Annotated in this window: 44 protein-coding genes; 31 read left to right on the top strand and 13 right to left on the bottom strand. The window is 37.8% G+C overall.

Annotation, left to right across the window (positions count from 1 at the left end):
• The 4 genes from GXZ72_05440 to GXZ72_05425 form a co-directional block, all read left to right on the top strand.
• The coding region (locus GXZ72_05440) for a DUF2226 domain-containing protein (protein ID HHT18986.1) at positions 1–741 on the top strand (741 nt) is incomplete at its 5' end.
• Positions 742–796: 55 nt separating this feature from the next.
• On the top strand, positions 797–1,576 hold the full coding sequence (locus GXZ72_05435) for a P-loop NTPase (protein ID HHT18985.1): 780 nt from the start codon (positions 797–799) through the stop codon (positions 1,574–1,576).
• A gap of 29 nt (positions 1,577–1,605) precedes the next feature.
• Entirely contained in the window at positions 1,606–2,400 is a 795-nt protein-coding gene (locus GXZ72_05430) for a P-loop NTPase (protein ID HHT18984.1), read from the top strand.
• A gap of 118 nt (positions 2,401–2,518) precedes the next feature.
• The gene (locus GXZ72_05425) at positions 2,519–3,394 is read left to right on the top strand and encodes a carbohydrate kinase family protein (GenBank protein HHT18983.1); all 876 of its coding nucleotides are present in this window, start codon (positions 2,519–2,521) and stop codon (positions 3,392–3,394) included.
• Between the two features lie 170 nt (positions 3,395–3,564).
• Here GXZ72_05425 and GXZ72_05420 read toward each other — a convergent pair whose 3' ends face one another.
• Entirely contained in the window at positions 3,565–4,341 is a 777-nt protein-coding gene (locus tag GXZ72_05420) for a hypothetical protein (GenBank protein ID HHT18982.1), read from the bottom strand.
• 161 nt (positions 4,342–4,502) lie between these two features.
• Between GXZ72_05420 and GXZ72_05415 the strand changes: the two genes are divergently transcribed.
• Positions 4,503–4,655 carry a hypothetical protein gene (locus GXZ72_05415; protein HHT18981.1) on the top strand — a complete coding sequence of 51 codons (153 nt, stop codon included), beginning with the start codon at positions 4,503–4,505 and terminating at the stop codon, positions 4,653–4,655.
• 48 nt (positions 4,656–4,703) lie between these two features.
• Here the strand turns inward: GXZ72_05415 and glyS are convergent, their stop codons facing one another.
• The 5 genes from glyS to GXZ72_05390 all read right to left on the bottom strand — a co-directional run bounded on the left by glyS (position 4,704) and on the right by GXZ72_05390 (position 10,311).
• Complete coding sequence (gene glyS / locus GXZ72_05410; protein HHT18980.1) at positions 4,704–6,434, bottom strand: glycine--tRNA ligase; 1,731 nt, start codon at positions 6,432–6,434, stop codon at positions 4,704–4,706.
• 73 nt (positions 6,435–6,507) lie between these two features.
• A complete protein-coding gene (locus tag GXZ72_05405; GenBank protein ID HHT18979.1) occupies positions 6,508–7,116 on the bottom strand; it encodes a dCTP deaminase in 609 nt (202 codons plus the stop codon).
• A 123-nt stretch (positions 7,117–7,239) separates the two neighbouring features.
• Positions 7,240–7,935, bottom strand: coding sequence for a TrmJ/YjtD family RNA methyltransferase (locus GXZ72_05400; protein ID HHT18978.1), 696 nt, complete (start codon positions 7,933–7,935; stop codon positions 7,240–7,242).
• Between the two features lie 65 nt (positions 7,936–8,000).
• Positions 8,001–9,521 carry a succinate dehydrogenase/fumarate reductase iron-sulfur subunit gene (locus GXZ72_05395; GenBank protein HHT18977.1) on the bottom strand — a complete coding sequence of 507 codons (1,521 nt, stop codon included), beginning with the start codon at positions 9,519–9,521 and terminating at the stop codon, positions 8,001–8,003.
• A gap of 235 nt (positions 9,522–9,756) precedes the next feature.
• Positions 9,757–10,311: a M48 family metallopeptidase gene (locus GXZ72_05390; GenBank protein HHT18976.1), complete on the bottom strand. Its 555-nt coding sequence runs from the start codon at positions 10,309–10,311 to the stop codon at positions 9,757–9,759.
• Between the two features lie 89 nt (positions 10,312–10,400).
• Here GXZ72_05390 and GXZ72_05385 point away from each other — a divergent pair, with 89 nt between their 5' ends.
• The 3 genes from GXZ72_05385 (at position 10,401) to GXZ72_05375 (ending at position 15,112) form a co-directional block, all read left to right on the top strand.
• Positions 10,401–12,383 carry a CocE/NonD family hydrolase gene (locus tag GXZ72_05385; protein HHT18975.1) on the top strand — a complete coding sequence of 661 codons (1,983 nt, stop codon included), beginning with the start codon at positions 10,401–10,403 and terminating at the stop codon, positions 12,381–12,383.
• A 249-nt stretch (positions 12,384–12,632) separates the two neighbouring features.
• Positions 12,633–14,513, top strand: a complete 1,881-nt coding sequence (iorA, locus tag GXZ72_05380; GenBank protein ID HHT18974.1) for an indolepyruvate ferredoxin oxidoreductase subunit alpha — start codon at positions 12,633–12,635, stop codon at positions 14,511–14,513.
• Between the two features lie 2 nt (positions 14,514–14,515).
• Positions 14,516–15,112: an indolepyruvate oxidoreductase subunit beta gene (locus tag GXZ72_05375; protein HHT18973.1), complete on the top strand. Its 597-nt coding sequence runs from the start codon at positions 14,516–14,518 to the stop codon at positions 15,110–15,112.
• Positions 15,113–15,160: 48 nt separating this feature from the next.
• Here GXZ72_05375 and GXZ72_05370 read toward each other — a convergent pair whose 3' ends face one another.
• From GXZ72_05370 to GXZ72_05360, 3 genes are read right to left on the bottom strand one after another with little or no spacing between them, the layout of a single operon-like run.
• Positions 15,161–15,592 (bottom strand): ACT domain-containing protein, encoded by a 432-nt coding sequence (locus tag GXZ72_05370; GenBank protein ID HHT18972.1) that lies wholly within the window; start codon positions 15,590–15,592, stop codon positions 15,161–15,163.
• Between the two features lie 12 nt (positions 15,593–15,604).
• Positions 15,605–16,903 (bottom strand): phenylacetate--CoA ligase, encoded by a 1,299-nt coding sequence (locus tag GXZ72_05365; GenBank protein ID HHT18971.1) that lies wholly within the window; start codon positions 16,901–16,903, stop codon positions 15,605–15,607.
• 27 nt (positions 16,904–16,930) lie between these two features.
• Positions 16,931–17,785 (bottom strand): hypothetical protein, encoded by an 855-nt coding sequence (locus GXZ72_05360; GenBank protein ID HHT18970.1) that lies wholly within the window; start codon positions 17,783–17,785, stop codon positions 16,931–16,933.
• A 275-nt stretch (positions 17,786–18,060) separates the two neighbouring features.
• Between GXZ72_05360 and GXZ72_05355 the strand changes: the two genes are divergently transcribed.
• The 7 genes from GXZ72_05355 (at position 18,061) to GXZ72_05325 (ending at position 24,029) form a co-directional block, all read left to right on the top strand.
• On the top strand, positions 18,061–19,674 hold the full coding sequence (locus GXZ72_05355) for a sodium/solute symporter (GenBank protein HHT18969.1): 1,614 nt from the start codon (positions 18,061–18,063) through the stop codon (positions 19,672–19,674).
• 29 nt (positions 19,675–19,703) lie between these two features.
• Positions 19,704–20,534, top strand: coding sequence for an MBL fold metallo-hydrolase (locus tag GXZ72_05350; protein ID HHT18968.1), 831 nt, complete (start codon positions 19,704–19,706; stop codon positions 20,532–20,534).
• A gap of 331 nt (positions 20,535–20,865) precedes the next feature.
• Positions 20,866–21,075, top strand: coding sequence for a hypothetical protein (locus GXZ72_05345; GenBank protein ID HHT18967.1), 210 nt, complete (start codon positions 20,866–20,868; stop codon positions 21,073–21,075).
• 46 nt (positions 21,076–21,121) lie between these two features.
• Entirely contained in the window at positions 21,122–22,723 is a 1,602-nt protein-coding gene (locus tag GXZ72_05340) for a sodium:solute symporter family protein (GenBank protein ID HHT18966.1), read from the top strand.
• 226 nt (positions 22,724–22,949) lie between these two features.
• Positions 22,950–23,201 (top strand): photosystem reaction center subunit H, encoded by a 252-nt coding sequence (locus GXZ72_05335; GenBank protein HHT18965.1) that lies wholly within the window; start codon positions 22,950–22,952, stop codon positions 23,199–23,201.
• Between the two features lie 88 nt (positions 23,202–23,289).
• Positions 23,290–23,436, top strand: coding sequence for a zinc finger HIT domain-containing protein (locus tag GXZ72_05330; protein ID HHT18964.1), 147 nt, complete (start codon positions 23,290–23,292; stop codon positions 23,434–23,436).
• A 59-nt stretch (positions 23,437–23,495) separates the two neighbouring features.
• Positions 23,496–24,029, top strand: coding sequence for an orotate phosphoribosyltransferase (locus GXZ72_05325; GenBank protein ID HHT18963.1), 534 nt, complete (start codon positions 23,496–23,498; stop codon positions 24,027–24,029).
• A 97-nt stretch (positions 24,030–24,126) separates the two neighbouring features.
• Here GXZ72_05325 and GXZ72_05320 read toward each other — a convergent pair whose 3' ends face one another.
• Positions 24,127–24,663 carry a MogA/MoaB family molybdenum cofactor biosynthesis protein gene (locus GXZ72_05320; GenBank protein HHT18962.1) on the bottom strand — a complete coding sequence of 179 codons (537 nt, stop codon included), beginning with the start codon at positions 24,661–24,663 and terminating at the stop codon, positions 24,127–24,129.
• A gap of 479 nt (positions 24,664–25,142) precedes the next feature.
• Here GXZ72_05320 and GXZ72_05315 point away from each other — a divergent pair, with 479 nt between their 5' ends.
• From GXZ72_05315 to mtnA, 11 genes are all read left to right on the top strand, one after another.
• Positions 25,143–25,643 (top strand): ribonuclease VapC, encoded by a 501-nt coding sequence (locus GXZ72_05315; protein HHT18961.1) that lies wholly within the window; start codon positions 25,143–25,145, stop codon positions 25,641–25,643.
• 169 nt (positions 25,644–25,812) lie between these two features.
• The gene (locus GXZ72_05310) at positions 25,813–26,919 is read left to right on the top strand and encodes a DUF2117 domain-containing protein (protein ID HHT18960.1); all 1,107 of its coding nucleotides are present in this window, start codon (positions 25,813–25,815) and stop codon (positions 26,917–26,919) included.
• 99 nt (positions 26,920–27,018) lie between these two features.
• Positions 27,019–28,005: a methanogenesis marker 2 protein gene (locus tag GXZ72_05305; GenBank protein HHT18959.1), complete on the top strand. Its 987-nt coding sequence runs from the start codon at positions 27,019–27,021 to the stop codon at positions 28,003–28,005.
• Positions 28,006–28,016: 11 nt separating this feature from the next.
• Positions 28,017–29,549, top strand: a complete 1,533-nt coding sequence (locus tag GXZ72_05300) for a methanogenesis marker 3 protein (GenBank protein HHT18958.1) — start codon at positions 28,017–28,019, stop codon at positions 29,547–29,549.
• Entirely contained in the window at positions 29,533–29,955 is a 423-nt protein-coding gene (locus GXZ72_05295) for a methanogenesis marker 6 protein (GenBank protein ID HHT18957.1), read from the top strand. The genes GXZ72_05300 and GXZ72_05295 overlap by 17 nt, the downstream gene beginning before the upstream one ends.
• Entirely contained in the window at positions 29,952–30,323 is a 372-nt protein-coding gene (locus GXZ72_05290) for a DUF2111 domain-containing protein (GenBank protein ID HHT18956.1), read from the top strand. The genes GXZ72_05295 and GXZ72_05290 overlap by 4 nt, the downstream gene beginning before the upstream one ends.
• Complete coding sequence (locus tag GXZ72_05285; protein HHT18955.1) at positions 30,324–30,791, top strand: methanogenesis marker 5 protein; 468 nt, start codon at positions 30,324–30,326, stop codon at positions 30,789–30,791.
• 4 nt (positions 30,792–30,795) lie between these two features.
• Positions 30,796–32,082 (top strand): methanogenesis marker 15 protein, encoded by a 1,287-nt coding sequence (locus GXZ72_05280; GenBank protein ID HHT18954.1) that lies wholly within the window; start codon positions 30,796–30,798, stop codon positions 32,080–32,082.
• Positions 32,060–32,635: a methanogenesis marker 17 protein gene (locus GXZ72_05275; protein ID HHT18953.1), complete on the top strand. Its 576-nt coding sequence runs from the start codon at positions 32,060–32,062 to the stop codon at positions 32,633–32,635. Before GXZ72_05280 ends, GXZ72_05275 begins: the two co-directional genes overlap by 23 nt.
• A gap of 78 nt (positions 32,636–32,713) precedes the next feature.
• The gene (locus GXZ72_05270) at positions 32,714–33,565 is read left to right on the top strand and encodes a radical SAM protein (protein HHT18952.1); all 852 of its coding nucleotides are present in this window, start codon (positions 32,714–32,716) and stop codon (positions 33,563–33,565) included.
• Between the two features lie 125 nt (positions 33,566–33,690).
• Positions 33,691–34,620, top strand: a complete 930-nt coding sequence (gene mtnA, locus GXZ72_05265; protein HHT18951.1) for an S-methyl-5-thioribose-1-phosphate isomerase — start codon at positions 33,691–33,693, stop codon at positions 34,618–34,620.
• 36 nt (positions 34,621–34,656) lie between these two features.
• On the opposite strand, the gene GXZ72_05260 is transcribed toward mtnA, so the two are convergent.
• Together GXZ72_05260 and GXZ72_05255 are read right to left on the bottom strand one after the other, a co-directional pair.
• Positions 34,657–35,121: a hypothetical protein gene (locus tag GXZ72_05260; GenBank protein HHT18950.1), complete on the bottom strand. Its 465-nt coding sequence runs from the start codon at positions 35,119–35,121 to the stop codon at positions 34,657–34,659.
• A 15-nt stretch (positions 35,122–35,136) separates the two neighbouring features.
• Positions 35,137–36,159, bottom strand: a complete 1,023-nt coding sequence (locus tag GXZ72_05255) for a class I SAM-dependent methyltransferase family protein (protein HHT18949.1) — start codon at positions 36,157–36,159, stop codon at positions 35,137–35,139.
• Between the two features lie 129 nt (positions 36,160–36,288).
• Between GXZ72_05255 and GXZ72_05250 the strand changes: the two genes are divergently transcribed.
• The 3 genes from GXZ72_05250 (at position 36,289) to GXZ72_05240 (ending at position 38,707) form a co-directional block, all read left to right on the top strand.
• Positions 36,289–37,077 (top strand): diphthine synthase, encoded by a 789-nt coding sequence (locus GXZ72_05250; protein HHT18948.1) that lies wholly within the window; start codon positions 36,289–36,291, stop codon positions 37,075–37,077.
• 80 nt (positions 37,078–37,157) lie between these two features.
• Positions 37,158–38,105, top strand: a complete 948-nt coding sequence (locus GXZ72_05245; GenBank protein ID HHT18947.1) for a DNA adenine methylase — start codon at positions 37,158–37,160, stop codon at positions 38,103–38,105.
• 32 nt (positions 38,106–38,137) lie between these two features.
• Positions 38,138–38,707 (top strand): DUF1847 domain-containing protein, encoded by a 570-nt coding sequence (locus GXZ72_05240; protein ID HHT18946.1) that lies wholly within the window; start codon positions 38,138–38,140, stop codon positions 38,705–38,707.
• 10 nt (positions 38,708–38,717) lie between these two features.
• Here the strand turns inward: GXZ72_05240 and GXZ72_05235 are convergent, their stop codons facing one another.
• Positions 38,718–38,933, bottom strand: a complete 216-nt coding sequence (locus tag GXZ72_05235) for a hypothetical protein (GenBank protein HHT18945.1) — start codon at positions 38,931–38,933, stop codon at positions 38,718–38,720.
• 151 nt (positions 38,934–39,084) lie between these two features.
• Between GXZ72_05235 and GXZ72_05230 the strand changes: the two genes are divergently transcribed.
• On the top strand, positions 39,085–40,026 hold the full coding sequence (locus GXZ72_05230) for an ATP-binding cassette domain-containing protein (GenBank protein HHT18944.1): 942 nt from the start codon (positions 39,085–39,087) through the stop codon (positions 40,024–40,026).
• Positions 40,027–40,028: 2 nt separating this feature from the next.
• Positions 40,029–41,306 carry an ABC transporter permease gene (locus tag GXZ72_05225; protein HHT18943.1) on the top strand — a complete coding sequence of 426 codons (1,278 nt, stop codon included), beginning with the start codon at positions 40,029–40,031 and terminating at the stop codon, positions 41,304–41,306.
• Positions 41,307–41,458 lie beyond the last annotated feature (152 nt).

Here is a 41,458-nt window from a genome sequence, read left to right as displayed (position 1 = left end):
GAACCTGAGATTGAGCCTGAGCCTGAGATTGAGCCTGAGCCTGAGATTGAGCCTGAGCCTGAGATTGAGCCTGAGCCTGAGATTGAGCCTGAGCTTGAGTCTGAACTGGAAGTTGAAGAGCCAAAGGGTATCGAAACTGTCCCTGATATCGAAGAAAAACCATTAGTTCGTGAAAAACCTTCTAAACAATCAGAATCTCTTGAAGCTTCCCTCAAATCCGAAGAACCTGTTGTTGAAGAAAAGGCAACCAAAAGTTCAACTAAATCCGAACCAGTGGAAGGAGTTGATTCTTCAAAATCAGGTGAAGCTGAAGAAGACGAAGAAGAATTACCTGCAGACCGTTCAGAACTTCTTAAAAAATATGGAATCAAAGAAGTAGAAGAAGAACAAGTAGAGGGGCTCCTACAAACATACAAAGGCGGTATTATTGACGATGAAGATGTGGAAAAGGTAGAATTAGTTCTTATGAATACAATCAAAAAATCCGTATTGGGGGTTCCCAAAATTAGGGGAACTGAAGTCATGGTATTCCTTGACAATTACAAGGACCTATCTGGAACTATAAACATCATCGCCGAGTATGAATCAGAAGGTTTTTTTAACAGAATCATGGGACAGTCAAGAACTGCCAATAATCTAACCAGGCAAATAATAAATATAGCGGAAATTGCCATTAAAAAAAGTTTCAGACAATATCCGGAAGTTGTGGAAAAATTTGATATTAATGTTGAATTTAGTTAATTTTAGTTAAAGATAAAAACAGTTAAGGCAATATATTACTTATAGGAGGAATTTGATGACAAGAGTGATAACAGTTGCATCAGGAAAAGGAGGAGTTGGAAAAACAACTATCACGGCGAATTTAGGGGTTGCATTGGCTACTTACGGAGAAGAAGTGATTGTTCTTGATGCGGATGTGGCCATGGCTAACTTGGAACTGATACTAGGTATGGAAGGAAAATCTGTTACTCTTCATGACGTTCTTTCAGGAGATGCGGATATTGAAGATGCTATTTATGAAGGACCAGGGGGAGTAAAAGTAGTACCTGCAGGTATATCGCTGGAAGGTCTGAGGAAGATAAAAATGGACCGTCTGGAGAATGCCTTGGAAATTCTCATTGAAAGTGCGGATATTCTTTTAATTGATGCTCCTGCTGGACTGGAAAAAGACGCTTTAGCTGCCATTGCAGCAGCCCAGGAAATGATACTGGTAACCACTCCCGAGGTCCCATCCATCAGTGACGCACTGAAAACTAAAATCATAGCCAACCGTCTCGGTGTGGATATATTAGGTGTGGTTATCAACAGGGAACAACACGATAAAACATTCCTAACTATAAGTGAGATAGAAACGATCCTTGAAGTACCAGTAATTGCTGTGGTTCCCAATGATACTGAAGTTAGCCGAGCAGCTGCTTTCGGAGAACCATTAGTTGTGAAAAATCCAAAGTCACCAACCAGCAATGCAATCATGCAACTGGGAGCAGATCTGATAGGTGAAGATTACCAACCAATCGAACCAGACAAAAAAGGTGTCATATCCAAATTGGTTGAAGGTCTGCTGGGGAGGAGATAAAATTTTAATCATCCACTGCAGGGAGTAATATGTCTAGGTTTATTGCTTTAGCATCAGGAAAAGGAGGAGTTGGCAGAACTTCACTTACTTTTAACTTAGGTGTAGCTCTAAGCTTGTTTGGTGAAGAAGTAGTCATGTTGGACATGGATTTAATGATGTCGAACATGGATGTAATAACCGGACTTTTGAATCCAGATGTAACATTGCACGATGTATTAATGAGGGATAAAGCCATCCAAGATTGTGTGTATCAGGTAAATCAAGGGGCACTTGTTATTCCTACAGGAATGCATTTTGAAACCCTTAAAACCATAAATCCAAACTATGTGTCTTGGAAAAGGATAATGGAGGAAATTTCATCCTATGGAAACATATTCTTAATGGATCTTCCATCAGGAATAAACTCAAATATATTTGAAGCTCTTCCAGAGGACACTGAAGCCATACTAGTCACTAATTCTACCATGCCTGCAGTGGCTGATGCTTTAAAAATTAGAATACTCTTAAATGAGCTTAATATAGAAATCCTTGGCTTTATTTTGAACATGTGGTACGATGATACTTTCCTTTTATCGGTCACTGAAATAGAATCCATACTAGAAGTGCCTATGATTTCTGTTATTTCCTATGACCGGGAAATGGAGCGTTCCATAGCATTAGGTAGTTCAGTGATGGAACTAAACCCTTCTTCTCCAATCAGCAACGAAATCATGCAACTGGCAGCAGACCTAGTTGGAAAAACTTACAAACCAGTCCAACCTGATAAAGAAGGAGTTATTGAGCGTATTAAGAAGTTTGTTGGCATATTACCTGAGAATAAGTGATTAAATATTTTATGGGATAAATATATATCATAAACTGAAATTTAAGCGCACCAAATCGTTTTTAAATAAAATAATTATTTTTTTTTATCAAGAAACATTTTTTTTATATAAAAACAAAATGAATCACACCCCAACCGATCTAACCTGCCTTGGAACATGTAATATTGATTTTATCAGCCAAGTACCTCAATTTGCATATTCTGAGCAAGAAGTTAATGTAGAAAAATTACATATTAGTTTAGGTGGTTCGGCATTTAATTTCGCCTCGAGAATTTCTTCACTAAGCATTAAAACAAGCATGTTAGCTAGGGTGGGGAAAGATTTTTTTGGTGAACTATTTTTAAACCAACTCAAAGCACTGAACATTGATTGCAGCAGAATCATGGCCATTGAGGGTAATACTGGAATGGCTTTTATTACCATTACTAAGGGTGCTGAAAAGTCCATATATAGTTATTCTGGCGCTAATGCGTGTTTCGAATTAGAAAAAAGTGACATAGAGTTTATTAAGAACTCAAAAATCTTACATCTTACTGGAATGTATTGGGAAGTTGCTGAAAAAGCATCAAAACACGCAAAAAAATTATCTTTCAATCCAGGTCTTGTAATGTCTTCATTTGGAATTGAAAAACTTAGAAACATTCTAAAAAGGACTGAAATATTATTTTTAAATCAGAAAGAGGTTTACCTTTTAACTGGTAGAGAATGGGAAGAGGGGAGTTTAATGCTTTTGGATTTGGGTATTCCAATGGTTGTGGTGACCAACGGTGCTGAAGGTGCAACACTATTCACCGGTGAAGGAGTGACCTATTCCTCTGCAAAAAAGGTGAATGTTATTGATACCACTGGTGCTGGGGACAACTTTGCTGCTGGTTTTATTAAATCCTATATTGAAGGTGAAAAACATAAAGATTGTCTGGAAAATGCCAACAAAATTGCTTCCCTTTGTGTGCAGAAAATGGGAGGATCAGTAACTGGGAAAATAACTTTCTAATCCTCCTGTAAAACTAAATCTTGAACATGATTTTGGTATGGAATTTAATGAATTACAATTATTTTAATCAGCACCAAGAGTGGTTTAATTTTCTACATTGACTCGAATTAGTACAAAGAGTGTTTTTACAATTTATAAGGATTTTAATCAGCATTAATGGGTTAAAATCATCATTTCTTTTTTAAATTGTAAAAATTAGTGGCATTATCACGGGATAACATTTTTATTTTTGCTTTTTCCCAGCCAGCTAATTTCATTTGATGAACGGTTTTAGGAACTGATAATGGGTCTGAAGGAGAAGAACTTATATCGCTGTCTAACATGAACCTTTCAGCGCCATATTCTTCAATTGTTCTATCTAAAAGTTCAACAGCTTCTGTGGGTGTCATTTTCTCTGGTTGCACAGTGATTCCTAGCATTCCCTCAAAATCTTCCACTAAATCTATTATTGAGGGATCTACATGATCCACTACCACCATACTTGTTTCAATATTTTCTTTGATTATGGACAATGTTTCAATGGTAATTTCTCTTTTATTACTACGGGGGGTGTGAACTGCCACTTTCATTCCCAGTTCCCCTGCCATTAAAAGTTGGGCTTTGAATACTTTTTTTTCAAGTTCAGAGGCATTTTCAAGACCTACTTCCCCCAGAGCAACAACTTCTTCACGGTCAAGAAATTCTGGAAGCTTTTCTAGAACCAGTTCATAGTCCGGGCAAATGCTCCGTGGGTGAAGCCCCAGAGCTGCCTTCAAAGTTAAACCATTTTTTATAGCTCTTTTAAAATCGTTTTCCAGTATGCGGTAGAAATGGTCCAAGACCACAGCCGAAGTGCTCATTCTCATGGGGTCATGGGCAAGAGTAATGGCAGATTCAATTCCAGCTAACATCATCAATTCAAAATCTTCATATGGCCTACAGTCAGCATGTATATGGGCGTCTATCATATAACTCAACTCAAATCGATACGTTAATCCATCCATAAATTCCTGATAAATTTTGATATTTATGTCAGTTTTGAGTAGTCTAAATTTAATTAGCACTTTGACCTTAATTAGTATTGATATTGGAATTAAGTTCTGATTTTTTATGGAAGGAGGTGTCGAATTTGGATGTGGAAGAAATGGCCAAAAAGGCCACCATGAAGGATCTAAAAGCAATCGCAAAAAAACATGATATTAAACTGGGGCGCTGCCCAACAAAACTTAAGATTGCGGAAAAGATCCCTAGAGATGAATTGGAAGCCCTGGTCAAAAAATAGGTTTGGAAAGTTTAGAATTGTAAAAAGAGATAATAGTGATTTGAGTTGTTATATGGTTTCAAATTCACTAAATTCTATTTTTTTGTTTATCAAGCCATTTATTGTGTTTGGAATATTGGCAACTGGTAATCTTACTTGTTTTTGACTATCTCTTTCTCTAATAGTTACTGTTTTATCTTTCAGTGTTTGATGGTCTACCGTAACTGCGAAAGGTGTTCCAATTTCATCAGAACGAGCATATCTGCGCCCGATGGTTCCAGAAGTGTCTAACTCTGCAATAATGCCTTCAACACGTAGATCATCTCTTATGTGCTCGGATATCCTGATAAGGTCATCTTTATTAACCAAAGGGAATACATTCACTGTTACAGGGGCAATATCGGCTGGTAAGCGTAGAAGATTTCTATCATCATCCTGTTGGAAGCAGTGAAGCAGCACAGAATAAGTAATGCGGTCAATACCATAGGAAGGCTCAATTACATGGGGATATACCTTTTCACCCCTAACAGTTTCTTGGGAATATTCAAAGGATAACAAGTCAGGTGTTAACTGATAGTTTTCACCATCTATTTTCATGTTGTAAACATTTTCTGTGTCAAATGATTTTTTAATGGATTCAGGTTCTGTTTTTTTAAGAATATCTATGATTTTAGGTGCATTTCCCTTGAATAGGGGTCCGAATTTTTTCATATCTGGCTTCACAACCAGTTTTTTAATAGTTGTGGCTTGGTCATATTCCATAAAAACACGCAGATCTTCCTTACTATACTCACTGTGGGATTTGAGATCAAAATCTGCACGGTCTGCTATTCCAATTACTTCAATCCAGCCATATCGGTCTGTGTGAATCTCCACATCCCAGCAATCAATGGCATAATGTGCCATCTCTGTTTTAAGGTGTTGGCGGAACCTTATCACATCAAAGGGTATTCCTAATTCTTTTATGAATTTATTGGCTAGGCATAATTGGTAGGTCAAGATTTCACTGGAAACAATTCCTTTTCCAACCGCTTCCTGGGCTGTGACCTTGATTGGTTCACCATTTTTTTCCTGAATATCTGCAGGGTAAAGGGTTAGAACTTGACTTTCAATTTCCTTAAAACGGGGATGACTTTTGTCTTTAGGATCAACGAAGATCTCTGCTTCAGCTTGAGTGAATTCTCTAAGTCGAATAACGCCTTGGCGTGGTGAGATCTCATTTCTGTATGCTTTACCTAATTGCACAATACCAAAAGGGAGTTTCCCACGGTTAAATCTCAACAATCTTTTGAAGGTAATGAAGATGCCCTGAGCTGTTTCTGGCCTCATATAACCACTTTTTTTACCTTTAGCTCCTATTAAGGTCTGAAACATTAAGTTATAGCTCCATACATGTGTTAGATGTCCTTCACATCGGGGGCATCGGATTTGTTCTTTAGATAAAATTTCAGTCAGTTCCTGGTTTTCCAATCCTTCTACATCTTCTCCTGTAACATCTTTAATGACATGATCTGCGCGGAAAACTTCCAGACATTCTTTACATTCAGTCATGGGATCATTGAAGTGATCAACATGTCCGGAGGCTTTCAATGCCTCTTCAGGCATGATGGTGGGTGATTCGATTTCATAGTAACCTTCACCAACCAGGTAGTAATCACGCCATTTATTCATTATTTTATTTTTTAAAATAGCGCCTAATGGGCCGTAATCAAAGAATCCGGCCACTCCCGAGTAAATTTCAAATGATGACCATAAAAATCCTCTTTTCTTGGCAATATTCATTACATCCTCATTTCTCATTATAATCCTCTCAATTATCAAATATGATCATATTTTTAATTAAATCAAACTTATCCAAGTTTTATACTGAAATTTAAATCAATTTTGTCTGTTTCCTGTCTAGAATCTCGTAATCTTGTTTGATTTTGCTGGTCACTGGTTTATCCTGACCCATATATTTACTATCCCTTTCAGGGTGGCCATAAGGCCGTTGGGATGGGCTGGTCATGGTTTCAAAGACAATTTGGCACACCCTCTGGCCAGTGTAGAGTGCCACAGGCATTTTACCTATGTTGGAGATCTCCAGGGTGATCTTCCCCTCAAATCCAGGGTCAATGTATCCAGCAGTAACGTGCATGGTTATGCCCAAGCGCCCCATTGATGAACGCCCTTCAACTCTTGCAACTAGGTCGTCAGGGAGTTTTACAGCTTCATAAGTAGTGGCTAATGCAAATTCTCCAGGGTGTATAATGAATGGTTCGCCTTGTTCCAAGTGGAATGATTCCATATATGATTCCAAGTCTGATTTATCCAATGGGTCAATGCAAGGTTTTCGGATTATGCGAAAACCTTTAAATTCGCTCCCAATTCTAAGGTCAACTGATGATGGCTGGATCTGTCTTCCAGGGTCTTCTAATGGTTCAATAGAAATTTTTCCTTCGTCCAAATATTTTCTGATGTCCTGGTCACTTAAAATAGCCATTGTTTTCCCTCTTTTGTTTATTGTCAATTTCCTTTTTTGATATTTATTATATACATTTTTTTTAATGATTATTGAAAATTCAATTTTTACTAAATAAAATTTATCCGGTTAACAAATCTATATTTAGTTTATTCTATCTCTTATTCTGCGAAACATCCCTTTTAATGTATGTGCTTCTCTTCCGGATATGAAAGCCCGTCCAAGAATTCTTTTGAAGACAATCGAGGCATTCTTTTTTTTATGGGGAGGATAATCCAGCTTATCCAGCACCTCATCTGCATAATCAATTAATCCCTTTTTTTCTTCTAAGGATGCCTCATCTAAATTTTCTACAGGATACTTTTTTTGGGTTTTGAATAATTCGTAGAAAATAATTGCCGCTGCATGTGTTATGTTTAGTATGGGGTATGATTCATGGGTGGGAATCGAAACTACCAAATCACAAAGTTCTAACTCCTGGTTAGTAAGTCCATCTCCCTCTCTTCCAAAAATAAGGGCAATATCTCCCTGAATGTTTAGGGATTGTGCTAGGTTTTCGGGGGTGATTGATATTCGGGGAAGGTTGTAACTCCCCCCTGCAGTGCCAGTGGTTCCTACTACAAAATCAATACTTGCTTTTTTTAGAAATACCTTTAATGAATCGTGTTCTTGACGATTGTAGATGATTTCACGGGCATGCATGGATTGGTAGTAGGCTTCATGTTCAAGTTGACAGGGATTTATAAGAACTAGATTACTTAAACCAAAGTTTTTCATGGTCCTAGCAAGAAAACCTATATTACCAGGAGTTTTAGGTTCCACAAAAACCACATAAATCATATTATCCCTTTATGAAACTTGTTTGTTATTTAAAAATATTTAGAATTAAAAATTTTATTTTTTTTTTAGTAATAGGCCTTCTCCAAGAGGGTGAGTATGTTCATAACTTCTAGATGGAGACCTTCTGCTTCTAGACAAGCACGGATGTTGTTTTCACAGAAAGGACAGATGGTAATCACTGCATCCACTTCCAGTTTTTCTACCATTTTTGCTTTTTCACGGCCTAAAGCTTCAGCAATTTCTGGTTTACCACTTCTGACACCCCCACCAGCACCGCAGCATTGGTCAGGGATTTCCATTTCAACAAATTCAAGTCCTTTGATTTTTTCCAGAATTTTACGTGGTTCGTCACGAATTCCTTGACCCCTAATGAGATGACAGGGGTCATGGTAGGTTACTCTCATGGGAACTGGCTTCATATCATCAGTATTTAGTTTATCCTGCAAGTATTCACTGATATCCATAACATTCAAATTTACCCCATATTCGGGATAATCCTTTTTAAGGGTGGCACCACACCCTGCACAGACTGTGACAATGGTATCATAACCTTCCAATGCTTTAGCATTTTTTTCAGTTAGTTTTTTCACCACATCAGTCTGCCCAGTACGGATCATGGGAGAACCACAGCAAACTTGCCCTGCCGGCACTTCCACTTCCACTTGATGTTTATTTAAAACATTTAGAAGGGACATTCCTATTTCTGGCAGCCGATAATCAACTAAACATCCAGTGAAGAATGCTATTTTCTCTTTTTTGTCTTGGTCATCCTCATCTAATTTCCGGGCTTCCTGTTTTCGGATGGTTGTTTCCATGAAACCCGCCCTCATTGGGCCTTCTTTCATGGGTTCCACAGATCTGCCAGTTTTTTCGATAAGTTCCTTAACTGAGCTATGGGCTGGCAGAGGTCCGATACCTTCTTGGCATGCAATTTCCCTTAATTTTTCAATTGCTCCACCGAAAGTGTTAATTTCTTTGGGACATACTTCCACACATTTGGAGCAGGAGGTACAACAATAGAGTCCTTCTTTAAATCCTTCTTCGGCTCGATCAGAGCAATCTCGGGGGTCCATTGCAAATTTTGACAGATCACGCATGAAATATGGTCCGGCGAATTCATCATTTACCTTTAAAACTGGGCAAGCTGAAAGGCAAGAATAGCAGTCAATGCAACTCCTTAATTTTTTGGTATTTTCCAGTTCAACAGGGTTGATGATAGATGGGCATTCAGCAATTCCACATTCATCATTAAGAAAAAGCCCCATATCTTTGATTTTACCATCAATTTCGCTCCGATCTACAACTAAATCTTTAATAACTGGAAAATCTAGGGGTTCTATTTTATCCCCATCATTTATTTCTTTTTTACAAGCTAAAGCCATCTCTCCATTAACTTTCAGCGCGCATGATCCGCATTGGCCTGCCCGACAAGAACTGCGATAAGCTATCCCTGCCTGATGATGTTGATTTATATAGTTTAATGCATCTAAAACCTTCATTTTTTCTTTTTTATCCACACTATATGTTTCAAGGTGAGGGGCCTTGTCCTGTGGAGGTTGGTACCTTAAAACTTTTATATTTATCATTTCAATCTCCAAATAGTTCAAATCTTTAATTTTTTTTTTATCTTTCATCAAATCAAAAATTATAACTAGTTTTACTCTATGAATCTCAATTTTATTTTCGGATTCTTTCTACTAGTAAAATAAGATATTAATATTATGTGTATAGGCTAACATCCTATAAAATATTATATTAAAAAACCAAATTTTAAATCTAAACTTCAATGTAATATCATTAACATTAATAATTTAAATCAAATTAATCCAAATCTTTAACTAGAAACCAGTAAATCGAGAGTTCATCTTCATATTTTTTATAATCTGGATATTCCTTAGACACTAAACTCCAGTACTGTTTATTATGTTTTCTTATTTTCAGATGGCAAACTTCATGGTGGATTACGTATTTGATTAAGTCTTTTGGGAGATATTTAAGGCGGGTGTTAATACTAATATTTCCCAGTGAACTGCAACTCCCCCAACGGGTTTTCATTTTTCGCAATGTGACTTTATTTACTTTTAAACCCATTTTATGAGATATTTTATCAACATATCCTTGAACAATTTCCTGGAATGAATCATTACTCAGACTATGATCCAGTTTCCTAGTTTCAGATTCAATTTTCAACTGATTTATCCGAGTAAATTTCTGATAAATCCATTTTTCATGTTTGTTAATTAAACTAGAATAATCTTCAACACCATGGGGCATAATTATGTTAAGCGTGCCGTTTTTAATTTCTAAACGAGCATACTTCACTTTTCGATGGAAAATATTATAATTGACTTCAATATCTTGGATTTTAATTTTCATCAGAGTTAATTATAATACAACCTTCAAATAACCTTTTATTTGATACATTTTCATCATACATCCAACCGACTGTTAGAGTGGGGAAAATAATGAAAGAAACTCCATTTGCAATAGTATTAATATCACTATTCGTATTCATGGGTGTATTATCTGGACTAGTTTTACTAGAACAAAATCAAACATCCATTACTGAAGGCACAAAACCAATTTTAAACCAATCTCAAAGCGATACTAATCATACTGGGAAGAATTTAACAATAAAAAATGGCACTGGTAATCAGACAAGATTGAACCAAACCAATCAAAACTTAACTGATAACTATACCAACAGAACCACAAACAATAATTTAACTGTTAAAACAATTTTTGGTCTTGAAACACCCATGCGTGACGGTGTGAAACTTGTTTCTGACATTTGGCTACCCCAAAAAAAAGGGAAGTATCCAGTAATAATCATCCGCACACCATATGGGAGGAGTGCAGCTAACATGAACTATACTGGTATGGGAGAGTATTTTGCTGGACAAGGATACGTGTTTATGGTACAAGATGTTCGTGGTAAAGGTGATTCACAGGGAAATTTCAACTTTCTATTCCAAGAAGGGCCAGATAGTTTTGATACTGTTGAATGGGCTGCAAAACAACCATGGTCTAATGGAAAGATAGGTATGATGGGTTCATCATATATGGGCACTGTCCAGTTACTGGCAGCCAGAGAAAAACCACCACACTTGATCTGCATAGCTCCCACTTCAGCTTATGGGAGGTATATGCAGGAAATACCCTCTATAGGGGGAATTTTCCACATGGGATGGGCCATTCCATGGACACTCCAAAATAACGGCCGAAACCCGGATTTAAACACTCAAAATATCAATTTAACTGCTGCATTTGATCATCGGCCACTTATCAGTGTTGACAAAGAAATGGGAATAGATTTGCCTCTCTACCGTCAATTCCTCAATCACCCTACCATGGATGAATATTGGAAGCAAATACAATTCACAGATAATGATTTTAACCAGATCAACATTCCCACCCTAACTACCAGTGGTTGGTTTGATTCAAACCAACCAGGGGCTTTGTTCTACTGGAATGGAAATAACAAGAATCCTTCCAGGAGTCATGACCATCACCTAATTATAGGGCCCTGGACCAACAATGGAACCTCCCACCCTTCCTTACAACTTTCCCAAGTTGGTGACCTCCCAGTTCCAGGAGGTCAGGTAGATATTTATGGTTATCATCTGGCATTTTTCGATTTTTACCTAAAAAATTCAACTACCAATAAATCGAAAGTCCCTGCAGCGAATATCTATCTTACTGGTTTGAATCAATGGATAAACCTCACCAATTATCCACCCAAAGATCTTAATGTAACTCCCCTCTACCTTACGAGCAGTGGCCAGGCCAACACTCTTAATGGTAATGGAATATTAGAATGGGAATTTCCTCAAAACAATTCCAGTAACTTGAATGATTTAAATTCATCAGTTCTAGACAAATACACTTATGATCCAGCTAATCCAAGGCCAGTGTCAGTGGGTAGTTTTGCTGTTGATTGTGCTCAGACTGAAAACCGTTCAGACGTCCTAGTTTACACAACACCTCCTCTCGAAGAATCAGTAACGATTTTGGGGCCGGTAATTGCTGAAATATTTGCTTCTACTGATTCCAAAGATACAGATTTCATTATCAGAGTTTTAGATGTATATCCAGATGGTACTTCTATTAATTTAGGTCCTGAAGAATGTGGTGGCGCAATAAGGGCTAGGTTCAGGCAAGGATTTGACAAAGAAGTTCTACTTGAACCTGGAAAAATTGAAAAATACCGCATCGAGCTATTTGACATGGGCCATGTTTTCCTACCTGGACACAGAATCCGATTGGAAATTTATTCCAGTGCCTATCCCCTGTTACATCCCAACCCCAACACTGGCAATCCCATTGCCACTGATACCAAACAAAAAAAGGCACATCAAACAATCTATCATGACAAAAAACATCCATCTGCAGTTTATTTGCCAGTTATATCCAAAAATAGCTCAACATATAATCAAATATTTGTTTAAACCAGGAAATAATGACAAACATGATTCAGGAACAGATCAATTCAGGGTTACATACGAAATCTAATAAAGGCTAAACCTAAAATAATAGCGTAGATATAAATTATTGTTCTGTTGATATTGTTTATGAGTAATCAATAAGTGCTTGTTGTTGATAACAGTCTTTTGAAAAAAGTTAAAATAAACCTCCCAAAATCTTGATTACCATAAAATTTTTTTAGCAGTTGTTCTACTTGTATTAGGAAGATAAATATGAATATCAAAGAAATCTTAACTGGACAAGAACATGATAAATTGTTCTTACTAGGTAATGAGGCCGCAGTCCGCGGAGCTCTGGAATCAGGAGTATCAGTAGCAACTACCTATCCTGGAACACCCTCATCAGAGATAGGTAATGTTTTATCAGTGCTTGCTAAGGATGCCGGGATATATTTTGAATTTTCGATTAATGAAAAGGTAGCTCTTGAAGTTGCTGCTGCAGCTTCAGCTTCAGGACTCAGATCATTCACTTTCATGAAACATGTAGGTGTTAATGTGGCTTCAGATTCCCTTATGAGTGTTGCCTACACCAGTGTTCAGGGAGGGATGGTTATTCTCACTGCAGACGACCCTTCTATGTTTTCTTCTCAGAATGAACAGGATAATCGTCATTACGCAAGATTGGCAAACATTCCTCTCCTGGAAGCTTCAAATCCCCAAGAAGTGAAGGATCTAATGAAATATGCCTACGAGTTATCAGAAGAATTCAAATTACCTGTAATTCTGCGTACAACTACGCGAGTTTCTCATATGAGGGGGGTGGTTGAACTTGGTCGGCTGATGAGTGCAAAGAGCAAAGGCCATTTTGAAAAGGATCCCAACCGTTTTGTCCCGGTCCCAGCCACAGCTAGGATAATGCACAAGAATCTTATTAAAAAAATGGACAAAATAGGGGTACTTTCCAATAATTCTTCATTGAATCCAATCCACACTAAAGGAGGTAATATTGGGATTGTCACCAGTGGCAGTGCCTATAATTATGTTATGGATGTGGTGGAGGAAAACGATCTACCAGTTAATGTGCTTAAAATAACATTTTCTTATCCCTTCCCTGAAAAAAGAGTTTATGAATTTTTGGAAGATGTGGAAAGGGTTTTGGTTGTAGAAGAAGTTGACCCAATTATGGAAAAAGAGATAATGGCAGTGGTTGGCAAACATCAGCTTAACAAAATAGTTCATGGGAAATTAGACGGTACTCTGCCAATGATTTACGAGTACAATCCAGATATTATTTTACAGGGATTGGGAAAGATGATGGGGGTGGAAAATACATCTAAAAAAACAGTTAAATCTTCATTAGAACTTCCAAAAAGACCTCCAACTCTATGTCCGGGATGTCCTCATAGAGCAGCGTATTTTGAGGTTAAAAAAGCCGCAGAAAACCTAAATATTAATGATCTAATATTTCCCACTGACATTGGTTGTTATACATTAGGCATTGAATCACCCTACCAAGTAGCAGATTACCTCCTGTCAATGGGCTCATCAATTGGAACCAGTTGTGGGTTTTCCAAGGCCACTCTTCAAACAGTAGTAAGTTTTATCGGTGATTCCACCTTTTTCCATGCTGGGATACCTCCACTTATCAATGCTGTTCACAACAAGAACAAATTCGTCCTAGTTATCTTGGACAACCGAACCACAGCAATGACTGGTGGTCAACCACACCCAGGACTACCAGTGGATGGTATGGGATTAGAAGCACCAGAACTATCCATACCAGACATTGTAAGGGCTTGTGGAGTAGAATTTGTGGAAGTAATAAATCCACTAAACGTGGCTAAATCCAGGGAAATCTTTGAAAAAGCGCTCCAGTTTGATAAATTGGCAGTGGTCATATCTAAATACCCCTGCATGTTAATTAAAACTCGTGAAAAGAAAGGAAAAAATATTATTTTCCAAGTTCAGGATGATAAATGTACCAATTGCAATACTTGCATAACAGAACTTACCTGCCCAGCCATCTACACCATGGATAATGATAAAATCAGAATTGATCCATTAATGTGCAGAAAATGTAGTGTGTGTGTTCAGATATGTCCAGAAAAGGCCATCAGGGCTGAAAAAATAGATAAATCAGGAGAGGAGGGATAATCATGCATCCTTACCATATTTACATTTCAGGAGTGGGTGGCCAGGGAATTATCAAAACATCAGTTATTATGGGTGAAGCCGCCATGAAAAGAGGCTTACCAGTGGTTGTTGGTGAAATCCATGGCATGTCCCAGAGGGGAGGTGAGGTATCCACACAGATGAAAATTGGAGTATCCCACAGCCCACTTATCGAAGAAGGCAATGCAGATCTTATCCTAGCATTTGAACCATTAGAAGCTGTAAGAAGTGTTAACATGATAAATAAGGATAGTTACGTGGTTATGAATACTGCTCCTATTTATCCTTTTAACCTCAGCCAAAGTGAAAATTCATATCCTGATTTATCCACAATCCTGAGTGAACTGCGTTCTCATACCAAAAAAGTTATAGCCATGGATGCAGATGAGATAGCCAAGAAATCAGGCCACATACTATCAATGAACATGGTCATGTTAGGCGGTGCAACTGCAGTACCTGGATTCCCTCTGGATAAAAAGACCATAATCAAATCCATGCAAGATAATCTTCCTGAAAGAAGCATTCCTATAAATCTAAAAGCATTCGAGGAAGGGTTCAAGTTCTGTATGTCAAAACTCTAATTTCTTTTATTGTAAATATTAAAAAAGTGTAAAAAAGAAAAAAATTAATTACCAGTTGTAGACCTCTTCAGAAGGTATTATAGTAGCCTCTCTTTTTCTAAGGGCTTCAATTCCTGCATCAATGTCTTCTGGACGCAGCAATACAATGGCTCTTTCTTCCTTTTCATCCACAAAGGCGTAAAGATAGTCTAAGTTAATATCAGAATCATCAAGCATCCCCAAGATGGTGCTTAATCCTCCTGGTTGGTCAGACATCTCCACAGCAATTACATAACCAGTTTTCACCACAAAATTATTTTTCTCGAGGATCTTTTTTGCTTCATCTGGTTTAGGCACAATTAAGCGTAATATGCCGAAGTCAGAGGTATCTGCAATGGAAAGAGCCCTAATGTTAAATCCAGCATCAGCCAGAACATCCAAAGCGTTTCTCATTCTTCCTTTCTTATTTTCCAAGAAAATAGATAACTGTTTTATTTTCATAATTGTTCCCCTTCATAATTCTCGTTTATCAATAACTCTAACTGCTTTACCTTCACTACGTGGCAGTGTTTTTGGTTCCACCAAGGTAACATTCACTCTTAAGCCAATTTCATCATGAATAAAGTGTTCTATTTTATTTTTAATACCAACTAACTCTTTAACTTCGTCAGAGAAGAGTTTTGGTGATGTTTCCACTTGAACTTCTAATTCATCCAAGTGTTGGGGTCTGGTGGCAATGATCTGGTAATGAGGTTCAATACCATCCATCTTAAGAAGTGCTTTTTCTATTTGGGAGGGGAAAACCGCAACTCCACGAATCTTAAGCATGTCATCGGTCCTTCCAGTTATGCGTTCCATTTTAATAAGAGTCCTGCCACAGGGACACGTTCCCCTTCTTAAGTTAGTTATGTCCTTGGTTCTAAAACGAATAATTGGCATACCATGACGGGTTAAAGTGGTCAAAACAAGCTCACCTTTTTCTCCGTCTTTGAGAACTTCCATAGTTTCAGAATCAATAATCTCAGGATAAAAATGATCCTCCATAACATGCAAACCATCCTGTTCAGGACATTCTAAAGCAATCCCGGGGCCCATTATTTCAGTTAGACCGTAAATATTATATGCTGGGGAATCAAACCGCTTTTGGAGTTTTTGTCGCATTTCTTCAGTCCACATTTCAGCTCCAAAACCAATGGAGTTAAGATTTAGATCACTACTTTCTACACCTTCTTCTTCAGCTACTTCAGCTAAGTAAAGTCCGTAGGAGGGTGTGACTATTAAAATAGTTGTTCCAAAATCTTTCATTATTTCGATTTGCCTACGAGTCTGTCCAGTTGAAATAGGGATCACTGTAGCGCCTATATGTTGAGCACCATAATGTACACCGAAACCTCCAGTGAAAAGACCGTAACCATGAGTGTTCTGGATGATATCATCTTCTGTAACTCCAAACATGGTCAAACCCCGGGCCATGACTTCACTCCAGATTTTGATATCTTCTTTTGTATATCCTGATACCGTAGGTTTGCCAGTGGTTCCAGAAGAGGTGTGAACTTCCACTATCTCCCTACGGGGAACTGCAAACATTCCAAAGGGATAGGCAGCACGAAGGTCATCTTTAGTGGTTAAAGGTAGTTTTTGAATATCATCCAAGGTTTTAATATCTTCTGGTCTGATACCAGCTTCATTAAAACGTTTTTTGTAATAGGGCACAGTTTCATAGGCCCTTTTAACTACGTCTTGTAATCGTTTCAGTTGTAGTTTTTTTAATTCATCATGGGCCATGCATTCAATCTCTTCATTCCAGATCATATTGAATCTCCTTGCAATCAATTTGCCTCATACCAAATAAGGATTCTCAGTCACTTTAAAACTTTTAATAACTTTATCCATCTCAGCGCTATACTCCACGAGAGGGTCGTCAAAGATGAAAATTATGAAATAAAGTATATTATTTTTTTGTAAAGCAATTCCCCTGGTGGCATAGACTTTATCACTTGGTTTGTAATTGGCCATAAACTCATAAGCAGTTTGATTGTCCACAGTGATACTACCTTCATAGTAGATCATACCGTTTTTCAAAATATTTGATCTCCAAGCAGCAACTCGATGTGTGAAATTATGAGTTCCCAATTCTTCCCTAAAGATAGACACGCTGTTATTTTCATCTTTTGAAACAGTAACTAAAAGACGGGATCTACTTTTAGTGTCATCACCTTTGCCAGTAATATTCCAACCTTCAGGATAATCTAATGATATCATTCCATCAGAAAAATGATTTTTCTGTAATTTTACTGGGCTATTTGTGTTGTGTGTTTGGTTTTGACTAGTTAAATCATCAACAGGCCACATTAGAACAGTAACAACCACAATAATTAGAACAATAAGGCTAATAATCATTATTATTGGGGTTTCTCTGAAAATTTGGCTAGGATTTGTTTTTAGGATTTCAGATCTCGACTTTTTAGTTTCCTTTTTTGCTTTTTGAAGTTTTGCAGGTCCATCCTTTTTCTCTTTGCTTGTTGATTTAAGGGAAGCAAATTTGCTGGTAATGTCAGCTCCTTTCTTTTTCAGATCAAGAGAGTCTAACTTTTTCCGAATATTGTTTTTCGGTTTTGAAAATTTCCGGCTAATTTTTCTTTTCTGGTCACCGGTTACGGGTTTTCCGAGTTTAGGTGGACGATCTTCACTCAAAATTTCACTACCAATTTGAAGTATTTCATTTACTCATTTATTCTAAAGGTAATTTAACCCTATCTAAAACTCTCACAGACTAAAGGATATGAAGAGGTTTGATCCCATACATTATTTAAATCTGATAGGCAAGCAATACTGGATCAAGCAATTGGGTGATACTTCTTTTAAGTCGAATAATAACAGAATGTAAATAGATATATATACTCTTCTTACATTCATTAATCATTGGATGTCATGATAAAATTTATTGGAACTGAATTGGTTGTGATTATGTGGATTTAGTTATACTGAGTGTTGTTGTTTTGGTATTTCTCTTGATAAATGGTTTTGTGGGTTATGTGGCATGGCGAAGAACACAGAGTGCTGATGATTATATGGTGGCAGGGAGACAAACACACCCTTTTATCATGGCCTTAAGTTATGGGGCTACTTTTATTAGCACTGCAGCCATTGTTGGTTTTGGAGGGGTGGCTGCAAATTATGGAATGGGAATCTTGTGGCTGGTCTTTTTAAACATTCTTATAGGAATCTTCATAGCTTTTGTGTTTTTTGGAAAACGTACTCGTAAAATGGGCCATAACATGGGGGCCCTTACCTTTCCCGAATTTTTATCCAAACGCTTTGATAGTAAATTCATCCAATATTTCTCAGGTGCCGTTATTTTTATTGGAATGCCACTTTACGCTTCGGTTGTGTTGGTAGGAATGGCACGGTTTGTGGAAACTACCCTTCATATTCATTATTATGTTGCTTTGATTGTAATGGCGATTTTTGTAGCTGCTTATGTAATATTTGGTGGTATCCGGGGAGTAATGTATACTGATGCCTTGCAAGGTAGTATAATGTTTTTTGGAATGATAATCCTTCTGGCAACAAGTTATTGGATGCTGGGCGGTGTGGTTGATGCTAACCAAGCTCTCACCAACTTGGTGAATGTTGTACCTGCCAGCGCCACTGCAGAGGCTACAGCTACTGGATTCACAGGATGGACGTCGATGCCTTCATTGGGAAGTCCTTTTTGGTGGACACTGGTCTCTAGTCTAATTTTGGGAGTTGGTATTGGGGTAATATCCCAACCCCAACTGGTGGTGCGATTCATGACTGTCAAATCAAATCGGGAATTGAACCGAGCAGTTTTGATTGGTGGATTATTCATTTTTGTAATCACTTTCGGAGCTTACGTGGTTGGTGCGCTTTCCAATGTCTACTTTATTCAAACCACCGGTCAGACTGCAGTTCAAGCTGCAGGAGGTAACTTGGACAAGGTCATTCCATTATTTATCACTGCAGCAATGCCTTTATGGTTTACATATCTTTTCATGGTTGCTCTTTTATCTGCTGCAATGTCCACTCTGTCAGCACAGTTCCATGTGCAGGGCACTGCCTTTGGACGGGATATATACGAAACTTTAGTTCAAAAAACTGGAGGATCCTCAGTGATGGTGGCCAGGATAGGGATCCTGATTGCTGTATTGATTGCAGTGTTTTTAGGATTTGTGTTGCCTTCCAGCATTGTTGCCTTGGGAACTTCTCTCTGGTTTGGTATAACTGCTGCAGCCTTCCTGGGAATATATGTAGCTGCAATTTACTGGAAACGGGCCACAAAGGAGGGAGCAATCGCAGGCTTAGTATCTGGGGCTATGGTTAGTTTATTATGGTTATTGTTCGGATTTAAAAAAACAGCCGGACCATTAGGCATTTCTCAAGCTTTAACCGGACAATCAACAATTATCACATCAGCGCCATGGCCCACAGTTGATCCCATGGTCATAGCACTACCAATAGCAATCATTGCCACAATCTTGGTCAGTTTTCTAACCAAACCTCCTGAAAAAGAGTTTTTGTCTAAGTGTTTTCAGGGAATAGACTCCTCTAAAGGTAAATAATCAAAAAACATAATTAGTATTGGTTTTTGATGAAACTCCGAGATTATCATTTTCAAAAGAACATGGCACATAATTGGATGGAGGTTTTCCAGAATCCACATCCGGTCCAAATTCAAAGTTTCAAGACTGGAACTGTTGTCATTAACAGCCGGGGCACTCTAAATCCAGAACATCCCCAAGCAAAAAATGTCCTGGATGAGGAATTGGAAGTTCCCATTCTAGCCCATTGGGTGCATCATGAAGATAAGGGTGATTTTCTCATAGACACAGGACTCGATGCTTCTTACACCCAAGATCCCAGAGGCCGAATGGAAGGGACAGCTGTGGATGAATTCCGACAGAATAAAGGCGAAAATATATCTAATTTCCTTCAAAAAAATCATATAAATCTGAAAATGGTGTTTTTGAGCCATTTACACGCTGATCACGCTGCTGGTGTGAGGGAACTTCCCAAACACATACCTTACGTAATTCCAAAAGGTGAATATTCTGAATATCATCCAGAGATTCATGGCAATTTTCTGGAGGGTCTGGAAGAACTATATGAGATTGACTTTCTTAAAGCAAATCGAATGCCTCCATTGGGTCTCAGCGCAGATCTGTTGGGGGATGGATCATTATGGGCCATCCACACGCCAGGACACACCCCATGGCATGTTTCTTTTATTGTAAATTGTTTGGAAGGCCCTATTTTACTAACTATTGACGCAGTCTTTGTCAATGAAAACCTGAAACTTGGTGTTGCACCCAGTGATTACACATGGGATGTGAAAAAGGCCCAGGAAACATTGGATAAAATAATTGAATTTTTGAGGATGCACAAGCAAGTTAGGGTGGGCGCGGGTCATGAAGCTTTATAATAATGTGAAAGCTATTTTCGTGGATAATTTTGATTTTTAATAAGTATTTATTATTTTGGGATGTTAAGAAAGATTTGAAAGGTATCATTGAATTTTCAGTAATAGATTGAATATTTTCCAATAATACATTGTTTTTGTTTTTTTGGCATAGCTAGATATTAGTTTGGGGATGGGATTATTTCTAAGTTAATTGTTTCTATTGAGCTTCGCGAATCATTCTCAAGTTTACTGTAAAAGGATAAAATCGATAAAAAAATATAAAAAGTAGTTTTTCATTAATAATAATGATAAATAATATTTGGTGAAAATAGGGGCAAAAGGAGGTGAGAAATTGGTTCTAGGAATTGATGATCCCTGGATATGGGGTGCGTATGTTGGTTGTATTCTGGTAACTCTTTTGTGTGTTGTTTATGGTATCCTCAACTGGAATAAAGGCGGCGAAGATGAGGAAGAACAAGTAAAAGAAGAATTGGAATGGCATAAAAAAGAAAAAGATATGGAAGAAAAAGAATTAGGTCTTTGGGATGAACACGATGCATAAGAATCTTGTTTAAATCCCTCAAAAAATTGTTTAGGTTGTGGATTTTATGAATGATTTATTTATACTCAGTATTGTAGTTGTTATTTATTTAGCATTAACAGGCTACGTAGGTTATGTAGCTTGGAGGCGAACTAAAACTGCCGATGATTATATGGTGGCAGGAAGGGAAACCCACCCATTTATTATGGCTTTAAGTTATGGTGCAACTTTCATCAGCACTGCAGCAATTGTAGGTTTTGGTGGTACTGCAGGAATATATGGGATGGGCCTTTTATGGTTAACATTTTTGAACATATTGGTGGGTATTTTTATAGCATTTGTATTTTTTGGAAAACGTACCCGGAAAATGGGACACAACTTAGGAGCCCTCACATTTCCTGAGTTTCTATCCAAACGTTTTGATAGTAGGTTCATACAGTATTTCAGTGGAATAGTCATTTTTTTAGGAATGACATTATATGCATCAGTGGTTCTAATTGGTATGGCACGATTTGCCGAAACAACCCTTAGTATTAATTATAATATTGCATTAATAGCATTGGCAGTCATTGTTGCATTGTACGTTATCTTCGGTGGAATAAGAGGGGTGATGTACACTGATGCCTTGCAAGGTAGCATAATGTTTGTGGGAATGTTTATCCTTTTGCTTGCCACTTACTGGATACTAGGAGGTGTAGGTGAAGCTAACCAGGCCCTTACCAATCTAGTAAATTCAGTTCCAGCCGAAGCAACCGCAAAAGCTGCTGCCACTGGATTCACCGGATGGACATCCATGCCTTCACTAGGAAGCCCATTTTGGTGGACGTTGGTCAGTACACTGGTCTTAGGGGTGGGAATAGGAGTTTTATCCCAACCACAACTAGCAGTTCGATTTATGACTGTAAAGTCAAACAGGGAACTGAACCGCGCGGTATTGGTGGGTGGAGTATTCATTCTTCTCATGACTGGAACTGCGTTCATAGTAGGGGCTTTATCCAATGTATACTTCTTTGACACACTTGGAAAACTTTCCATGCAAGTTGTAGGAGGTAATGCTGATAAAATAATCCCTGCCTTTATCACCGCGGCAATGCCTCTGTGGTTTGCCTATCTGTTCATGATAACCTTGCTATCAGCGGCAATGTCAACTCTTAGTGCCCAGATACATACCCAGGGCACTGCCCTTGGAAGGGATATATACGAAACATTAACTAAAAAAACTGGTGGAGCATCAGTATATATTGCTAGACTCGGGATTGCCATCGCCATGATCACCGCAGTTATTATGGGTTTCATTCTACCACCAAACATCATAGCTGTGGGCACATCAATGTGGTTCTCCATAACTGCAGCAGCCTTCCTTTCCATGTATGCATTTGCCCTTTTCTGGAAAGGTTGTACCAAAGCTGGTGCTATATCTGGACTGGTGATTGGAACTCTGATGAGCCTTTTCTGGCTGGTATTCGAATATGCAAAGTCAGCAGAAGCTTTAGGTATTGTTAAAGCACTTACTGGAAATGCAATGTTAATCTCTTCTGCACCATGGCCAACTGTTGACCCTATTGTCATTTCACTACCTGTTGCTTTTGTAGTAACAGTTGTAGTGAGTTTGTTGACAAAAAAACCCAGCAAAGAACATTTAGAAACATGTTTCCAGGGAGTAGGCTAACAAGATCCTTTTTTAATCCCCTTATTTTTTTTTATTGCCCTAGTTTTTCTTGAAAAATGACTATCTATTACATCTTTTTTGGACACAGAATCTGTTTATAGGCTAGAATATCTCATTTTCTTAAAACTATAAGTACAACTTGAAACTTAAATTAAGTATGTTAAAACTTTATCTGTTGTTTAAATTTGTGATTTAACTGGTAGTAAATGGTAAATGAGGTGATATTGTGAGGATAGTGGAACAAATAGTAGGTAAAGAGGTTTTAGATAGTTCGGCTGTGATTATTGGAAAAGTTAAAGATGTAGAAATAAACATGGATACCAACGATATTCAAGCATTTGTAGTGGGCAAAGGTGGCATATCAGAGGGATTAGGTTTGTCTAAAGGCGAAACTATCGTTCCTTATGATATGGTGAGTAAAATAGGCGATAAAATACTTCTGAAAAGTCGGGATGAGAATGTTAGCTATGATTTTTAAATAATTCCACTTTTTTTTTTATAGATGATTTAAAAATTTTATTAGCCTATTAGGTGCTTGGATTGTTTAATCAAGTAATGGTGTAATGATGGAAGTACGAGGCTTGTGCAGCATCTGTGGCAGCATAGCTAAGATGTATACTTGTTCTTTATGTGGAAGTCTGGTTTGCAGTCGATGTTTCCAACCAAAACATGGAATTTGTAAAAGATGCCAAAAAGGCCTGAAAGCACCTTAAATCAAGTAAGGCGAATTTTTTTTAGTAAAGTAAATAATTCTGTTTGAGAGAGTGAACTAATGAGGATCCAAAAAGAAAAAGAACTTCTTATTAATCTTTTAAAGACCAATCAAGTAATAAAATTTGGTAAATTCACCCTTTCCTCTGGTAGGGAGAGTGATTACTATGTTGATATGAAAAAAGCCATTACAGATCCTCAAATTCTTTCTCTGGTGGCCAAAATCATCACCCACATGATCCAGGATCATCAAATTGATAAAATCGCCGGACCCGCTCTGGGCGCGGTTCCTATTGCCACTGCGGTGGCTTTGCACTCAGATATACCCATGCTGATGATTCGCAAGGCTCAGAAGGATTATGGTACGTCCAAACTTATTGAAGGAGATCTAAAAGTAGGGGATAAGGTTATTGTTGTTGAAGATGTCACCACCACTGGAAAATCACTTTTAAAAGCCGTAAAAGCAGTTACCGATAATGGAGGGCAAATTGAAAGGGCTTTTGTTGTGGTTGACCGGGAGGAAGGTGCAGTTGAGGAGTTAAGAAAGGAAGGTTTGCAACTGGAACCTCTTGTATCAATCACTGATTTTAAATAGCATTCTAATTGAAAAATAGCCTTTTTTTACAATTTTTCCATACTCCCTTTTAAGGCGAATATAATAGGGACAACTATGATTTAGTGATGATTTTCCATCAACTTTGCAAGTGTTTTACTAAGTGTCCTAGTTCTGGTTTTATTATTCTCATACCCAGTTCTACTGCATTGGGAGAACCAGGTAATGCCACCAGTAGAGTTTCTTTCCAGACTCCTGCAGTTGCCCTTGATAATATTGCACCAGTTCCCAGTTCTTTATATGATTCGTAACGGAATATCTCTCCAAAACCTTTCAATTCTTTGGTGAAAAGGGGAGTTATGGTTTCGATAGTGATGTCACGTTTTCCAATCCCTGTGCCTCCAGTGCTAATAATGATTTGGGCTCCTTTATCATTCATTTTTTCCAAATTTATTAAAAGAAGTTCTGCATCGTCAGGTATAACTTTGTAAGACACTATTTCATGTTCTCTTTTTAATGATTCCAAAATTATTTTACCGGACAGGTCCTCATTAGGGGGAATATCCTTGTTTATTGAATAATTTTGATTGGATATTGAGTCACTTAGAGTTATTATTCCCACTTTAACTTTCATTGGGCTGTGTTTTTTGTGTTCTTTCATACTTTTACTTTCCATTTTTTCCCCTCAATTAGTAGATCGCAGGTGTTGATAATACAGATATTAAATACATATTATTTTCAGATCAAAAAATTATAGCAGTTCTCATTTTTAAGTTATTTTCACAAATAATATATACTATCTAATTTCCATATGTAAAAACTTCTATAAAGAATAAAAAGGAAAATATCTTATGTTATTTTATTTTAGAGTGAAGGAAGGGCATTAGGTCCAAATCGGAGGCGGTTTTTCGTAGGCGAAAAATTGTGAAAGGAGTCTAATGTCACCCTCCCTCAACAAATAATTTATAGTTTTTTTAACATAAAAACATTTCCCCCTACCACCAGATGCACATCAAAAACTTAAATGATTAGTCAAATATTATAAATAAGTTTCTATAATTGACATAATATCCTCAAATGAGATAATTAAATAAATTATATCTAAATAAGCCCTTAAAGATAGTTTAATAGATTATAATATATTTGGGTGGGGTTATGAAGGAAAAAATTTATGTTCTGGATGCTTCAGGAATAATTGGCGGATTTATATCTAAAAATAACCTTAATATAACTACAAGTGCAGTTATTTCTGAAATAAAAGATATAAAGTCAAAAATTGCCGTTGAATCTGCTTTAATGGAAGGAACCATTATCTTAGAAGAACCAGATTTTGATTCAATAAAGCAAGTCCAAATGGCAATTGAAAATTCTGGTGATATTTTACGATTATCTGAAGTTGATAAACAGTTGGTAGCCTTAGCAGTAACTCTTCGGAAAAAATTCTATCCAGTGGTGGTAACTGATGATTATTCTATCCAAAACATCTTAAAAGTTCTAAACATAGCCTTTAAAAGTGTTTTAACCCCCGGCATAACTGAAGTCTATGGATGGGTCAAGATCTGTCGTGGTTGCAGAAAAAAATATCCACCAGATTATGATTATGAAGAATGTGAAATCTGCGGATCCGCAGTTTACATGAAACCCATAAAAAAATAACTTTTTTTCATCCAAAACCACTATTTATTCTAGTTTTATAGGATTAAAAAGTATTCCATATTTATTTTTAAAAAAATATGGTTGTAAAAATTATTCCGATTCAGATATTATCTAACTGTTCGGAGGTAATTATAAAAACTTGTTGGGGCTAAGGTGAATTATGGATATTTTGAAGATTGGAGTAGTAGTACACGGACCAGAAATAGTTGATTCTGGTTACGCCCAGAAATTTATAGAATTTTTAGAAGAGTATGGGGATGTTAAAGCTAGATTGGGCGGTACTATGGGTAGAACTGCTGTTATTGATGCTCACTTGGAAGATAGGATTGATATTAGTAAAAAACTTTTTCCCAGCCAGTCTGTTGACATCTTTAATCAGGAAAAATATGATGTCATCTTTCTCATTAACTATGGTAAATCCAGTGTAACTGGTCATGCCTTCGGATACAAAGTTTACAATAACTGCCAAGACCAACCTCCGCTCATTCAAATGGAAAGGCCTGGAGAAGCAGATGGAAGTGTCGTGGCTTGGAGGAATGACCTTGAAGAACTAGCCAAGGATATTTCAATTAAGATGGGCTTGGTGATGGTGTCTCCCGACGAGATCAAGGAAGCTCTATTTCACGAAGAACCCTGCCAAGATGTTTCAGGCACTGTATGCAGGAAAATTGCGGGAGTATCTCCTGATGAAAACATCTTTGTAAATGGCATAGTAATTGGAAAATCGAATTCTTCAAAAGTTTCAATTATAGCTAAAAACGGCATAATCACTGAATTAGTTGGTGGTAACCTCAAACAACACGGTGTTGAGAAACTGGGAGTAATTAATCTGGAAAAAGCAATTATTAAAACAGGATTGTTGCGTAAATCACAAGTAAAACCTAGAATAATACGATCAAACAAATCTAAACATAAATTTACAGTAGCATTCGTTAACCATGCCGCCGAAGATATTTACAAGTTTAAAAATGTTGACTTGGTAGTTACTGTGGGTGATGATACTACCTTGGTGGCTGCTGATATTCTTTATAGGTTCAATATTCCAGTAATTGGCATTACTGATGGAGATATTGACAAAGTTGTTGAAGAAGGGTTTAAAACTAAAGGCTCATTAATAATTGAAGTTAACGCTGGACGTGATGATATAGTGGGTCGTGAAGTCTTTTTAAAACTTTTTAACAATCAAGAGACCATAGAAATAGAAAATTTAGAAAATTTTAAAAGCAAATTGTTACAGATAATTAACGAGGTAAACCGCAACTACAAGCTAAAGTGAAAATTCAGTATAGGTTTGCCAATGACACTATTAAGCTTTCAATCATAAATTTTTACTTGCAATACCTTTGACAGAAAAAAATCAGATAGAGGTGCGCACTTGGATTTAAAATCATTAATTGATTCAGTTAGGAATTTTGAAGGAATAACCCGAAAAAATTTGATTAAAGATATAACTATTCGGCTAGAAGAGACTTATAATATATCTGGAAAGACTCTTTTAGGGTTTGGAGATGATGCATCTGCCTTAGAGATTGGTAACAGCCAGGTGATACTCATGGCTACCGATGGAATGTGGGGAAAATTAATGGATGCTGACCCCTGGTGGGCTGGATACTGCTCAGTTCTGGTTAATGTAAACGATATTGCCGCTATGGGTGGAATACCACTGGGAATGACTAATGTTTTATCAGTGAAAGATAAAGATATCTGCAGTAAGATTATGGATGGTATTAATGAAGGTGTCAAAAAATTCGGCGTGCCAATGGTAGGAGGGCATGTTCATCCTGATGCACCTTACAACTCCCTTGATGTCTCAATAACCGGCATTATGAATCGCGAAGACATTATTACCAGTTGCAAAGCAAAACCTGGCCATAAAGTGCTGGTGGCTATTGACTTGGATGGAAGGATCCATCCCCAGTTCCACTTGAATTGGGATACCACCACCATGAAAAGTCCAGAACTGGTTCAAGCACAGATTAAAGCCATGAATGAACTGGCAAGTAAACACTTGGTAAGTGCAGGCAAGGATATTAGTAACCCTGGCACACTTGGAACTTTAGGAATGTTATTGGAAGCATCCAATGTGGGAGCTACAATCCAATTGGAGTTGATCCCAAGAAAATATGATATTAGTTGGGAAGATTGGCTTTTACTATACCCTGGTGCTGGTTTCATACTTACAGCAGAGGAAACTAAAGTTGAGGAAATAACCGAAATACTGGAAAAAGTTAACATAACCACCAATGTGGTCGGTGAAATCACATCTGATAAAAAACTTTATTTAAGCTCTGAAAATGACAAACAACTTGTTTTTGATTTTAATTCTGATAAAATCATGGGAATACAGGAGGAAAAACCCTAGGAGGGTATTGGATGCGGGTAAAGGTCAATGGAGAAGAAATAGATCTTGCTGAAGGTTCAACTATACAAGACGCAATAGACGCTGTGGAAGCACCCTACATACCAGGATGTGTGCTGGGTTTGGTTAAGGGTACTAAAGAAGTTGAACGTCATGTGAACAAATTTAAACTTAAAACTACTCAAGGAAGCATCATCATTGAAATATTAAGTGATGCCCCAGAAGTTTTGGTTGAAACATGGAAAGACCAATATAAACAGTTTTCTAAAATGGGTGTCAGATGGACCACATCCCAGGAAGTGGCTATTGGTCCTTTAAAAACAGAACTGATTCCTAGCATGGAAAAATTTCATTATAATCGTTGGGATGTTCTTTTCAGCCTTTCAGGATTCACTGCTGATGCCACTCACTTGGTGTTTTCCAAAGGAGACCATGAAGCCACATATGGAGCTCCTAGTGACAACCGGGGAGTTTTTGCTAGAGTAATTGGTGGTAAAAGAACTATTATGAAACTTACAGATGATGATGAAGTTTTAAAGGTAAAACCAGTCATGGAACGGGAAAGCATTATAAAAAGTGCTGCTATCACTAATTTGGAAACACTCTTAGAGGAAGGAAACCAAGTTTTTACTTATGTACTAGTTAAACCAAATTCCAAGTCCCCTCAATCTGTGGAACATTTCTATGCTTTACAAGAATCTGGAAAAATCCGTGTTGATTACGATTCAAACACATTTGTAGGTTTTTATGCATTACAAGGCTTGGAAAAAGGATCTGAACATATAGATCAGCGTAAAAGAGGAGCTATTACTCTTAGAAATAGGGGGAAAGGGGTTGGGCGTGTTTATATTTATCGTGAGGATCGTGTTTCAACACCGTCCCATAGTGTACTGGGGAAAGTAGAAAAAGGAATGCAATTATTGGATATGGTTAGTTACAGCGATGAAATAACCGTCCAAACATTTCCTGAGAGAATAATGACCTTATCCATGACTCAAAAAGATGCAGAAGAATTTTTAACTGAAAAAGGAGTCAAACAAATCCGTGAAGGGCTTCAAGATGATCAGGCAGTGGTGGTCCGGCAGGAACCTCACTACACCATGGATATTATTGCCCAAGGCCAAGTGAAAACCTATGGCATCCCAGAGGAAGACATTGTCCATGTAAAGTTAGACCAGAATGCACCTCGTTCAACATGGTACTTCCAGAAGATCACTGGACTTCTGGATTCACCAGTAGGGTCCCTGAATGTCCATTTCGCATTCCCTGGAATGAAATTACTAATGTTTAAATCTGTTCCCAAAGAGTCTAAAGGACTAATACCTGAAAATACACCGAAAGACGTGGTAGAATCGGGACAAATTGGTATTACTAACATGTCCCGTCGCCATATTGGGATGGTAGGGGTTCGTTTTGAAAATAACAATGAATTCGGTCCTACTGGAGAACCATTCCAGGGAACGAATATAATTGGAAAGGTGGTCCGAGGAATGGAAAATCTGGAGAAATATAAAGAGGGGGATACAATCTATGTCACCAGAAAATGATAAAGTAACCCGTATGATCATATTAGGGCCCAAAGCTCAACTGAGTCAAAGTGAATTGTTGGGAAAACTGCACATGTTAGAACTTCCATTAACCATCAAATCCACTTGTTATGGGGCAGTGATTCACGGAGATAATAAGACAGTGCAAGATGCAATAACCAAAATAAGGGATTTGGATCCATCAAATATCTTCACCAAAGATCGTGGATTCCCTCCAGGTGATCCTAGAAGGTGCCGTGCCAAAAGAGGGGCAGCAAGGGAAGGATTCCATCAACTAGAAAAGGAATATGAGCTATTGGAATATGTATGTGATGCCCTGGAAAATCCAAAGAAAGTAAGTTTAGAGGATTCTAAAAAAATTTCACCTGATGAATTTCGAAAAATTGTCAAGGAGTGTGAAAAATGAATATCAATGGATCATCAACAGGAGAAGAAATAGCACCAATGGCTCTGGCCATCCATAACTTGGTTAACAGGCTTCCTCTTACCATGCGTACTCTAAAAAATCCCGGTGTTCGTATAGAGGAAGGCAAAATCGTTGATTATAAATACACAGGCCCAGTCCTTGAAAAAGTTTTGGAAAACGGTGTGATGATTCAAGAAATCCCTCAAAGTGGGGAATATGAGGGAACACCAGTGATAGTTGTTCCGATTATAGAAGAAGGAACAGTTATAGCATCTATAGGTGTGGTTGATATCACAAAAGGAATTTACAGTGATATAATGGAAATTACCAAAAGACCAGAAGAATTACCTGATTCCAGGGGTGGCTAAATGAAAGTGGCTGTATTCCCACCTAACTCTCTTATACTAGCGGACATGGTTGAAAGAAAGGGACATGAACCTCTAGTTATTCAGAAAGAGATTCGTCAAAAGGTAACTGACCCAGAAATAGACTCCCCTCCATTTAACATAACTGAAGAAGATCCTATCAAAGGGTTAAAATATGCTGCAATTGAGGTTCCATCAGGTATAAGGGGTAGAATGGCTATTTTTGGGCCTATAATTGACGAAGCAGATGCCATCATAATCATGGAGGATGCGCCTTACGGTTTTGGATGTATAGGTTGTGCTCGTACCAATGAACTTACCATGTACTTCTTGCGTAAGAAGGGTGTTCCAATACTGGAACTACACTACCCTGAAACAAGAGAAGAAACCATGGAAATGGTAAACAAAATCAACACTTTCTTAGATAAGCTGACAGAATCCACCAAACCAAACGAGGAACAAGGGGAGTAAGAATATGGTTAAAATAGCTCAGATTTCATGTGGAACTGATTACAGTGGTGTGCAGAAAGAGATTGAAAAAGCAGCATCCACTTTCGGTGCTGAAATTACAATACCTGAAGCAGACCTTGATTACATTGACGAAGCTTATCATAAGTTCGGATTTAACGCCGCCTCAAGCAGTGTACGTCTAATGATAGCCAGAGCAATGTCCCTGGTTGAAGGAAAATCAGATGCAGATGCGGTATTTATTGCATCATGTTTTAGATGTGCCGAGGCAGCACTAGTAAGAAACGAAGTAAGACGATTTATACAACAAAACACTAATTTACCGGTGGTTACTTATTCATTCACCGAACGAACCAAGGCTGACGAACTTTTCATCCGAATGGAAGCATTATCAACCATTGTAGCACGAAAAAGCTTACTTGCAAGAGAAAAACAGGAAGGCCTCACATTAGGGATTGATTCAGGTTCAACCACAACTAAAGTCGCGTTGATGGAAAACGATAAAATCCTTGGAACTGGTTGGGTCCCCACCACTGATGTGATTGCCAGTGCCAATGAAGCAATGGAACAGGCCTTTGAAGGAAGCGAGTATAAACTTGATGATGTTGACGGGATTGGAGTCACTGGTTATGGTAGAATCACAATAGGTAAACATTTTGATGCCGGGCTTATTCAAGAAGAACTTTCTGTAAACTCTAAAGGTGCAGTTTATCTTGCTGGCCACCAGAAAGGAGAAGCAACTGTCCTGGACATTGGTGGTATGGATAACAAGGTCATTACTGTTAACGATGGAATTCCTGACAACTTCACCATGGGTGGAATATGTGCCGGGGCATCTGGAAGATTCTTAGAAATCACCGCCAGGAGATTAGGTGTGGATATAACTGAATTAGGGCCTTTAGCACTTAAAGGAAACTTCCAAAAAGCACTTTTAAACAGTTACTGTATTGTATTTGGAATACAAGACTTAGTTACATCACTGGCTGCAGGGGAAACCAAACAAGATGTAGCTGCAGCTGCTTGTTACTCTGTAGCAGAACAAGTTTATGAACAACAATTGCAGGAAATCGATGTGCGTGAACCACTTATCCAGGTAGGAGGAACCAGTCTTATAGGGGGATTGGTAAAAGCAGTCAGCACGGTCTTGGGTGGAATGGATGTCATTGTACCAGAAAACTCCTCCCATATCGGTGCAGTGGGATCAGCTTTACTGGTTTCAGGCATAGGTGAAAAGAAAGATTTCGGAGCTAAAAAATTATCTGGGGATTCAAATGCAAGTCGAATGCCACGATGAAAGTGGACAAAAAGTCTACGATATGATCTTGAGGCAAATACTCCAAGACATCCAAATTGTTAGAGCTGTAAAAGATGTCCGGATTTTTATTGATCCCAGAAAGCCAGTATTCATAATAGCACTTCAGTATCAGAAAACCTCCCCACCAATAGTTTTAGAGGACTTCACAGAATACGAATATGACCCTGAAGCAAATGAAACTTTTATACGAATCAAAGACGAGAAATACTTGCCTGAACTTCTTAAAAAACTCTGGGAAATAGAGGGGAGAAATAAAATTCATCAACCAAGCCGTTTTGAGGTAATAATCGATGACCCGCAAGTAAAACTTGAAGGATTGGTGGTGCACGATCCAGAAGAAGATCTTAAAAAGAAGATCTACGATGCTATCTTCCGTATAATACCCGAGGGATTTCGGGTTGTGGAACACTATTCTGAGGATAATTTAATAGTCTTAACTTGTTCCGATGAATATATTAAGGAAGAGTACTTGGAAAAAACCCAAGAAATAATAAAAGAAATGAAAGAAAATAAAAAAAACAATTACTACTGAATATGTAAAAAAAAAAATTTAATTCAATCTTTAAAAAAGGAATTTTTAAATTTCTATGAAATCAGGGAGGAAATTTTAATGAACGAATCTAAATTCGCCCATATAACAAAAGCACACCCTTGTTTTAATGAGAAAATGCATGATAAGGTGGGAAGGGTTCACCTACCAATAGCACCTCGATGTAACATACAGTGCAACTTTTGCACCAGGGAAATAAACAAATGTGAACAACGCCCAGGAGTATCTTCCAGAGTCATGACCGTTGCAGAGGCAGTCACCCACGTAGCCAAGGTAATTAAGGAAATGCCCATCAGTGTGGTGGGAGTAGCAGGACCCGGAGATGCGCTTGCCAATCCTGAAACACTAGAATTTTTCCGAATAATTGACAAAAAATTCCCCGACCTCATCAAATGTATGAGTACTAACGGACTCCTACTGGCTGACATGGCTGAAGAAGTAGCCGAAGCTAACGTGAGCACTATAACCGTAACTGTGAATGCAATTGACCCAGAAATTGGTAAAAAGATATATTCTAGAGCAATATATGATGGGAAAGTCTACGAAGGAGAAGAAGCCTTTAAAATAATCTCCCAGAAACAGCTAGAAGGAATCGAAAAAGTAGCCAAACTGGGAGTGGTGGTAAAAGTAAACAGTGTCCTGGTCCCAGGTCTCAACGATGACCACATATCGGACATTGCCAAGGAAGTTAAAAAACGTGGTGCTAGTTTAATGAACATCATACCACTAATACCTTTATATAAAATGAAGGATTATCCAAGACCTGGATGTGAAGATCTTTCCAATGTAAGGGATAAAGTCGAGGAAACCATACCAGTCTTCCGTGCATGCACCCAGTGTCGGGCAGATGCCTACGGAGTTCCTGGAAAAGATGACAAGCACTTGGATATGACACCTGCCAGCCATTATTAATCAACGAAATAATAAAATTGGGATACTATTATTTTATAAAAAATCCCTTAACCATTTCTTTTTACTATTTATTCCCCCCCCAATTATTTGTTATTTCTTAATGATAATCAGGATGTGTATCAATGATAAAAACCATGTACTGGGAAAACAATTTACTCTACCTTTTAGATCAAACAATTTTGCCTTATGAAGAAGAATATTTAGTATGCGGAACTTATCAAGACGTTATAACTGCAATTAAAACCATGGTAGTCCGAGGAGCCCCAGCTATTGGAGTGGCTGCTGCTTTTGGAATGGCACTGGCAAGTCTTGATGGTGAAGACTTAGAAAAAGCTGCAACAGAGATGAAAAACGCCCGTCCCACTGCAGTTAACCTATCCTGGGCAGTAAACAGAGTCATGGCTGCTCACAATCCGGTTGATGAGGCCATTTTAATGTATGAAGAAGATAGGGAAACCAACCGGCGCATAGGAAAACATGGAGCCACTCTAATCCGTGATGGGGACACTATTTTAACTCATTGTAATGCAGGGGCACTGGCTTGTGTTGATTATGGGACCGCCCTTGGGGTTATAAGGGCAGCTAATGAGGAAGGTAAAAACATAAGTGTGGTTTGTGATGAAACCCGCCCTGTACTTCAGGGAGCTCGTTTAAGTGTTTGGGAAATGCAGAAAGAAAACATACCAGTAAAATTGATAGTTGACGGAGCTGCCGGTCGCTTAATGCAGGAAGGACAGATAAACAAGGTGATTATTGGTGCAGACCGTGTGGCTAAAGGTGGAATTGCCAATAAAATAGGTTCTCTAATGGTTTCCCTGGCAGCCAAACATTTCAGTGTACCCTTTTATGTGGCAGCACCCCTAAGTACCTTTGATTATGAAAACAATATTTATGATATAGAAATTGAAGAACGAGACTCTGTTGAAGTATTAAGTTTTGCAGGTTGTCAAGCTGCACCTTTCGGGACTGAAGTGAGGAATCCATCCTTTGACGTGGTACCCAGTGATTTGATCACTGGAATCATAACTGAAGACGGAATAGTGGATCCATTCTGAGAAAATTCATATTATGTCCTTGTTTACTCTATTTAATTAATTTTTTTCAGAGGATAATTTTTTTGAAAGAATCATAAATGGCAAACGAATATCCACTCCCACCAATTTTTGCACTGCTTTAAAGAAATCATCCTTTGATTCTAGTTTTGATGACCAACTTTTTTTGTGAATTCTTTTTTTACCATGTATAATTTTTAATTGCCATACATCGCCCTTTCCGGGTATTTCTTGATTGATAGTTTCATCTGAAGTGTCTTCTGTTTTTTTATAATTGTTTTCCCACTCCCAAATTCCTAATCCATCTAAATCATCCCAAAAACACTTCCATGCCCTATTTTCTGGAATCGATACCAGGGTTAGGTATTCATTTTTTTCTGAAAGATGAGAATCTGCTTCAGAAAAAAAGAATAACCTCCCATCCACTAATTTAAGTGAATTATGCCCTCCTAAATTAAAGGAGTACTCTATTTCTAATATTTCCGGTAAGCTGTCCCTGGTCATATAATCACTCCCTACTTATGATATTCGTGCATCAATTGCCATGTGCCACACTCCAGGACTCCTTGATTTAACTTTTCTCTGGTCTAATATTTCCACTTTCCGTGGTTTGGCTATGGACTTAATCATTTTGATAGGCTGGCTATAATCGCTACTAAACTGGTAGTAATTTATTATTCCACCAGATTCTAAGTATTTAATTGCAAGGGGAAGAAATTTATAAGCAGTCTCTGGCAGGTTCATAATTATTCGGTTGGCTTGGATGTTAAGATCATTCATAACATCTCTCACATCCCCTCTAATGGGATAAACTTCACCTTGAAGTTTGTTATTAGCGATATTTTTCTTAAGATAGCTTATTGCTTGGGGGTTGATGTCAATTGCATATATCTTGACTTTACGTGTTCGGCTAATGTTAATAGCAATTGGCCCTACACCTGTAAACATGTCAATAATTATTTCCCCGTCCTTGATTTGATTGGTGATAGTTCTCCTTTCTGTTGCCAAGCGGGGACTAAAATAGACTTCCTTAACATTAAGCATTATATGGGATTCATATTCTTTGTGAATGGTCACAGGCTGATCTTCTCCTGCAAGATGTTCCAGTTCTCGGGTACGATGAACACCCTTAATTTCACTCTTTTTTCGGTAAACACTTTTTCTCTTAGTGAACTTAAGGGCAGCTTCCCCAATAAGATATTTTTCTTCTTCCAACTCCTCTGGAATCTCTAATATGACAACATCACCAATAATATCAAATGATTTTTTAAATTCATCCATCTTCTCAGGAGGAATTCGATCCTTTAAGAAATCTTCAATACTCTGAGGTCTTTTTTTAAGTTTCTCAAAATCAGTTTCTATCAAATTTGAATTTGAAAGGTTTAATTCACTTAAAAGCATAGCATCTGGCTTTTTTTTTAAGGGGAGGTAAACATAATCATCCACACGTTTAATTTTCCATTCATGGCCTAGAATTGATTTCTCCTGTAGAATAAGACGAATAGTATTGGCCTGTTTTTTAGGGATTTTTAAACCGATCATTGAATTAGTCACCTATTTCTTCTCATCATTATTATCCAATATAGTTTTACTTGCTAACATTTATGTTCACTCTAAAAAATAAATTTTATAAACCCTCCGTCTCATAATTAGTTGTTGAAGGTGAAAGAAATGCTCTGCCTGGTTGGATTGGGACTTTATGATGAAAAAGACATATCAGTTAATGGTCTGGAGGCCATCAAATCTGCTGATGTTGTTTACGCTGAATTTTACACAGCTCGTCTTTTTGGAGGAGATTTAAAATCCCTGGAAAGTCTTACTGGGGTCATGATTAATATATTATCCCGAGAAGAGGTGGAAGAGGAGAATTTGCTCATTAAACAAGCTAAAGAGAAAAAAGTCGTGTTTTTAACAGCAGGGGATCCATTAATGGCGACCACTCATTCAGATATCTTAATAGAGGCTAGAAAAAAAGGAATTAAAACGGTCATCATTCACGCATCTTCTATTCTTTCTGCTGCACCTGGCATTGCCGGACTCCAAGCCTACAAGTTTGGTAAGGTCACTACCATCCCACGTCCTGAGGAAAACTATTTTCCTCAATCTCCCTACGAGGTCGTCTCTGGAAATAAGAAGATGGGGTTGCACACACTAGTTCTTTTAGATATTCAAGCCCACCAAAATTATTACATGACTGCCAATGAAGGTCTGGAATATTTAATCCGGATTGAAAATATAAAGAAAGAAGGATTAATATCTGAAGATGCTCTGGCAGTGGTAATTGCACGTGCCGGTTCAAAAGAACCACTGGTCAGAGCGGATAGTGTTGATAAATTGCTGAAAGAAGATTTTGGAGGGCCACTACATTGTATTATAATTCCAGGCGACTTGCACTTTTTAGAGGCCGAAGGGCTAGTTATTCTGGGGGGAGCTCCTGAATCAATTCTAGAAGCAGATTAGTTAGATGAATCATTGTACTAAGAATATAACTGTAATTGATAAGAACACCAAATATACTTGATTAATCACTTAGGATGAAAATGTCTACTAAAAACTTAACCAAGGATGATTTGAAAGTTTCCAAACCATTCCTTAAATGGGCGGGTGGGAAAAGACAACTACTTTTAGAATTGGAAAATAGATTACCTAACTCCATACTCGAAAATAAAGTTATTGAGAGATATGTAGAACCATTTGTTGGTGGAGGAGCTTTATTCTTTCATTTACAGAATAATTATCAAGTTAAAAAGTCCATTCTTTTAGATGTTAACATGGAACTAATCATGGCTTATCAGACGATTCAGAACGATTTTAAATATTTAATCTCAATATTGAAGGATATGGAGGATGAACACCTAAAAAAATCTGAAAAAGATAGAAAAAAGAATTATTATAGTAAAAGGGATGATTTTAATACACAGATGCATGAGATCGACTACACGCACTACAGTTCTGATTGGGTTGACCGGGCAGCTCATCTAATTTTTTTAAACAAGACTTGTTTCAATGGACTTTTCCGACTCAACAGTAAAGGTGAGTTCAATGTACCTTTTGGCAGATACCAAAATCCCACTATATGTGATGTAGAAAATTTACAGTCTGCACATGATTCCCTTAAAAAAACAGAGCTCTTGTGCACGGATTTCACTCACTCCCACCAATTCATCCAAAAAGGCACCCTGGTTTATCTTGATCCACCATATAGGCCTCTAAACAACACATCCCATTTTACTGGATACTCTCGCAATGGATTCAGTGATCAGGACCAGAAGAAATTAGCAGAATTCTATAAAAAAATGGACAACAAAGGTGCACACCTAATTCTAAGCAACAGTGATCCTAAGAATCATAACTTAAAAGATGATTTCTTTGATAAATTGTATTATGGATATAATATAGAACGAGTTCCTGCTAAACGTAACATTAATTCGAAAACCTCACGTAGAGGAGAAATACAGGAGTTAATCATACGAAATTATTCTAATTGATCCTATTTATCCAAAATAAAGGAGTGAGATAGTTGAATTGTGCTTCCTGCCCTCATAAAGATTGTTACGATGGGAAAGATTGTTTAGATAGCAAAGAAGAAATCACAAAACTTTACACAGAACAAGATATCAACTTATTAAAAACTTCTACATCCATCGAATCCAGATATTACATGGAAAAAACACGTTTAGAGGAGATAATCCTCTTTTCTGAGATGATGAATTATGAAAAGATAGGAATGGCATTCTGTTTGGGGTTAGAAGAAGAATCAAGAATAATACATTCCATATTTAAAAAGCATTTTAAGGTCTATTCTGTGTGTTGTAAAGTATGTGGAATTGATAAATCTGATTTTGACCTTGAAAAAATAGAAAAAAATCGTAAAGAGTCCATGTGTAACCCTATTGGCCAAGCATGGTTTCTGAATAAAAAGAAAACCGATCTAAATATAATCATTGGACTATGCATGGGTCATGATTTGTTATTCACCGAACATTCACATGCACCAGTAACCACCCTGGTGGTAAAAGACCGAATACTGGCTCATAATCCATTAGGGGCAGTATACTCAAAATACTATCGAAACAAACTTTTACTCTAAAACTGAAGCTTCAAGCACCTTTTGAATCAGATTTTTGTGTAAATTCACATTTTTCAACATTTTGCAAGGGAATCAAAACGTTTTTTGTCCCAGTTTCTTTAGAAACGTAAATTATTTCAATTAACCCCCTTTTTTCATGGATTTCAATTGACTTAACACCAAATTCCCCCTTACGAAAGTTGTGCACACTTTCATTGATCATGCTCACTTCAATCCTATCGATCATAACTATCACCAGACTTTACTAGAACTGAACATTTATAAGTAATTAATTAAATCTATTATTGGAAATCTGGGAGAAAAATGATAATATCAATATCCATCCAAAAATTTTACAAAAAATATCATATATCGGATACTCTGGAGGTTATTAAAGGATGAATAATGTCATCATAGAGGTTCAAGACCTTAAAAAGAGTTTTGGAGAATTTTCAGCAGTTGAAAATCTAAATCTTAAGATTAATCGTGGGGAAGTGTTCGGGTTCCTGGGACCCAATGGGGCTGGAAAAACAACATCAATCCAAATGATGGTAGGACTCTTACGCCCTAGCAGTGGTCAAGTATTCATAGATGGCCAGGAAGTTCAAGAAATAGAGAAAGGAACCATTGGAATATGTCCACAGGAATTAGTTTTATGGGATTATCTCACATGTAAGGAAAGTTTAATGCTCATGGGTGACCTGTATGAAGTTCCAAGAGAAAAGCTAAAAAAAAGGGTTGATAAATTATTGAATGACCTCTTCCTAACTGAAAAGGCCAACACTGTTGTTTCTCAACTATCTGGTGGTATGAAACGTCGTTTGAATCTGGCATTAGCATTAATTCACGAGCCAGAGATCGTGGTCTTAGACGAACCCTCCGAAGGACTTGACCCTCAATCTCGCAGAGTTTTATGGAATTATATTCGAAGTCTGCGTGATGATGAAGGAAAGACTGTTATTTTGACCACTCACTTAATGGACGAGGCAGACAGGTTATCTGATCGTGTTGCCATTATTGACCATGGTAAGTTGCTACGGCTGGACTCACCTTCAAATCTTAAGAAAGAAACTGGTGAGGGCGATGTAGTAGAAATGATAATTTCAGACCCTAAAAAAAATCAAGAATTTATAAATTCAGTAAAAAAACTGGAAGGAATTCATAGTGTGGTCCAAGTAAATACACAGATTAACATCAGAGCTCGGGACGCTGTTGGCAAACTCCCCCTTATTATGGACGAATTAAAGCAGTTAGGACTTAGAGTAGTTGATCTTTCTGTGCGGCAAAATACACTAGAAGATGTTTTCATTGATTTAACTGGAACTGGATTGAGGGAGTAAAAATGAAATTTATTAGCATCGCCAAAAAAGATTTCAAAGAATTAATACGTGACCGTAAAGGCTTGGCCATGATTCTCCTGTTTCCCCTATTTTTCATGTTAGTATTTGGATTTGCCTTTGGAGGTATGGGGCAGAGTAACCAACCCCACAACTTGGCAGTTGTAAATTATGATAAAGGAGCCACCATGCCTATTACTGGAGAAACAGTGAACTTTGGCAACAATCTAACAAAGGTACTGGAGGATTCGAAGTATCAAGACAGCGATGTTCATTTATTTGATGTAAACCTGACCACTGAAACTGAAGCCAATAAAAAACTTGAAGCTAAAGATGTTGATGCAGCCTTGATCATACCCGAAAACTTTTCTCAATCAATGGTAGCTTTGATCACCAGTACCGCGCAGCAACCAGTAACACTTGGTCAGAACACCTCAGCACAGTCTTCCAATGCCACTTCAACATTGATTATCAGGGGAGACACGGGATATATAGGATTCGGCACCAGTCAAGGCATTTTAACTGGTGTTTTGGAGCAGTATAAGGATACGTTGGTCATCCAAACACGCAGTGCCATCACTGGATCACCAGGGGTTGAAACAACACAGTACATTCAAAGTAAGGTGGAAGCTATTTCCGGCACTGGATCCTTCACCACATTTGACTTTTTAGCTCCGGGAATGATTGTATTTGCAATTTTACTTCTAACCACCACTGTGGCTTCCGCTTTAACCAGGGAGGTGGAAAAAGGCACCTTGGCCCGGCTTAAACTATCTAACATGACATCTTTCGACTTATTATTCGGAGGATTATTACCATGGTCCCTCATTGCCGCGGTACAAGTTGTCATTCTCTTAATTATCGCAGTTCTAATAGGATTCCATTGGCAGGGTGGGTTAAATACACTCATATTAGCCTTATTTGTTGGAATCATAGGGGGAATAGCTTCCATCTCATTAGGTATGATAATTGCTGCCTTCGCACGTAATGACCATCAGGCAAGCAGTCTGGGAACCCTAATAAGTGTGCCCACCAGCTTCCTTGTAGGCGCATTTTTCCCACTCCCTCAAATAGTGATTGGACATCTATGGGGACAATCATTCCAAATTTATGACATCTTACCATGGACCCATGTTCTCTATGCACTCAGAGCAACCTTAACCTTCGGGGGTGGATGGGATGCCATTGCTTACCATGTGGGATGGGCTGCCCTATTAACTGCTGTGCTCTTTGTTATAGGGGTGGTGTTGTTTTCAAGAAACAGATTAAGGGCTGAAAACTAAATCCTATGCAAAAATGAATAATCAAACAGTGATATCGTAATAAATAATACGTTGGTGGGAGTTATTACAGGAAAATATGGTCATAAACATCATGGAAAATCTTCCCAAGATATATTGGATGCCAATAAGATTTTAATGGCGATAGGATTAGT

Origin of the sequence: Methanobacterium sp., assembly GCA_012838205.1 — an archaeon.
Classification (GTDB): Archaea; Methanobacteriota; Methanobacteria; order Methanobacteriales; family Methanobacteriaceae; genus Methanobacterium.
The sequence above is the reverse complement of the archived record's forward strand: the minus strand, read 5'-3'. Positions and strand labels throughout refer to the sequence as shown.

Bases quoted from the DNA above. Each gene is read 5' to 3' on its own strand.
- GXZ72_05435 (HHT18985.1), top strand. From the start codon at position 797: ATGACAAGAGTGATAACAGTTGCATCAGGAAAAGGAGGAGTTGGAAAA.
- GXZ72_05430 (HHT18984.1), top strand. From the start codon at position 1,606: ATGTCTAGGTTTATTGCTTTAGCATCAGGAAAAGGAGGAGTTGGCAGA.
- GXZ72_05425 (HHT18983.1), top strand. From the start codon at position 2,519: ATGAATCACACCCCAACCGATCTAACCTGCCTTGGAACATGTAATATT.
- GXZ72_05420 (HHT18982.1), bottom strand. From the start codon at position 4,341: ATGATAGACGCCCATATACATGCTGACTGTAGGCCATATGAAGATTTT.
- glyS (HHT18980.1), bottom strand. From the start codon at position 6,434: ATGAGAAATGAGGATGTAATGAATATTGCCAAGAAAAGAGGATTTTTA.
- GXZ72_05405 (HHT18979.1), bottom strand. From the start codon at position 7,116: ATGGCTATTTTAAGTGACCAGGACATCAGAAAATATTTGGACGAAGGA.
- GXZ72_05400 (HHT18978.1), bottom strand. From the start codon at position 7,935: ATGATTTATGTGGTTTTTGTGGAACCTAAAACTCCTGGTAATATAGGT.
- GXZ72_05395 (HHT18977.1), bottom strand. From the start codon at position 9,521: ATGATAAATATAAAAGTTTTAAGGTACCAACCTCCACAGGACAAGGCC.
- GXZ72_05390 (HHT18976.1), bottom strand. From the start codon at position 10,311: ATGAAAATTAAAATCCAAGATATTGAAGTCAATTATAATATTTTCCAT.
- GXZ72_05385 (HHT18975.1), top strand. From the start codon at position 10,401: ATGAAAGAAACTCCATTTGCAATAGTATTAATATCACTATTCGTATTC.
- iorA (HHT18974.1), top strand. From the start codon at position 12,633: ATGAATATCAAAGAAATCTTAACTGGACAAGAACATGATAAATTGTTC.
- GXZ72_05375 (HHT18973.1), top strand. From the start codon at position 14,516: ATGCATCCTTACCATATTTACATTTCAGGAGTGGGTGGCCAGGGAATT.
- GXZ72_05370 (HHT18972.1), bottom strand. From the start codon at position 15,592: ATGAAAATAAAACAGTTATCTATTTTCTTGGAAAATAAGAAAGGAAGA.
- GXZ72_05365 (HHT18971.1), bottom strand. From the start codon at position 16,903: ATGATCTGGAATGAAGAGATTGAATGCATGGCCCATGATGAATTAAAA.
- GXZ72_05350 (HHT18968.1), top strand. From the start codon at position 19,704: ATGAAACTCCGAGATTATCATTTTCAAAAGAACATGGCACATAATTGG.
- GXZ72_05340 (HHT18966.1), top strand. From the start codon at position 21,122: ATGAATGATTTATTTATACTCAGTATTGTAGTTGTTATTTATTTAGCA.
- GXZ72_05330 (HHT18964.1), top strand. From the start codon at position 23,290: ATGGAAGTACGAGGCTTGTGCAGCATCTGTGGCAGCATAGCTAAGATG.
- GXZ72_05325 (HHT18963.1), top strand. From the start codon at position 23,496: ATGAGGATCCAAAAAGAAAAAGAACTTCTTATTAATCTTTTAAAGACC.
- GXZ72_05320 (HHT18962.1), bottom strand. From the start codon at position 24,663: ATGGAAAGTAAAAGTATGAAAGAACACAAAAAACACAGCCCAATGAAA.
- GXZ72_05315 (HHT18961.1), top strand. From the start codon at position 25,143: ATGAAGGAAAAAATTTATGTTCTGGATGCTTCAGGAATAATTGGCGGA.
- GXZ72_05300 (HHT18958.1), top strand. From the start codon at position 28,017: ATGCGGGTAAAGGTCAATGGAGAAGAAATAGATCTTGCTGAAGGTTCA.
- GXZ72_05295 (HHT18957.1), top strand. From the start codon at position 29,533: ATGTCACCAGAAAATGATAAAGTAACCCGTATGATCATATTAGGGCCC.
- GXZ72_05290 (HHT18956.1), top strand. From the start codon at position 29,952: ATGAATATCAATGGATCATCAACAGGAGAAGAAATAGCACCAATGGCT.
- GXZ72_05285 (HHT18955.1), top strand. From the start codon at position 30,324: ATGAAAGTGGCTGTATTCCCACCTAACTCTCTTATACTAGCGGACATG.
- GXZ72_05280 (HHT18954.1), top strand. From the start codon at position 30,796: ATGGTTAAAATAGCTCAGATTTCATGTGGAACTGATTACAGTGGTGTG.
- GXZ72_05275 (HHT18953.1), top strand. From the start codon at position 32,060: ATGCAAGTCGAATGCCACGATGAAAGTGGACAAAAAGTCTACGATATG.
- GXZ72_05270 (HHT18952.1), top strand. From the start codon at position 32,714: ATGAACGAATCTAAATTCGCCCATATAACAAAAGCACACCCTTGTTTT.
- GXZ72_05260 (HHT18950.1), bottom strand. From the start codon at position 35,121: ATGACCAGGGACAGCTTACCGGAAATATTAGAAATAGAGTACTCCTTT.
- GXZ72_05255 (HHT18949.1), bottom strand. From the start codon at position 36,159: ATGATCGGTTTAAAAATCCCTAAAAAACAGGCCAATACTATTCGTCTT.
- GXZ72_05250 (HHT18948.1), top strand. From the start codon at position 36,289: ATGCTCTGCCTGGTTGGATTGGGACTTTATGATGAAAAAGACATATCA.
- GXZ72_05245 (HHT18947.1), top strand. From the start codon at position 37,158: ATGTCTACTAAAAACTTAACCAAGGATGATTTGAAAGTTTCCAAACCA.
- GXZ72_05235 (HHT18945.1), bottom strand. From the start codon at position 38,933: ATGATCGATAGGATTGAAGTGAGCATGATCAATGAAAGTGTGCACAAC.
- GXZ72_05230 (HHT18944.1), top strand. From the start codon at position 39,085: ATGAATAATGTCATCATAGAGGTTCAAGACCTTAAAAAGAGTTTTGGA.
- GXZ72_05225 (HHT18943.1), top strand. From the start codon at position 40,029: ATGAAATTTATTAGCATCGCCAAAAAAGATTTCAAAGAATTAATACGT.